The sequence below is a fragment of the Erythrobacter ani genome, assembly GCF_019204025.1.
GTDB classification, from domain to species: domain Bacteria; phylum Pseudomonadota; class Alphaproteobacteria; order Sphingomonadales; family Sphingomonadaceae; genus Erythrobacter; species Erythrobacter ani.
The window spans coordinates 910362-967575 of the sequence record NZ_JAGSPB010000002.1 but is presented as its reverse complement, the minus strand read 5'-3'; the positions used below and the strand labels follow the sequence as shown (position 1 = coordinate 967575).

Genomic DNA, 57214 nt, shown 5'->3' with positions numbered 1-57214 from the left:
TTCTCGATACCTCCATCGAAATCGAGCGGAATTGGTGCAGCCTGGCAAATCGCGACGCTGAGAGTGCTTGGGGTATTGGTCATTCGGCGAACTCCTTTGCAATCACCATTCGCGCCACATCCCAGTCCGTTACAGCCTCCGCGGTCATCGGCACCATGAAGGTCTTCATTCCTTTCGCTGGCGCAGGATCTTTCTCGATCTCGACAATGTCAGTCGCGCCGAAATTTTGGATGCCGATCACCTTGCCAACGGCAACGCCGTCATCGGTTTGCACAGGGAGACCAATGAGATCGGCATGGTAGAATTCGTCCTGCTCCAATTCGGGCAGCGCATCGCGCGGCACCGTGAGGACCGTCCCGCGTAGTTTCTCGGCATCGGTGCGGCTGCTCACCTCGGCGAAGCGTGCAATCGCTCCGCCTTTGTTGTCCGAACGCACTTTTTTCAGCGTCAAAGCGCCGTTGTTGAATGAGTTATGGTGGGAGAGGGCTTCGACACCATCGCCAAACAGCTTGAGGCGGACCTCTCCCGAGACACCGTGCGCACCGGTGATCGCGGCAAGTTCCACGGTCCGGTGCGCATCGTTGTTTTCTTGCATGAGAGAGGCTTACTCGGCCTTTTCTTCCGCGGTGTCTTCCTTGGCGTCATCGGCCGGTGCTTCTTCAGCAACGGTGTCATCAGCCTGCTCGTTGGTTTCGCCGCCTTCTGCAGTCTGCTCCGCGATTGCCGCTTCGTCTGCAGCGGTGTCGCCTTCGTTCTCAACAGCGTCAGCAACGGCTTCAGCGGTCTCTTCCGACTTGGCCGAACCGGTTGCATCGTTTTCGGCTTCCGCTGCAGCCTTGGCTGCTTCTTCAGCTTCCTTGGCCTTCTCAGCCTTTTCTTCAGCGCGTTCCTTGGCCTTCTCGCCAGGCTCGGCCTTGTTTGGGTTGTTGCGCGCTTCCCGCTCCATGATGCCCGCGGCATCGAGGAAACGCAGGACGCGGTCGGAAGGCTTCGCGCCAACACCGAGCCAATATTTGGCGCGGTCTTCGTCGAGCTTCACGCGGTTCTCGTCATCCTTTGCGAGCAATGGATTATAGGTACCGATCTGCTCAAGATATTTGCCGTCACGCGGGCTGCGGGAATCGGATACGACGATGCGATAATACGGACGCTTCTTTGCGCCGCCGCGCGAAAGCCGGATTGCTACTGCCATTTGAAATTACCTTTCGAGTTTAAATATCTGTATTCATGTCAGTTTATTAGAAGTTACTTTTTGGACCCCGGACCGCCGAGACCGGGAAGTCCGCCGGGCGGCATTCCGCCACCGAGGCCGCCCATACCGCCGCCAGGGCCACCCATTTCGGGCATACCGCCGCCACCGAACATGGCCGCAAGACCTTTCAGCCCGCCCATTTTCTTGATCTGTTTCATGGCGCGGCCCATTTCCTGGTGCATCTTGAGCAGCTTGTTGACTGTTTGCACGTCAGTGCCGCTGCCCGCCGCGACGCGTTTCTTGCGCTTGGCATTCATCACACCGGGATGCGCACGCTCTTTCGCCGTCATCGATCCGATGATCGCATCCATGTGAACGAGCACCTTGTCGTCCATGTTCGATGCGGCCATCGCCGCTTTCGCCTTCTTCATACCCGGCATCATGCCTGCGAGCATCCCTAGCCCGCCCATATTCTGCATCTGCTTCAGTTGCATGCGCAGGTCGTTGAGGTCGAATTTGCCCTTCTCAAAATTCTTCGCAAGCTGCTCGGCCTCTTCCTCCTTGATCGTCGCCGCCGCTTTCTCGACAAGGCTGACAACGTCGCCCATGCCGAGAATCCGGTCGGCGACGGAGCCGGGGCGGAACGGTTCGATCGCATCGAGCTTTTCACCCGTGCCCGCGAACTTGATCGGCTTGCCGGTGACGGCACGCATGGACAGCGCCGCACCGCCGCGTGCATCGCCGTCCATACGCGTCAGGACGACGCCGGTGAGCGGCACTTCATCGGTGAAGCTCTTGGCGACATTGACCGCGTCCTGACCTGTCAGGGAGTCGACCACCAGCAGCACTTCGGTTGGCGTAGAAACTTGGCTGACCGCCTTCATTTCCGCCATCAGCGCTGCATCGACGTGCAAACGCCCTGCCGTGTCGAGTAGCAGGACATCGAAATTCTGGAGCCGCGCCGATTCCATGGCACGCCTCGCAATATCGACCGGCTGCTGGCCGGCGACGATCGGCAATGTGGCGATGTCTACCTGCTCGCCTAGCACAGCCAATTGCTCTTGTGCCGCTGGACGGTTGACGTCGAGCGAGGCCATCATCGCTTTCTTGCCGTGCTTCTCACGGATCAGCTTGCCAAGCTTCGCGGTCGTAGTTGTCTTACCGGAGCCCTGGAGTCCCACCATCATGATGACCACCGGCGGCTTCGCTTCGAGGATCAGACCTTCACCCGCCATGGAGCTCTGCGGATCGTCGGGGTCACCGCCGAGCGTACGCACAAGCTCATCATGGACGATCTTGACGACCTGCTGGCCGGGGCTGACGGCTTTCAGGACTTCCTGACCGACAGCCTTTTCCGTAACCGCGTCGATGAAACGGCGCGCAACCGGCAGGGCGACATCTGCCTCAAGCAATGCAATCCGCACCTCGCGCATCGCATCGCGCACGTCCTGCTCTTTAAGAGCGCCGCGGCCTTTGAGCTTGTCAAAGACGCCGCCTAGGCGGTCGGACAGATTGTCAAACATCGTCTCTAACTCCCTCATGCCAATCGCGACATGGATCAAACGCGAAAAACGCCGGCGAACGAAACCTCGTTGGCCAGCGTGCGAAACCTTCTCAAGAAGGTTCGACTTGAATCTTGATCGATGGTGGAGCCTAGCGGGATCGAACCGCTGACCTCAACACTGCCAGTGTTGCGCTCTCCCAGCTGAGCTAAGGCCCCGTTTCATCGATTGTGACCCTACGAAATATAAGGCCAAAACCCTGCTCTCGCAAGGGAGCGCTCCGATAAGACCGCTCCCTGCGAAAAGCAAGAATTAATTGTCGTCGTCGTCGTCGTCGCCCTTGCCTTTGGCCACGCCAAGGTCATCGTCTCCGCCGAGATCGACGTCGTTATCGGGCGAATCTTCTTCGTCGTCGATGTTCTCGATGTCTTTCAGTTCATCATCTTCATCGTCGTCGCCGGAAAGATCGCTGTCGGCCTCGCCATCCTTCTTCTTCTTGGCATCATCGAAAGGGATCGGCTGCTTCGATTTCAGCACCGGTTCGGGGTACCATTCTTCGCCGCACTCGATGCAGGTCACAGGCTCATCGTTGCCGAGGTCGTAGAAGCGTTCCCCGCATTTGGGGCAGGAACGCTTGGTGCCCCATTCTGGCTTGGCCATTCTCACTAAATCCTTAGTCTTGCCCGCCCATCTGGCGGCTGCGTGATTTCGTATTTTATTGGGACCGGATCATACCGGAATCAAGATCGCGGCGCGCCTTGCCAGATGCACGGGGCACTGTCAAAGCAACGCGTCTCGGACGCCGACGTAATCACGGACCTTCGCAATTGCCAGCCCACACATTTCATACTTCCGGTCCGCTCACGGGAACTATCCGCGTTCCCGGCGACAAATCGATCAGCCACCGCGCGTTGATGTTTGCCTCGCTTGCCGTAGGCGAGAGCACGATTGATGGCTTGTTGGAAGGAGAGGATGTACTCGCCACCGCATCCGCCATGCGGCAGCTGGGGGCCGGTATCGAGCGCGGCGATAGCGGCACATGGCGCGTCCACGGCGTTGGTGCTGGTAGCCTGCTGGAGCCGCGACAGGCGCTCAACATGGGCAATTCCGGAACATCGACGCGGCTTTTGATGGGATTGCTGGCCAGCCAGGGCTTCAGTGCGACCTTCACCGGCGATGCCAGCTTGTCGGGGCGCCCGATGAACCGAGTAATCGAACCGCTTTCGCAGATGGGCGCAAATTTCGAGGCCTCTTCCGGGGGAACCCTGCCGTTGACGCTGCGCGGTGCTCTTCCGGCAACCCCGATAACCTACCGACTTCCGGTCGCCAGCGCGCAAGTAAAGAGCGCGGTGCTGCTTGCAGGACTCAACACGCCCGGCATCACTAGCGTGATCGAGCCGATCGCAACCCGCGATCATACCGAGCGGATGCTTGCAGGCTTCGGAGCGCATATAGAAATCGGCAAGCAGGATGGTGAGCGCCTGATCTCAATCCATGGCGAGGCTGATCTCACCCCTCAATGCGTTGTAGTCCCCGGTGATCCCTCATCAGCAGCCTTTTTCATCGTGGCAGCACTTATTGTACCGGGAAGCGACATCATCATCGAGAATGTCGGAATGAACACGACACGCGCAGGAATTGTGCACGCCCTGCGCCAAATGGGGGGATCGATCGACGAGCTGAACCCGCGAGATGTTGGCGGCGAGTCGGTGGCCGATCTGCAGGTGCGCCATTCGGCACTGACCGGAGCAGATATAGACCCTGCGCTCGCCCCCAGCATGATTGATGAATTTCCCGCGCTGTTCGTCGCCGCTTCGCTCGCGCAAGGCACTACGCGCACGAGCGGACTCGAAGAATTGCGCGTGAAGGAAAGCGACCGGCTGTCGGTCATGGCCGAAGCGCTGACTTTAGCAGGTGCGCGCGTGGAAGAACACGATGACGGCCTGACGATTCACGGCACCGGCGGCGATCCGCTCACCGGCACACCGGAAAGCACCAGCGTCGAGACGAATCTGGATCACCGCATCGCGATGAGCATGGCGGTTGCTGGCCTGGCGAGCCGCTCCGGAGTGCGCGTTGACGACACCGCCCCGATTGCGACGAGCTTTCCGACATTCATGGACCTTCTGGCAGGAGCAACGCAGTGATCGCTGATCTCGATTGGGCGAGCTATGTCGGCTTCGTTGGCACTGCCTGCATTATCGGCGCGTACGCCTATCTCACTTATGTCGAAAAGCCGAACCCGTTCGTTCTGCACGGCGTCAACTTGTCTGGCGCCGCGTTGCTAACAGTGTCACTGATGGTTCACACCAATTGGCCCAGCCTTGTGCTGGAGGGGTTTTGGGCTGCGATAGCCATCTTCGGTCTCTTCAAGGCGTTGCGCGCTCGCAAGCGCCGCGACACAAAGCCGACGTGATTAGACGCCGCATCTTCGCCGCCGCTATCCTTGTCGTATTCGCCGTCGGCTCGGCGCTCTACTGGAACGATGGCGCCGCCGACTGGATGCTTTTGGGCATCAATCTTGCCGCAGCCGGCGTAGGATTGATGGTGCTTCATTTTCGTTGGCGTCCTAGGGAGCGCCGCCCGCTTTCGCGGCAAAAGGCCAAGGACATTTTCTCATGATCATCGCCGTCGACGGCCCGACCGCGTCGGGCAAGGGCACCATTGCAAGAAGGCTTGCAGCGCATCTCGATCTTCCGCTCCTCGATACCGGCCTGCTCTATCGCGCGGTCGGCCAGCAGGTCTGGCTGAACGGCGGTAACCCCGATGTCGAGGCGGATGCGGTCACCGCATGCGAATTCGACGATGAATTGCTGGCAGATGACATCCTGCGCTCAGAGGATGTCGGAGGCCTGGCGAGCCGGGTGTCTGTCCATCCCGGCGTCCGGAAAAAGCTGTTCGAACGGCAACGGATATTCGCGACGCAGCCCGGCGGCGCAATCCTCGATGGACGCGATATCGGCACGGTCATCGCGCCGGAAGCCGATGTGAAGCTGTTCATCACCGCGAGCGTTCAGGAGCGTGCGCGGCGGCGATGGCTCGAGATGACGGATCGCGGCATCGAGGTGCAATTGGCCGAGGTCGAAGCAGACATAGCAAGGCGCGACGCCCGCGATATCAATCGAACCGACGCCCCGTTGAAAGCTGCGCCGGACGCGCTCATCATCGACACGACCAGCTTCGACCGCGATCAGGTATTCGAAACAGTACTGGAGGCGGTGGAGCAGACCCTGCCTGAACAGTAGGCTGCTGAAGAAAAATCAGCGGCACTCGGCCCGTATCTCGCTAGGCTTGGCCGACCTGCAACACAGCGCATTCCGCTTGCTTTCGCAGCCCGGATCGCTTAGTCGCGCGCCCGTCCCCGCAATCCCCGGAATACTTCGGAATGATTGTATGGACCTGAGCGGCGGCATCCGGCCTCGCGCAGACGTCGGCCTCTTGCCCTGCTAGCCCTCGCAATGGTGCGTGGGAGGCAGTTTAAGACCCCGGAAAACCGGTGGCCGGTAGCAAAACGATAGACAGGATTATTCCTCTTATGGCGACTTCGCCCAACCCTACGCGCGACGATTTCGAAGCGCTTCTCAACGAACAACTCGGCGGCGCCGACAGCGACGGTTTCGAAGGCCGCGTTGTGAAAGGCACCGTAACTGCGATCGAAGCCGGCATGGCCGTGGTCGACGTAGGCCTCAAATCTGAAGGCCGCATCAATCTGAAGGAATTCGCGCGCGGCGAAGACGAGCATGGTCTCGAAGTCGGTAGCGAAGTCGAAGTGTATGTCGACCGCGTGGAGAACGCCGACGGCGAAGCAATGCTCAGCCGCGACCGCGCCCGCCGCGAAGCGGCTTGGGACAAGCTTGAAAACGAATTTGGCGAAAGCGCCCGTGTCGAAGGCCGCATCTTCGGTCGCGTCAAAGGCGGCTTCACCGTCGATCTCGACGGCGCAGTGGCCTTCCTGCCCGGCAGCCAGGTGGATATCCGCCCGGTGCGCGATGTCACCCCGCTGATGGACATGCCGCAGCCGTTCCAGATCCTGAAAATGGATCGTCGCCGCGGCAACATTGTGGTCTCGCGCCGAGCCGTTCTCGAAGAAACGCGCGCCGAACAGCGCAGCGAGCTGATCGACAAGCTGGCCGAAGGTCAGGTTATCGACGGCGTGGTCAAGAACATCACCGATTACGGTGCATTCGTAGACCTCGGCGGCATCGACGGCCTGCTGCACGTCACCGACATGAGCTACAAGCGGGTCAATCACCCGAGTGAGATCATCGAAATCGGCCAGATCGTAACTGTGCAGATCGTGCGCATCAATTCCGATACGCAGCGCATCAGCCTTGGTATGAAGCAGCTCGAAAGCGATCCGTGGGATGGCGTGGCGGCGAAGTATCCGGTGGGCGCGAAGCTCTCGGGTACCGTTACCAACATCACCGAATATGGTGCTTTCGTCGAGTTGGAAGCAGGCATCGAAGGCCTCGTTCACGTCAGCGAGATGAGCTGGACCAAGAAGAACGTCCACCCTGGCAAGATCGTCAGCACTTCGCAGGAAGTCGAAGTGATGGTCCTCGAAGTCGACAGCGAAAAGCGTCGGATTTCGCTCGGTCTCAAACAGGCTCAGGGCAATCCTTGGGACGAGTTTGCCGAGAAGTATCCGGTTGGCGCCGAAGTCGAAGGCGAAGTCAAGAATGCTACCGAGTTCGGTCTGTTCATCGGTCTCGACGGCGACGTCGACGGCATGGTCCACATGTCGGACATCGCCTGGGGCATTTCGGGCGAAGACGCGCTGGCGCTTCACCGCAAGGGTGAACAGGTCAAGGCGGTCGTTCTTGACGTCGATGTCGAGAAAGAGCGCATTAGCCTCGGCATGAAGCAGCTCGAAAAGGGCGCGCCTTCGGCAGATGGCGCCGATGCCAGCGCGCTGCGCAAGGGTCAGACCGTCACTGTCACCGTTCTCGAAGTCCGCGATGGCGGTCTCGAAGTTCAGGTTGGCGACGATGGTGCGACCGGCTTCATCAAGCGTTCGGACCTCGGCCGCGACCGCGACGAGCAGCGTCCCGACCGCTTCCAGGTTGGCAGCAAGGTCGACGCAATGGTCACCGGTTTCGACCGTTCGAAGAAGCCGAACTTCTCGATCAAGGCGCGTCAAATCGCCGAAGAGAAGGAAGCAGTGCAGCAGTTCGGTTCATCCGACAGCGGCGCATCGCTCGGCGACATTCTTGGCGAAGCTCTGAAGAAGAGCGACGACTAAACCAACCGCCATTATGGCAAAATCAAAGGCCCGTTCTCCCTTCGGGAGAGCGGGCCTTTTCTCATTGGACGACCCGATGTAGGATCGAGCGCATGCTTACTGTCCATCAGTTCCCCTGCCTGTCCGATAATTACGGCTTCCTGCTGCACAATTCGGTCACGAATGAAACCGCAGCGATCGATACGCCCGATGCCGCAGAGTATCTGAAACAGGCCGAGGCCAAAGGCTGGACCATCACCCATATCTGGAACACACACTGGCACCCTGACCACGCAGGCGGAAACAAGGCCATTGTCGAGGCCACCGGCGCGCGCGTCCTCGCACCCAAAGAAGTTGAAAAGCTGTCTCCAATCGACCGCGTCGTCAGCCACGGCGACTGCGTGAACCTTGGCGAACACCGCGCTGACATTATCGACGTATCGGGCCACACCAACGGTCACATTGCCTATCACATCGTGGAAGAGGGCATGGCGTTCGTGGGCGATGCAATTTTCGCGCTCGGGTGTGGGCGAATGTTCGAAGGAGAGCCCAAGCAGTTTTGGTCGAGCCTCGAGCGGATCAAACGCATGTCGACCGCCACCACGCTCTATTGCGCGCACGAATACACGGAGGCGAACGCCGAATTCGCGCTGCACGCCGATCCTGACAACGCGGCACTCCATGCCTATGTCGACGAGATCAAAGATAAACGCTCTCGGGGCGAGCCGACCGTGCCCACCGTCCTAAAACGCGAACTCGCCACCAATCCATTTCTGCGCGCGGACGACCCTGCAATGATGGCAAAATGGGGCGGCAGCGAACCACACGAAACCTTTGCCGCGCTGCGCCAAGCCAAAGACAATTTCTAACGACTGTGCAGGCGTTAAAGGTTCAACAGCTTAGCAGCGACCTCAGCGGGGTGGAGTTCGTCGATGGGAGGGCCCCCAACCGTAGTTCCGATGAAGTGCTGGTCCGAGTCCATGCTGCCTCGCTGAACTATCCCGACCTGTTGATGACGCGCGGCGAATACCAGTTCAAACCCGAACCCCCTTTCATCAGCGGACTCGAACTAGCTGGGCAGGTGATCGAAGCCGATCCAGACAGCGGATTCGCACCCGGTGACCGGGTAATGGGAGGGAACAAGATCGGAGCCTTTGCCGAAATCGCAAGCATTCCGGTGCGTGGTCTTTCGCCGATCCCGGAAGGCGTCGATTATGCATCGGCCGCAGCGATGGGCGCCGCTTATTCTACAGCGTATACAGGGTTGGTCGAACTATGTGACTTGCAAGCGGACCAGTGGGTGCTGATCCACGGCGCGAGTGGCGGTGTCGGTCTCGCAGCTGTAGATCTTGCCAAAGCGCTTGGTGCCAAGGTTATCGCTGCAACGGGTGTGGAGGCAAAGCGTGAGAAGGTCGCCGAACTTTACCGGGCCGATGAGGTCATCCTGGCCGAAGGGAGGTTCAGGGAGCAGGTAAGCGAAACCACCGGAGGTGCGCTGGCTGACATCGTGTTCGATCCGGTCGGCGGCGATATTTTCGACGAGTCGACGAGATGCACGGCTTTTGGGGGCAAATTGGTCGTTGTAGGTTTTACGAGCGGACGTATCGCGACGGTCGCGGCCAACATACCATTGATAAAAGGGTTCTCGATCGTGGGCCTGCGCGCAGGGGAATATGCGCGCCGCTTTCCCGGACGCGGTGCGTCGATCACTGCCGCCATCGCTCAGCTGGCATCCACCAAACAGATCTCGCCAGCGATCGACCGGGTTCTGCCGCTCAGCCGATGGCGCGAGGGGTTCGAGGCAATGAAGAATCGTGAACTCGTTGGAAAAGTGATCTTCGAACCGGGAAGCTGAATACGAAAAAGGGCGGTTCCCACTGGTTTGCAGCAGGACCGCCCTTCCGTTTTCGAAACTGAACCTTCCGCTCAGAGCGAGGAAATGACCTCGTCGGCCAGCTTTGCATCGGCCTCGCTGGTATGACGCTCTGCAATGAGCTTTCGCGAGGCGCTGGCGGCTGCTTCGACAGCCTTGGCTTTGACGCCTGCGACCGCATCACGTTCGGCCGCCGCGATCTTGTCCTCGGCCATACGCTTGCGGCGTGCGACCATCGCTTCACTGTCCGTCTCAGCTTTTTCGAGGATGGCATCGGCTTCGCGCTGTGCGCCTTCCATCATCTTTTGCGCGTCTTCTTCAGCGCTGGCGATCTTGGCGGCGTATTCATCACGCAGCGTTTCCGCCTCCGCGCGAAGGCTCTTTGCCTCGTCCAGTTGCTGTTTGATCTCGGCGATCTTCTTATCAAGACCGCCGGTTATCATGCCTGGCACCTTTTTCCAGACAAACACGATGATGAGCACCAGCATGGCCAGCGACACCCACACATAATCTTGGATGCCGAAGGCAGATGGCGGTGCATAGTCAGCGCCTGCCGCGGCGAGGATGGTGAATGCATCAGGCATCGGTAAGCGCCTTCTTTACCGCAGATCTTGCAGTGCGTTTGTCGACCTTGCCGCCTGCGAGGCGCGCGACGATGTCTTGTGTGGCCTCGGCGGCGACGTCCTCAATCTCGGCCATGGCGCTTTCGCGCGCGGCTTCGATTTCGGCTTCGGCCTGTTCCAGCTTCGCATCGAGACGGGTCTGAGATTTCGCCAGCTTCGCCTCGGTCTTGGCCGCGGCTTCGGCCTTAGCCTCTGCAATTTTTGCCTGGGCAGCGGCACGGTTTTCGTTCTCGCGAACGCGCCACGCTTCTTCCTGCTCATCCGCTGCATCGCGCGCGCCCTGAGCAGCCGCGAGGTCGTCGGCGATCTGCTTGTCGCGCAGTTCGACCGTGCCCATCACCTTGGGCACCATACCGCGTCCAATAAGGAAAAACGTGATGCCGAAGAATACCAGCACCCAGAAAATCTGGCTGGAATAGAATTCAGCGAGTTGGGCTATCTGAGGCATGAGCCGGGTCCGAAATCTGCGATCAATGAAAGGATTGACGGGCTGGCGAACGAACTCGCCGGCCAGCCCGCTAAATCATGTTCGCTTATGCGACGAAGATCAGGATCATCGCGACGACGAACGCCAGCAGGCCGAGAAGCTCGGCTGCGGCGAAGCCGATGAACAAACGGCCTTGCTGGCCATCTGCCGCACCCGGATTGCGCAGCGCGCTTTCGAGGAACGAGCCGAAGACGTTACCCACGCCGATGGCTGCCATACCGGCACCGATTGCTGCGAGGCCTGCGCCGACGAGCTTGGCTGCTTCTGCTTCCATTTTAAAAAACTCCTTAGAAAATCAAAACTGTTGGAATGGAAAATTGATAGGATCAGTGAAGATGCTCGGCGTCATTGATGTACAGCGACGTGAGCAATGCAAAAACGTAGGCCTGAATGCCTGCGACAAGGATTTCCAGCGCGCTGATGGCGATCATCAGGGCGAAGCTGGGGATCGCAACGATCAGGCTGGTTCCGACACCTGCATTCAATCCGTCGATAACAAAGCTCGACAGCACCTTTAGCAGGACGTGTCCTGCCATCATGGCGACGAACAGACGCAGCGCGAGGCTGAATGGCCGGATCATGAACGAGAAGAATTCAATCAGCGCGATCGGGAGGATCATCGGCACCGGCGTACCGTGCGGCACGAACAGGGTGAAGAATTTGATGCCATGCTTCCAGAAACCGACAACAAGGACGATCGAAAAGCTGATGACGGCGAGGACGCCGGTCACAGTGAAATGGCTCGTAAAGGTGAACGGGTGGAGCCCCAACACGCCGATCGGCAGCAGGCCCAGCAGGTTTGCGAATAGGATGAACATGAAGAGGCTGAAGATGTAGGACACATATTTGCGCCCTTCCTTGCCCACGTTAGCTTCCAGCATGTCGTCGATAAAGCCAGTGAAGCTTTCCACCGCCATTTGCCAGCGCCCGGGCACCAGCTCGCGCTTCATGCCGCCGGCGACAAACGCCCACAGCAGGATGACCGTGATGGCCATCCACAGCGCGGAATTGGTGAACGCGATGTTGAAACCCGCCAGTTCCCAGTTGGCCGAGCCGAAAAGCGGCTCGATCAGGAACTGTTTCATCGGATCGACTTTGCCCTGTTCGGCTGCCACTGTCTGTCGGTCCCTAATACCTTATGCGAAACGCGCCCTTTTTCGCGATCCTATTCCGGATCGTCAGGACGCGCATTCGCCGCTCGAATAATGTTCCTGAAGGCCACGCCTATCCCTACGAACAGACCGACCAACAGACCCCATGGCAAAGTACCGACCAGCGCGTCGAACGCCCAGCCAATGACCATGCCTCCAAAGATTCCACCAAGCAGATCCGCCAGCACCCGGTTGCCGCTGCGATAATTCGCATCAGCCCCTTTGACCTTCGGCCGGTTGCGTTCATCTTCGCGCTCGCGTGCGGCTTTAAGCCGACTTTCGAGCGCATCGATCCGCGCATCCTCTGCGATGGATTCTCGTGCGGGCTTTTCGTCGCTCATGCCTGCTTCCAATTAGGGGTTGCGAGGCACACGCATAGAAGTGCCCGCCAAGGGCGACGCTCCCTTAGAAGGGGGGCATATCCAAGTCAACCGTGGCCCGCTTGTATTTGACGCACGATCCCTTGCGAAAACGTCGGCAAGGGCTCGCGCTTAACCGTTGCCGTTACGGACAGCGCGGATCACGCTGCGGTGGGGAGCTTGTGCGGGTCTGCCAGCTTCCATCGGGCGCCTGATATTTTTCACCCGGAACCGTGCGCGAAATTGCCTCACAACCGGCGGTGAGCGCATATTCTTCGAGCGTAGCGTTGTTCTGCTGCGCCTTGCGCGCGTAAACGGCACGGCGTTTGATATTGATATCGTTGACGAGCCGCTGGAGATCGGGCGTCGCCGATCCGACGATCCCAAGATATCCATCCATTTTCTCACCAACACTGCCATTGGCGCGCGCGGCCTCGTAAGCTGGGTCGCGCTGCGCCGCCGTCGGCACAGCCAAAGCAGTGACCGCGGCAACTCCGGCCGCCGCAGTTAAAACGAGATTTCGCATCTTACTCATCGTAATCTTACCCCTTGGCATGGTCCGAAAATTGCCGATTAAAAAATATCGGCGTTCTCATCGACCGTGTTGGCGGCGTCCTCAGCCAGCCGGTAAAGCACTTCGGCCCGGATGTTGATATTGAGCTCGATCACGATCGGCTCTTCAGGTGCAGAAACATTGATGCAACCATTCAGCATCGCCGCGCCCGCGACCAACAATCCGGTTTTGACCATCACCTTCTTCGCCCCAGAAGCTATACCCTGATGAGGATTGCTTTTGGCAGGACTACGGATTCCGGTCAATTTCGTGTCATTCATGGCTTATCCTCGCTTTCTGGAGGTTGAACGGGCGATTCATCGGCCCGCCGGGCATCGGTATTCGGCGCATCGCCGGGTTCGGGTATCTCGGGTCCGGGAACCGGTTCGCTGGTGCGATCGACGATTTCAAGGCTGCCCTGCCCCAATAGGCGTTCTTCGAAACCTTCTGCGAAGGCCGTGGGATCCGACCAACCGCGCGCGATCAGAGCCAGCTGCGAGAAATTCTCGGAACGAACGTTGATGTTGAAGCGGATGGGCAATTTGGCGAGGCGGCGCGTTACAAAGTTCTTTGATGCGCCCGCACCCTGGCGTACCCCGTCTATCTGGAATTTGGTTATGATCTCTCCAGCGACATTCCCGTCGAGCGCAATGCTCATTTGCTGGAAATCAAGCGAGCGGAGCGACTGGAACGCGTAATTGGCCATTGCCCCCAGATCTTCGTAAGTCAGATCGCCAACATAAGACACATTGCCGCCTGGTGGCCTTGATATCAGCAGCCCGCCGGTAATCGTCCCGTTACCCTCATCATCGAAGGTTATCGGAATCGTGCCATCGAACGTGCCCTCGGCGTCGAGGTTGGTCAGCTCCATCTGCGCGATGAAGGCTGCCGCCTCGAGAGCGATCATTTCGAACACATAGCTTTGTGAACCGGGCGCCCCATAGTTCAGCGTCACCGGGCGCAGGATCAATGTCCCGCCCATGAAAGGCCAGCGCGCGTCATTCACGGCGATGACCTCTCCATCGGTCACGGAAAAGCGCAGCTCGCCAGCAAGCACTTCTATACCTGGATTGACCGAGCCTATGCTTAGCGTCTGGTCGGGAGCCGTGGTCAGGCCCAAGAGGTCGGTAAATTCAATCGTTCCGCTGAGCCCGTCAACTGGCCCAAACGCGGCGGCAAGATCGAGGTCATCCGTTCCGAATGAGCCGGTGCTGGTAATGTCGCTGCCGTTCCAGCTGATCAGCCCTTCCCCGCTTACCGTGCCATCCGCAAAAGCGATCACACCCTTGGCAAGGTAGGTAAGATCTTCCGGGCTGAGGTTTTCATCGAATTCGACCCCGGGCACATCGATAACAGCCTGCCCGATCCCGCTGTTCAGATCGTGATCAAGATCGACAATCGTCACCAGGCGGCCGGTTCCAGGATGCAGAAGCCGCGTCCGGGCATCGATCCGGCTGTCTTTGAGGATGAGCGTGGCATCACGCGAAACCAGCGGTTCGAATCTCGCATCGCCTTCGATCCTTTCCGTGAGCCGGAATTCTCCTTCGTCGATAATGAGCGCGTCATCACGGTAAGCCCATCGGCCGCTTAGATCGGACAGGTCGAGCGGGACGAGATCGAGCTTGGCGGTGGCACCTGAGAACACGCCGCCAAGGTCATCGCCGAGATCGCCAGCCACTTCGTCGGCCGTGAGACGGACGGCGCTGCCTTCTTCCCCGATCGTCGCCTGCAAGCCCGACAGGCCGAAGCCACCGGGGTACGTGAATACAGCACTAGCTGCTGTCACCGACGCCGGCGAATCGCCAAGCTGACCGTTGAGCGCGATACCGCGCGTGGCCGCATCGATCTTGAGCGCGTCGTCGTAGCGGACCATTGCGCCCCCGGATCGTGGGCACAGCACAAGCGACTGTCCGCGCAAAGAGAGACTGTAGATCTCAAGCGCATCGAACCGAATCTCGCTGCATCTGCGGCCGACACTCAGGCCGCGGCGATCGTTCCATGCGCCGGAGACCGGCAACCGCAGGCCATCAACCGAACCGCCGGGGATGTCCCCGCTGGCCGCCAATGTTCCGTTGAAATCGATCGATCCGTCTGGCTCTTGCCGAACCTGCAACCGCGGAATTGCAAGGCGGTTCGGCCCGGCGGCGTATTCGGACATGGTCATTCGCAATGTAGACGCACCGCTTCCGGCGCGCTCCATTCGGCCATTGATTTGGGGTAATCCTGCCCCGCCCGTTATGAAATTCCCGGTCAGCTTGCTGCGACCCTTATCGTTCGACCAATTTAGGCGCGACAGTGCGAGGATCGATTCTCCCGAAGCGCTCCTGAGGCGCGCTTCGGGGACAACTATCGCGGTGCCGGAGGGCGTCGTTCGCACCGTCACATCGGCGGCAAATCCGCCGCCAGTGGCAGCACGGGTGAAGTTCCGCTCGAACTTCTGAAGCAGCGGTGCGATTAACGTACCTTCCGAAGACGATCTGGCGCCATTGAGCGCTCCCTTCGTTCCGTTCGCCAGCGCAAGTTCGTTACCAGCGATATCGGCGTTCCATTCAGTGCGAGCAAAGTCGGCATTGCTGCGCAGCGTCCCTGCTGCCTCAAGTTCTCCGATATCACCATAAGGGGAAGCAAATTGCTCGCCACTAAGATCGTGCCTGACATTGAGACCGTCCGCATCCCATTGGATGCCAAGGCTCCCTGCAAACCGGGCCAGCGAGTAGCCTTCGTATTCGGTGTCTGACACGGCGAGACTGGCGGTGCCATCGATTGCCGAAAAATCGCCTGCGACAGCGAATTCGGCTCCGATATCTGCAGATTCGACTGCGACACCATCGCACTCAATGCGCCCGAGACGGAGCGGCCCGTCAAACGTTGCCTCCCCGCCCTCTGTACCGATCTCGCCGAAGATCGTGGCAGTGTCGGCCATGCACTTTTCATTGCCAATTCCCGGCGCTGTCGCCGCAAGTGTACCAATAAACCCATCTTCCAGCGGACCACTGCCGTCGAGTTTTACGGCAACCGCCCCGTAATCGCTCTCGATCAGAGCACGCCCGTCGACAACTGAAAGATCGATTTCGGGCAATCCTGCGGGCTCTTCGCTTTCCGCAAAGACAAGCGGATCAAGCTCACCAAAACTGAGCTCGCCGTCGAAATATGTACCGAAAAGACGGGGGCGGACCAATTCGACACCCTCGACAGTCGGTGTCCGAAGGCCATAGTCGAGATTGATCGTCACTTCTTCTGCGGTGAGGTCGGGGGCATCCGGATCGCCCACCACCAGATTGGCGATCACCTGTCTCTGGGGATCGATTGAGACGATGTCGTATGTGGCCTCGAGATCATAACTTGTGAGCAGGTCATCGATGACATTGCCAGCAATACGTTCACGCGCGAACCAAGCGGCGGCAAACCCAATCATGATGATAATCAACAAGGTAAGGCTGATTCGCCAACGCCAGCGACTTGGCCAAAGGCGGCGCCGTGAGCCGATTGCGGCTTCGCTGGTATCAGAAGGCAGATCGGCTGCGACCATCGTTTGCACCACTTGCGCGTATCGCCATGTAAAGGCAATGAAGTTCCTTGGAAGGACCAAGCGAGTTCTGATTTACATGGCTATGAGGGGGCAGCTTGCCAGAAGCTGACGATGGGTTCGACTTCGGTCAGGCGGGCGCTTCCAAAATCGCGCCGCTTTCCGATTCGGGTAAGCAGGCCGGAATTGGGCACCGCGCGCGTCTGCGCGAACGAATGCTAAAAGGCGGCAACGAAGCGCTCGCCGATTATGAGGTGCTGGAATACCTTTTGTTTGCGGGCATGCGGCAGGGAGATACCAAGCCGGTAGCCAAAGCCCTGCTAAAGCAATTCGGATCGCTCGCCGCCGTGCTCAATGCCGATCCAAAGGCTCTCCAAAGGGTGAAAGGCGTGGGCGGAACCAGCGCGGCCGCGTTGAAAAGCGTGGCCATAGCCGCGCGGCGCATGGCTCGGAGCGAGGTTTTGCAAAAGCCGGTGCTGTCAAGCTGGCAGGCGCTCCTCGATTACCTCGCGATAGATATGGCGCACCTCACCGTAGAGCGCGTTCGTGTGCTTTATCTCGACGCGAAGAACCGTTTGATCGACGACCATCATGTCGGAGACGGGTCGATCGACGAGGCCGCGATCCATCCGCGCGAGGTCATCCGGCGGGCGATGGATGTTGGTGCGAGCGCGCTGATCCTTGTCCACAACCACCCCAGCGGTAATCCGGAGCCCAGCCGGGCAGATATCCAGATCACGCAGAAGATCGCTGAGGCCGGCAGGCTACTCGGCGTGACGGTCCATGATCATGTGATCGTCGGGCGAGAAGGTCATGTAAGCTTACGGACCAAGGGTCTGATTTAGGTCAGACCTGCTTCTCTGTTATCAGACGCACGCCGGAGTGTTGAGCGAAGAAATTCCACATCCAGTTGACGACGACCGTCACACGGTTTCGCATGCCGGTAAGGAAGCCGACATGGACGATGCCCCACAGCCACCACGCAGCGTTGCCCGACAGCTTGAGCGATCCGAAATCCGCGACCGCGGACTTACGGCCAATCGTCGCAAGACTCCCCTGATGCTTGTAAGCGAAGGGTCCCGGGCATTCGACGTCGAGCAGCTCGGCCTCCACCACGCGGGAAACATACGCACCAGCCTGCTTTGCTGCAGGTGCAAGACCCGGAACGGGATTGCCATTCCACGCATTGCTGCCTGCCGTGTCGCCAATCGCGAATATGTCGTCGAGAACACCGTCCCTTCCCTTCACACGCAGATAGCCATTGACCTGGATACGTCCCGATTGGTCGGCTTCGGCGCCGAGCCAAGCGGCGGCAGGAGAAGCTGTGACGCCAGCCGCCCACAGGACCGTTTCTGTATCGATACGTCCATCGTCTCCGATCTGCACATGCTCTTTCGCAATATCGGTGACGCGGCAGTCGGTTCGTATTTCCACTCCGAGTTCTTCGAGCGAGCTCGCCGCTTTGGCCGACAGCTCTTCCGGAAAGGCCGGGAGGATCCGATCACCTGCCTGGACAAGAATCACGCGCGCCGTCGCCGGATCGACAGTCCGGAATTCGCGTGCAACGTTGATCCGTGCAAGCTCGGCAATCGCCCCAGCGAGTTCGACGCCGGTCGGCCCGGCCCCGACAATTACGAAGGTGAGCAAGCGCTCGATCTTTTCGGGGTCGTCGCAGGCTTCTGCTTGTTCAAAGGCATTGAGAATGGAGGCGCGCACTGCCACACCGTCCTCGATAGTTTTTAGTCCGGGAGCGAATGCGCCCCACTCGTCTTTGCCGAAATAGCTATGCGTCGCTCCTGTCGCGAGCACCAGCTTGTCGAATTGCAAGGTCTGGTTTTCGCCGTAAGAAATCGTCTTCGCCTCCGCGTCGACGGCGCTCACTTCGCCTTTTAGCACGCGGACATTGCCATCCGCGCGGAAAAGGCTGCGGATCGGAGTGGCGATATCGGCCGGATTTAGTGTTGCAGTGGCGATCTGATAGAGCAGCGGCTGGAACAAATGGTAATTCCGCTTGTCGATAAGCGTAATGCGCACTGGCAAGCGCTTGAGCCGCTCCACAGCTGCAAGCCCGCCGAAGCCTGCGCCGATGACGACGATGTGCGGCCAGTCGGCCGGAATCTCGGAATAATCCCGGTCGAACAAGATGTTGCGCTCCATCCATGCACCTATGAGCCTATCAAGCGATATGCTCCCTGCTCCTCGCGCTTCGTAGATCGCCAGCAAAAGGAACGGAAACAGCGTCACGTTGGGGTGCGCGCCGGCAATCATAGTGAAACCGATCACGATGACGAGCGCGTAGGATACGAAACTCGCGGCAAACCCTACCAGAACCAGCACGCCGAAAGTCACCGCGAGCCAATCCGGCATTCCGGTAAAGATGCTGGTTGGCAACCAGGTGGCCAGCGCGATCGAAGGTTCGTACAGATCCGCGTACGCGAACAAGCTTGCAGCCAGCCAGATGCGCGTCACCATCATGGCGACAGGAGCGATATTGTCGCGCAACCATTCTCCGACGATGATCGTTGGCCGGGCGAGCGGCATAGCGCTCTGCTTAAGCCCGGACGAAAGCACTCGGTCGAGCGAAAACGCCGCTGGACCGTGCGCCACGTACCAAATCAATATGGCAGCCACCATCAGGTTACTGGTCGTCGGTACGTAGACTGCCTGGCTGATTATGGTCAGCGCGGCCATCGCGAGAGCTGCCGGGCGAGTGAAGAACCCTGCAAGCAACAATATCGGCCCAACGATCTCGATCGTTAGCCCTGTCGCTGCGGCCTCCATCGGGCCCATCCAACTCACGGGATATTCGTTTGCGGCAAGGTAGAGCGCCGTGTCCCAGTCACTCGCTTTGACCAAGCCCGAACGCAAGAACCAGAAAGCAACAAAGAACCGGATGGCCAGGTCGGTGAACGGCCAGAACAACTCCGCTCCGCCGGAATACCACTTCGCCCATCGGCGCAAGGTTACGCGGACGAAGGGCGACAGCCGCTCCTCCTGCAATAACTCGCGCCCCTTGCCCGGATCGCCCGAACCCGGATTGCCGTGCCCAGCCGCCTGTGCCGTGCTTGCCATCATCAATTTCCTCCTACACGCAGGTTCGCGTGCGTCCGGAATTGGTTACAGCCTGTTTGCACACCCTTGCCAAGTCGGCGGTCTGGCAATAGCCGCGCCTTCGAACCCGCTTTCATGTTCTGACCGAGGAATTCCACGATGGTCCCGCGTTATGCCCGTCCCGCCATGTCTGCTCTGTGGGAGCCGGAGGCGAAATTCCGCATCTGGTTCGAGATAGAAGCGCATGCGACGCAAAAGCTCGGCACAATGGGCGTCGTGCCAGAAAGCGCGGGCAAGGCTCTTTGGGATTGGTGGGCGACCGAGCCCAAGATCGATGTCGAGGCTATCGATGCGATCGAAGCGGTGACCAAGCATGACGTGATCGCGTTCCTGACCTGGGTGGCCGAGCAGGTCGGCGATGAGGCGCGCTTCATGCACCAGGGCATGACATCGTCGGACGTGCTCGACACCACTCTATCGGTGCAATTGGCACGGGCAACCGACATTCTGCTTGAAGATCTCGATGCGCTGCTGGCCGCCATCAAATCTCGCGCTGAAGAGCACAAATACACACCCACGATAGGCCGCAGCCACGGAATTCACGCCGAACCCGTCACTTTCGGACTTAAGCTTGCACAAGCCTATGCCGAGTTTTCGCGGTCCCGCGACCGGCTTGTCGCAGCTCGCGCCGAGATCGCGACTTGTGCGGTTTCTGGTGCGGTTGGCACTTTCGCGAATATTGATCCGGAGGTCGAAGCCTATGTGGCGGAACAGCTTGGGCTGACGCCCGAACCCGTCAGCACACAGGTGATCCCGCGTGACCGGCACGCAATGTATTTTGCGACGCTCGCGGTCATCGCCGGGTCGATCGAGCGGCTGGCCGTCGAAATCCGGCACCTCCAACGCACCGAAGTACTCGAGGCGGAGGAATATTTTTCTCCGGGCCAAAAGGGATCATCGGCAATGCCGCATAAGCGCAACCCGATCCTGACCGAGAACCTCACTGGTCAGGCCCGAATGATCCGAGCCTACGCGCTGCCCGCGCTCGAAAACGTCGCTCTCTGGCATGAACGCGACATTTCGCATTCGTCGGTCGAACGCTTCATCGGGCCGGACGCGACAATCACTCTCGATTTCGCACTCGCGCGCCTGACCGGTGTCGTGGAGAAACTCCTCGTTTATCCCGAGAGGATGCAGGCCAATCTCGATGCGATGGGTGGACTGGTCCACTCGCAGCGCGTTCTACTTGCGCTAACGCAAGCGGGCGTAAGTCGCGAGGACGCATATCGGCTTGTCCAGCGCAACGCGATGAAGGTGTGGGAGTCTTCAGGAAAAGTCTCGCTGCTTGAATTGCTCAAAGCCGACGAAGACGTGATCGCTGCGTTATCGGAGGCCGAGCTCGAAGAGAAATTCGACCTCGATTACCACTTCAAACATGTCGACACGATCTTTGACCGGGTATTTGGATAACCCCAGCACAATCGCCTCAACCCTCGCTGCCGGTAGACTCGAGCGGCAAAAGCCTTAGGGTTCGGGGCTTCCGGCAAGGGAACAAGGAGGGGCGCCGCCCATGCAAATTGTCCGCACGATCGTCTGGGTCCTGATCCTGTTTGCGATATTGACGTTTTCGTTCTTCAACTGGGAATCGGTCGAAGTGACACTGTGGGACAATCTCGTCCTCGAAACGCGCATCCCGGCATTAGTCATCATTGCCTTCCTCCTCGGTCTTGCGCCGATGTGGCTCTATCACCGCAGCGTGAAATGGAGCCTCGATCGACGCATCCGCAGCCTCGAAAACTCGGTGAAGTCCAACGCGCTTTCAAAACGCCACGAACCGACCTCGACATCACCAGCAGCCGCATCGGCGACTCCGGCTGTGGAAAAGCCGGGGGATAACCCGGCACTAGCTGGGGATACTCTCGGCCCTGCCGAAGGGGATGACAGCAAACAATGAGCAATCCGGTCTATCTCGCGCTCGACCTGCCTCAGATCGAGCCTGCAAAAGCGTTGCTGGACAAGGTCAAGGCGCATATCGGCGGTGTGAAACTGGGTCTTGAATTCTTCTGCGCGCATGGCGGGCACGGGGTGCATGAAATCGCGCATATGGGCCTGCCGATTTTCCTGGACCTCAAATTCCACGATATCCCTAACACCGTCGCTGCAGCGATGCAGGCGGTACACGTGTACGAACCTTCCATTGTGACCGTTCATGCCAGCGGTGGGAGGGCCATGATGGAAGACGCCAAGGCCGCCGCAGCGGAGGGGTGCAAAGTCGTTGGCGTGACGATGCTGACCAGCCTTGATGAAAATGATCTGGCGCAGGCGGGCGTTGGCGGAACGCCGCATGATCATGTCATGCGCCTCGCTGATCTCGCGCATGACTCAGGTCTCGACGGGATTGTATGCTCGGGTCAGGAAGTCGGCGAAGTCCGCAAACAATGGAAAGACGGTTTCTTTGTCGTCCCCGGCCTGCGCCCCAACAGCAACGGCACCGGAGACCAAAAACGGGTAGTGACGCCTCGGAAAGCCCGCGATGACGGCGCCAGCGTGCTGGTTATCGGACGGCCGATCAGCCGCGCAGACGACCCGGTCGCGGCTGCTCGTGCAATCGAGGCTACGCTCTAGGGCACCCAAATGTCAGTTCAGATCAAGATTTGTGGCATCCGTGAGGCGCACGCGTTGGAAGCTGTCATCGCGGAAAAGGCTGATTTCGGCGGTTTCATTTTTCATCCCCCGAGCCCGCGAAACCTCTCTTTGGAAGAGGCTACAGCCCTCATCACTCAGGCGCAGGGACGCATTCAGCGCGTCGGCTTGATCGTGAATCCGGGCGACGATTTTCTCGATAAGCTATTTGCGACCGCAAAGCTTGATGCCCTCCAATTGCAAGGCAGCGAAAGCCCTCAACGGATCGCCGAGATTCGCGAGCGGTACGGCGTCAAGGTGTGGAAAGCCATTGCGGTCGCCACGAAGGAGGATGTGCGCCGCGCATCCGACTACCTGGGTTCAGCTGATTTCATCCTATTCGACGCAAAGACGCCGCCGGGAGCGTTGCCTGGTGGGTTGGGTCTGCGGTTCGATTGGAATCTGCTTGCCGACGTGAATTTGAGTGTTCCGTGGGGGCTCGCAGGTGGGTTGCACGCTCAGAACGTCGCTGAGGCGATATCCCTGACAAAGGCACCGATGGTCGATGTCTGCTCAGGTACGGAAATTTCGCCCGGCATGAAGGACGTGGACAAGATTGCGGCGTTCTGCAAAGCCGCGCGCTCAGTTTGAGAGCCCAGATGAACAAAACACCCCCGAATTCCTTCCGCACCCAGCCAGATGAACGCGGCCATTTCGGCGAATTCGGCGGACGCTATGTCGCCGAAACGCTGATGCCCCTGATCTTGGATCTTGAGCGGGAATACCGCGCAGCAAAGGCCGATCCTGCGTTTCAGGCCGAGTTTGACGACCTGCTGGAACATTATGTTGGTCGCCCCTCCCCGCTCTATTTCGCGGAGCGACTGACCGAGGCACTCGGCGGGGGGCAAGTGTGGTTCAAGCGCGACGAACTCAACCACACGGGTGCGCACAAGATCAACAATTGTATCGGCCAGATTCTGCTGGCGATCCGCATGGGCAAGACCCGCATCATCGCCGAAACCGGCGCAGGCCAGCACGGCGTCGCCACCGCCACTGTTTGCGCGCGTTTCGGTCTGCCCTGTGTGGTCTATATGGGCGCTGAGGACGTGGAGCGGCAGTCGCCCAATGTTTTCCGCATGAAGCTGCTCGGCGCCGAAGTCGTCCCCGTCACCAGCGGCCGAGGCACGCTTAAGGATGCGATGAACGATGCGCTGCGTGACTGGGTCGCGAATGTCCATGACACGTTTTACATCATCGGCACCGCGGCTGGACCGCATCCCTATCCAGAACTCGTGCGCGACTTCCAAAGTGTGATCGGTACCGAGGCCCGTGCGCAGATGCTCGATCGTATTGGCAGGCTGCCCGACCTGCTGGTTGCTTGCATCGGTGGTGGGTCGAACGCACTCGGCCTGTTCCACCCTTTTCTGGATGATACGGACGTGAAGATGCTGGGAGTGGAAGCTGCCGGACACGGACTGGAGACCGGCGCGCATAATGCAAGCCTGCTTGGCGGGTCGCCCGGAATTCTTCACGGCAACAAGACTTATCTGCTGCAAGACGAGGATGGTCAGATAAACGAAGGCTATTCGATCAGCGCCGGCCTGGACTACCCCGGCATCGGCCCCGAACATGCCTGGCTCAAAGAGAGCGGGCGGGTCGAATACACCGCCGTGACCGACAAGGAAGCACTGGAAGGCTTTCAGCTACTCTGCCGCACTGAGGGTATCATCCCGGCGCTAGAGCCGAGTCACGCACTCCACGCAGTCGCTGAGCGCGCCAAACAGATGACTGAAGATGAGATCATTCTGATGAATCTGTGCGGACGCGGCGACAAGGACATCTTCACCGTGGCCGAAAAGCTGGGAGTGGAGATGTGACCTTCGCGGAAGCCTCTCCCGACATCAAGCGATCAGAAACGGCACTCAGTGTTGGCCTCTTATTCTTTGCCTTTTTCTTGTTTCTGGTCACACGTGATCTTTTCTATGATGCTTCATGGCCCTTTGGGTGGGATGGTCGTCTAGAATATCAATACTGGTCGGAATTCAGCAGCTTCCTGACTGTAGTGATCTTCGCCGTCCCGACCCTGCTCTGGCATGGAATCGAGCTGATCCACGACAACGAAGCGAGAGGGCAACCGGTTGGACTGCTTGGCTCATACCCACTATTTTTGACGACTCTTCTTCTGGGACTTTCGGGCAATGCGATCATTCAGTCTGGCCTGACTGAGTGGCTCAGTTGCTATCCCGCTTATCTCGAAAACTCAGATGGCGACAATTTCGTAGGATATTGCACGCCTACCCTTGGAGCATGGTCAGAGTTCCTGGTTCTGCCCTTTCTGCTAGCATTGTGGCTGATCTCGCTGGCCAAGATCGGCGTGCTTTTCTCTCGAAAGTTCAAATGACCCGCCTCCAAACCGCCTTTTCCAAACCCCACCCCGCCTTCGTCGCCTTCATCACCGCTGGCGATGGGGACACGGCGGCCAATCTCGATGCGCTCGTCGCAGGCGGTGCGGATGTGATCGAGCTGGGTATGCCCTTCACCGATCCGATGGCCGATGGCTCTGCCATCCAGAACGCCAACTTGCGATCGCTCGCTGCCGGAACGACCACCCAGACCGTGCTGATGATCGCGAATGAATTCCGCGCGCGGCATCCGGACATTCCGCTGGTCCTGATGGGCTATGCCAACCCGATGATCCGACGCGGCGCCAAATGGTTTGCCGAGCATGCACGCGGCGCTGGCGTCGATGGCATCATCTGCGTCGACATTCCCCCCGAAGAAGACGGCGAGCTTGGACCTGCCCTTCGCGCCGAGGGTATTGCGCCGATCCGCCTCGCCACTCCAACAACCGACGCAGCGCGGCTTCCCGCCGTGATCGAAGGCAGCGAAGGCTTCCTCTATTACGTCTCGGTCGCCGGTATCACCGGCAAGCAACAGGCTGCAATCGAGTCCATTGAGGCCAATGTCAGCCGTATCAAACAATCGACCGACTTGCCCGTCGCGGTCGGGTTCGGCGTGCGCACGCCTGGGCAAGCGGCCGAAATTGCCAAGGTGGCGGACGGCGTCGTGGTCGGATCAGCATTCGTCGAGCTCGTCGGCGAATTTGGCAAGGACGCCCCGACCAAGTTACAAGAACTGACGGCTTCGATGGTCAGCGCCATGGCCGCTGCGCGTTCATGAAGGATTACAGACGATGAACTGGTTCACACGTGTCCGCAATTCGCTCGGCTTTGGCGAGGAGAAAAAGACCTCCGAAAAGGATCTCTGGATCAAGTGCAAATCCTGCCAAGAAATGCTCTTCGTACAGGAATTCGAGGACAATCTGCACGTCTGTCCGCGCTGCGAACATCATGGGCGATTGAGCGCGGATGATCGGCTCGCGATGCTGTTGGACGATGGTTTCGAAGTGCTGCCGCAGCCACAGGTGACCGAAGACCCTCTGAAATTCAAAGACAGCAAGAAATATACCGACCGGTTGAAAGCCGCCCGCGCCAACAACCCGCACGACGACGCTTTTAGCGTTGGATCTGGCAGCATCGAAGGCAGGCCAGCTGTGGTCGGCGTGCAGGATTTCGGCTTTATGGGAGGATCGATGGGCATGGCCGTCGGTATGGCGTTCTGTGCCGGTGCCGAGCGCGCCCTTACCCGCAAATGCGCATACATCGTCGTTACCGCAGCGGGCGGCGCACGAATGCAGGAAGGTATCCTCAGCCTCATGCAGATGCCGCGCGCCACCGTCATGACACGGCGTCTTAAGGCGGCAGGCCTTCCCTATATCGTCGTGCTGACCGACCCGACGACCGGCGGCGTCACGGCAAGCTACGCGATGCTCGGCGACATACATATCGCCGAACCCGGCGCGCTCATCGGCTTTGCGGGTCAGCGTGTTATCCAGGACACCATACGCGAGCAGCTTCCCGAAGGATTCCAGCGCGCGGAATACCTGCACAAGCACGGCATGGTCGACATGGTCGTCCATCGCAAGGAGCTGAAGGAGGCGCTCGCTGGCGTAATCAGCTACCTTCAGCCGCGGGCAGCCGCCTGACCGAACGCCAGTCCTCCCGATGAGAGACATGGGCAAATCCGATGATCCACGCGTCCAGGCGCAGCTGGATCGGCTCGCCGGGCTGAGTATTCAGCGCGATATGCTCGGGCTCGATGCGATCCGCACATTGCTGTCGCGCCTCGGTGATCCTCATAAGCGGCTTCCGCCGGTTTTTCATGTCGCAGGAACCAACGGCAAAGGCTCGACCTGCGCGTTTCTCAGAGCGATGCTTGAGGCCGAGGGATACTGCGTCCACGTCACCACCTCGCCGCATCTCGTGCGCTACAATGAGCGGTTCCGGATCGCCGGCAAACTCATTGAGGACGCACGGCTTGCGGAACTGCTTGAAGAGGTGTTCGACGCTGCAGAAGGACTTGGCTGCAGCTTCTTCGAAATCACTATTGCCGCTGCCTTCAGCGAGTTTGCGCGCGTGCCAGCCGATGTCTGCGTCGTCGAGGTAGGCCTTGGCGGCAGGTTGGATGCAACCAATGTCTTGGAGCCGGAAGTCCTCGCCGCTTGCGGAATTGCGGCGCTGGGCATCGATCATGAACGCTTCCTGCTCGCGCCCGAGGAAGGTGTGCCGAAAGAGCCGATGGCGCGGATCGCCTTCGAGAAGGCGGGGATAGCGAAAAGGGGCGTGCCGCTGATCGCGTTGGAAAACGGACCGCTCGCAGACAGCGAGATAGAGCGCGTTGCGATGGACGTCCGTGCGCCGTTATCAATGTATCGCCGCCACTGGTATGCCGATTGTAATAGCGGTTATTACGAAGACGATACTGGCGAGCTGAGTTTGCCTGCGCCCGCCTTGGCTGGGCCCCATCAGCGGTTGAACGCGGGTCTAGCTGCCGCGATGCTGCGCGCACAGACAAGGGTGCCGGTCAGTGGAGGCGCGATCGTTGCTGGTGTTGAGAGTGCCCGCTGGCCCGGACGGCTACAGCAGCTTTCGGCAGGTCCACTGACCGCGCTCGTTCCCGACAAGGTCGTTACGCTCGATGGAGGTCACAATCCAAGTGCTGGCGACACCATTGCCAAGAGCATTTCGGGTGAACGCCACCTGATTGTGGGAATGCTCGATAACAAAAACCCCCGTGCGCTCCTTGATCCGCTCGGGGACCGAGTGCGGAGCTTAACCATCGTCCCCATACCGGGCCACGATGCGCATTCAGCACGCGCTTTCGGGCCGGACGCGAAGGCGGCGAGCGATCTGGAGGAGGCGTTGCTCAACTTGCCATCCGACGATTACCCTGTCCTGATTGCAGGCTCGCTCTACCTGGCAGGTGAAGCTCTTCGCCTCAACGGGGAGATCCCGGATTGATCACTCCGCCGGCTGGGCAGAAGGCTCCGGAGTGACCACGCCCGATTTCGCTCCGAAGCGGCTCTCGCGCATCCACTCGGCTAGGCAGAGAATGACAGCGACCAGGCCGATAAACGTGGTCAACACGAACACGTCGAAATAGCCCTGATTCTCGATCATTTCGCCAAGCGCGCCGCGTCCAAGCGTACCGATCAGCAGCGTTAGCGACGATAGCAGCGCATATTGCACAGCGGCGTATTTCTTTGATACGATGGAAGAAAGCCAGGCGATATAGGCGGCACCTGCGATTCCGATCGCGAGATTTTCGAACATGATCGTAAAGGTCAGACGCGGCAGCCCTTCGGATCCGAAGGGCGCAATGAAATTGATGAGCGCGCTGAAACCGACCGCATCGCTTGCCGCCTGCATGTACAATCCGCCAATCGCCAGATCGGCGTACAGCAGGTTGGTGAGCGCTGCGAGCAATGCACCCAGCGTCAGGGTCAGCATACGGCCCATAACCGTCAGCATATACCCGCCCAACGCCAGGCCCGCGATGATCGCGCCGACGCCGAAGAACTTCGATGCGAAAGCCACCTCGTCATTGGTGTAGTTCAATTCGCCAAGATAGAACGGATAGGCGAACGTGCCCCAGATCGCGTCGCAAATGCGGTATGTCAGCACCAATGCAAGGATCAGCACAAGGCTCCAACCAAGGCGCCCGACGAACTCGATCAGCGGCACGAGCAGCGCGCGGTAGAGATGGTCCAGCATGCCGAAACTCATCGCGCTAGTGTCTTCGCCCACAGCAATCACATCGCGTCCGTCTTTCTTACGTTTGTGAAGCCGTGCGGCGATGATGGCTGGGAGGATGATCGTCGCCGCGATGATCAGCGGGCCCATTTTTGCGGTGAATTCGGTCGGATCCGGGCGTCCCTCTGCCCCGAGCGGAAACATGCCGAGCACCCAGTTGAAATCAAGCACCCGTTCGCTTCCAAAGACGGCGAATTCGTAGACCGGCAGCATCGGAACGTAGCCCCCGAGCGCGCGCACCATGAAGATGCCGAGGATCAGCAGCGCCCACGCCCATAGCGCAATCACCTGCCAAAGGAATTTGTTGCGCACATCAGCGCGCACTTCGCCGGGCTTGTAAAATTCCGCGAAATCCTCCGCGCTCGGACCGATCGAACTTGAGGCTTCGCGCTGCGTATCCGGCGCAAAAAGTCCGGCCGCGCCAATGGCTAGGAGGATGACGCCCATCAGCATGTAGGTTTCGGGCCAGCCAATGCGTGCGGCGATGATCAGGCCGAACGCGCCGCCGACAAGCGCAGCGAGCCGGTATCCCATCTGGTAGACGGTCGATAGGATATCGAGCGTTGCCTTTTCATCGGCGACGTCGATGCGCCAGGCATTGATGGCGATATCCTGCGTCGCGCTGGCAAGAGCGCCGATCCCTGCAAGCAAGGAGAACCACCCGAGCTGCGATTTCGGCTCGAGCACGCTCAGAGTGACCAGGATCGTGCCAAGGATCAGTTGCATCGGCACGATCCACTGCTTGCGTTTGCCCAAGCGGCGGAATGCGGGGACATCGACCTTGTCCACCATTGGCGACCATATGAATTGAAAGGCGTAGGCCAGCCCGATCAGCGAGAAGACACCCATCGTCTCCAGATCGACCTCGGCTTCGCTCAGCCAAGCATATAAAGTGCCCAGAAAGAGCGAGAATGGAAGGCCGCTGGCGAAACCGAACAGCGCCATAAACCCGGTCTTGCGCTGACCCATCGCGCGCGCGACTTCCGCCCAGCCCGGTTTTTCTGCTTTCGCCTGAGACATTCACGACCTTTCAGCGCATCGGATTTTCTGCAACACTAGCTGCGGATGAGAGGAATAGGAACGCTGCGATGAACGCGCCCACAACGCCATCAACAGATCAGAGTGCTGATCGTGCCGAAAAGCTGCGTCCCACGGACGGTCAGCTGGCCTTGGCCGAAAACATTCGCACAGGAGCCGTGCGCGAGACCGACCGGATCGATACCGTCCCGGCGAGCCGTTATACAGACCCGGCACATTTCGAAGCAGAGAAAGCCGCGCTGTTCGGACGACTGCCGCAAGTGCTTTGCCCCTCAGCCCTGCTCCCCGAACCCGGAATGGCCGTGCCGCACGATTCCACCGGACGCCCGCTCTTGATCACTCGTGACAAGACGGGAGCAGCGCATGTGTTCCTGAACGTCTGCCAGCACCGCGGCACTCGGCTGGTCGAGGGCAATGACACCCAATGCGCAGCAAAACTGGTTTGCCCTTATCACGCGTGGACCTACAATCTCGATGGCGGTCTTGTCGGTCTGCCCCGGCCCGAAACCTTTCCCGATCTCGACAAGAGCCAGTTCGGTCTGAAGGAATTGCCGAGCTGCGAGGCCGGCGGGCTGATCTGGTTCGCCTCCCGGCAAGACGCGGATTTCAGCGATGCGCAAAAACTCGGTGACGATTTCGGTGCGTTCGGAATGGACCGCAGCCACCTGTTTCGGCGCAAGACCCACACGGTGAAGGGCAATTGGAAGCTGATCATGGATGCTTTCCTCGAAAGCTATCATGTGACCCGGCTGCATGCGAACACGATCGGCCCGTTCTTCAAGGACGGGATTACCAGCGGCGACAGCGTCGGGCCTCACATGCGCTCAGCAGTTGGTCGGCTTGAGGAGGTCGAGAACGTCGACTTTACCGATATGGAAGAATTGCGGAGAGTCGTAACCTTCGCCTATCAATTGCTTCCTGCGACGATAATCGTCCCCTCACCCGACTACATCAACGTGATGGTACTTATGCCTCAGGCGCATAACCTCACATTGGTGGAGGATTTCATGCTGATCCCGGAAGTTCCTGCTTCCGACAAGGCGCGCGATCATTGGGAGCGCAGTTGGACTCTCTTGGATGGCGGCGTTTTCGCCAGCGAAGATTTCCGCGCGGCGGAACTCGGGCAGCAAGGTCTCGAAAGCGGCGCAATAAGCAAAATCACGCTCGGCACATTGGAAGGCGGGATCGCACGGTTCGACCAGACGGTGCAGGATTTCTTGCAGGGATCGCACTGAGCGCCTAGGCGGCGGCCATCATGCCGACCAACCCGAAACAGTCCGACGACCGCCCTGAAGGCGACCGTATCGCCAAATTGCTCGCGCGCTCAGGCGTGGCCAGTCGCCGAGAGATCGAGCGCATGATCGCCGATGGCCGCATCACCTTGCATGGCAAGCCAGTAGAAACGCCGGCGACTTTTCTCACAAGCCTCAAAGGCGTGAGTGTCGATGGCAAGCCGGTTGCCGGGCCGGAGCCGACCCAGCTTTACGCTTTCCACAAACCGACTGGCTTAATCACTGCGGAGCGCGACATGGCAGGTCGCCCAACTATATACGCGGCGCTCGTTAACTCCCTGCCAAAGGGCACACCGCGCCTGATGCCCATCGGACGGCTTGACCTCAACACTGAGGGGCTGTTGCTGCTGACCAACGATGGGGGGCTGAAACGCCAGATGGAACTACCCGCGACAGGTATTCCCCGCACATACCGCGCGCGCGCCTTTGGTGACGTGACGCAGGAACAGCTTGAGGCGTTGATCGAAGGGGTTGAGATCGAAGGGGTGCGCTACGGTTCGATCGACGCGAACCTGGAGCGCGCGTCGGGCCGCAACCACTGGATCGAAATGACGATTACCGAAGGAAAGAACCGCGAAGTGCGGCGTGTCCTCGAATATCTCGACCTCAAGGTCAGTCGGCTCATCCGCACCGCTTATGGACCATTCCAGCTTGGCGACCTTCCCCGCGGCCAGGCAGCCCGCATTCGGAAGGGCGACCTCGACCGGTTTGTAAGCTCGATGAAACGGGGCGCGTTCTCTTGAGAATAATCGCAGGCGAATGGCGCGGGCGGAAGCTTTCAGCACCAAAGGGTGACGCCACCCGTCCGACTGCCGACCGAGCGCGCGAAACGCTCTTCTCGATGTTGGCCAGCAGGATTGGCAGTTTCGAAGATCTGCGCGTCGCCGACCTGTTCGCAGGCTCCGGGGCGCTGGGTCTGGAGGCACTTTCGCGCGGCGCAGCGCAATGCTTGTTCGTCGAGCACGATCGGGCAGCGCTCGATGCTATCCGCGCCAACATCACGGCAATGGATGCTCGTAGCCGCACCAATGTTGAGGCCATGTCGGTAATGCACTTGCGCGCCGCGCGCGAGTCATACGACCTGATCTTGCTCGATCCACCCTACAAGACTAGCGCTGCGGCGGTTGCGCTGGATCGGCTACTTCGGCTCGGATGGATCGGCCCTGCGACATTGGTTGCGACAGAGACAGCTTTCAATGAAACCGTCGAGGTCAAAGGCTTGGCTATCGACGCAGAACGCCGGGTCGGCAAAGGCAAGCTGACCTTGCTTCGCATAACCGACCCGGACGCTGCGCCCGAATGACCTCCCGTCATCGGCAGCCCAGTTTCTCGACCTTGTCAGCCGCCTGAAGGAGGTGGAGGCATTGCATCAGCGCTATCGCCGCTTCCTTGCGCGCTGTTCTTGATTGTTTCCCAAGCCGAGTCACGCTCGGGCCCGGTCATTGCGGTAATTGCGATCTTATCTTCGTCCGTGAGGCGCCAGAACAGCATCTGCTCATCAGGTGCCAGCGACCAGTAATATTCCTGCGTCGCCGCCGGCCAGGAATCGTATCCGAATTTCTGATCGGGTTCCCATCCGTCGTACTGGGCTTGCTGGTCGGGCGTGAGAGTTGGGGCGGAGCCTGTGTCAGGGGCGACCTGGTCGATCGGCGCATCCCCCGGCGGCGGACCCGCTTCCTGTGCGGTAGTGGGGGTAGCCACTATCAGGCCAAATGTCGCCAGTGCCACTCCGGCAAGATAGTAATGTGATCTTCGCATGGGTTTCTCCTAAAGATTTTCCCAAGCGCTAACGAACGCGGTCTGCATTGTGCATGTCCGAACCGGGATCACCCCTCCGCTTCGGTGATCTTCTTGTGAACGGTTCTCCAAGCTTTAGAAAGACTTCCGCGGCGCATGCGCCTTACTGCCCGCACAGCCGGGCGAGACCTGTGGGCAAAATCGGACAGATCGAAAATTGGTCTGACGGCATCTCCTGCATGCACGAAAAAAGGGCGACCGAAGCCGCCCCTTTGTCATTCCCTGTCTTGCGATGGCTTAGTCCATCTTGCTGGCAGGCTTACCCGGCCAGTAATCGAGCGGACGGTTACCCCAATCAAGACCGGCTGCACGCGGATTGATGCAGTCATCCTGGTCACCATTCATGCAGACATCATAGACCTTGTCCGAAATGCGAACCTTGGTGGCTTTGCCATTGTTGTTGCGTTCAACGATCACTGGCGTTTCAGCTTCGGTCGATCCGTCATTCGCGGTCGTGCCGTCATTCTGTGCGAGCGTTGGCGCAGCGGCTCCCAGCGTTGCAAGCGAGGCGGCAGTGATAGCAGTTGCGATAAAATTCTTCATGTTTTTCAGCTTCCTAATTCGTTTGCGTTTGCGAGACCAATGAAGAAAAGCGCGAGTCGGTTCCAAAAAAATGATCTGGACGGACGAACCGTGCATCACCATCGGCCAGTCGAAAACCGGTCAGGCGCGCTTGCCGTAGGTGCCTGCGTTCCCTACTTGTTCGGCCATTCCGATGACAGATTTCGCGCCCTCTCCGTCCGCCGATGACACAGGTATTCCGGCTTACGCCGCACAGCTGAACCAGCCGCAGCAACAGGCCGTGCTCACCACCGAAGGGCCTGTTTTGATGCTTGCCGGAGCAGGGACTGGCAAGACGGCTGCGTTAACCGCGCGCCTTGCTCATATCGTCGCGACACGCCGGGCCTATCCAAGTCAAATCCTGTGCGTGACCTTTACCAACAAGGCCGCGCGCGAAATGCGTGAACGGGTTGCAGGTCACCTCGGGGCGCAATCCGAAGGCATACCGTGGCTCGGGACGTTCCATTCGATCTGCGCGAAAATGCTGCGACGCCACGCCGAGCTGGTAGGTTTGCAGAGCAATTACACCATCATCGACACCGACGATCAGCTCCGCCTTTTGAAACAGCTCATCGCCGACAATGAAATCGATGAAAAGCGCTGGCCCGCACGCCAGCTGGCCGGGCTGATCGACCGCTGGAAAAACCGCGGACTCAATCCCGATGACCTGGATGCAACCGAAAACGAAAGCTACGCCAACGGTCACGGACAGGCAATGTACCGGCTCTATCAGGATCGGTTGAAAGCGCTGAATGCGTGCGATTTCGGCGACCTGCTGCTGCACATGCTGAACATCTTTCGTCGGCACACCGATGTCTTGGAGGAATACCAGAAACGCTTCCGATACATCCTTGTCGACGAATATCAGGATACGAACGCGGTTCAATATCTGTGGTTGAGACTGCTTGCGCAGGCGCGCAAGAATATCTGTGTCGTTGGCGATGATGACCAGTCGATCTATTCGTGGCGCGGGGCAGAGGTTGCCAATATCCTGCGCTTTGAAACGGATTTCCCTGGCGCGCATGTCGTACGGCTCGAACAGAATTATCGCTCCACCCCGCACATTCTGGGTGCGGCATCGGGCCTGATCCGGGCAAACTCGGATAGGCACGAAAAGACACTCTGGACCGAGGTCAATGGCGGCGACAAGGTCAAGGTCATCGGCGTTTGGGACGCGCCCGAAGAAGCGCGGCGTGTCGGCGAGGAAATCGAGCGGCTCGAAGGCGAAGGCGCCCCGCTGGACCAAGTGGCGATCCTCGTGCGCGCGCAGTATCAGACCCGTGAATTCGAAGATCGCTTTATCCAGATTGGCGTGAATTACCGCATTATAGGCGGTTTTCGTTTTTACGAGCGTGCCGAAATCCGCGACGCTCTCGCTTACCTTCGCGTCATCGCCCAGCCGCAGGATGACCTGGCGTTCGAGCGAATCTATAATCAGCCAAAGCGGGGTCTTGGCGCGAAGACGCTGGAAAAGATGCACCAGCACGCTCGCCGCACCGGCCTCCCCCTCGCCGCGGCATCGCTGGAGCTTGCCGATAGCGACGAACTGCCCAAGCGCGCGGCAAACACTATTGGCGACTTGATGCGGCATTTTTTCGCATGGCGTGAAGCTGCAGAGGCGATGACGCCATCGGATTTGCTCCGTCTTGTGCTCGACGAGACTGGTTATAACGACATGCTCGCCAATGATCGCAGCGCCGAAAGTGCAGGCCGGGCGGAGAACCTCTCGGAACTTGCGCGAGCGATGGAGGAATACGAGACGCTTGGCGATTTCCTCGAGCACGTCAGCTTGGTAATGGACAATGATCGGGGCGACGAGGAAGAGACGGTCACGATCATGACGATCCACGCCGCCAAAGGCCTCGAATTCGACCATGTCTTTTGCGTCGGGTGGGAAGAAGGCGTCTTTCCAAGCCAACGCGCGATCGACGAAGGCGGGCTCGCCAGCCTCGAGGAAGAGCGGCGCCTCGCTTATGTTGCGATCACCCGTGCCAGGCGGCAGTGCACGATCCTGCATGCCGCCAACAGGCGGATCTACGGACAATGGATCAGCTCCATCCCCTCGCGCTTTATCGAAGAGTTGCCCGACGAGCATATCGAGCAGGAAACCACAATGACCGGCGGCAAGAGCTTGTGGCAGGCGAATTGGAGCGAGAACGACGATCCCTTTGCCCATGTCGCCCGTGACCGACCCGACCGGGCGCAAGCACGCGGCCCAGGATGGCAACGCGCCATCGCGACGGGCTACGACACGAAACAGCAGCGTCTGCGCGAACCCAATCGTTCAGCCGCCAGCTTCGCCGCCAAACCGCGCAGCGACATCGCGATCGGCGCGATGGTCCACCACGACAAATTCGGCACCGGCTGCGTGACCGATCAGGAAGGCAACAAGCTGGAGATCCAGTTCGAGGATCACGGCACAAAACGGGTGATCGACAGCTTCGTAACGGTCGTGGGCTGAAGCCGCCGCGGCAAACTTGCCGGATACACGTGAATTCCATAGGCTCTCGAAATTGCCGGGGGACTATCAATGCATTCATCGATCAATCGCCGCTCTGTTCTGAAGGCTTCGCTGTTCGCAGGGCTGGCAGGTTCCGTCATGCCGCTGTCGACATCTGGGTTTGCGCAGAGCGATGCGCGCGCGGCCATACGTGCTGCCGCGCTGGCGAACCGCGAACAGGATATACGCCGGATACAAGACTGGATCCGGCTGCCTTCCATCGCCGCCGAAGATCTCAATATGCCCGAGGGCGCCGAATACATGGCGGAACTTGCCCGGAGCGCGGGTTTCTCGGACGTGGAAATCGTCCCGACGGACGGACACCCCGGCGTTTTCGGATACATGGACAACGGCGCTGCGCGCACGCTCGGCATCTACTTCATGTACGATGTGAAGCAATTCGACGCGAGCGAGTGGCGTTCACCGCCCACCACCGCAGATTTTGTCGATGTCGACGGCTGGGGACGCGCGATCATGGGACGCGGTGCCGTGAATCAAAAGGGCCCGGAAGCGACATTTCTCGCCGCGCTCCACGCGATGAAACGCGCCGGCGTCACGCCGCCAGTCAATATCGCGCTTATTTGCGAGGGGGAGGAAGAGATCGGTTCTCCTAACTTCAAGCAGGTAGCGACCAAGCCGAACGTGCTCTCCGCGCTCAAGAAATGCGAAGGAATATTCATCCCGGCAAGCTGGCAAGGCGCGAACGGCGAGGTGTCGCTCAACATGGGCTCGAAGGGAATTATCGAGCTGGAATTGGTTGCGTCCGGCGAGAACTGGGGTCGCGGGCCGAAGGGTGACATACACTCAAGCCTGAAAGCCATGGTGGATTCGCCGGTCTGGCGGCTTGTGCACGCGCTTAACACGCTGGTGACACCTGATGGAAACACGGTCGCCATCGAGGGGTGGTTTGAGAACGTGCGTGCGCTGTCTGAACGCGAAAGAGAGTTGATTAACACCGCCGCGGCCGCATCCGACGAAGCCCAGCGAAAGACGTCGCTGGGTGTCACGCACTGGATTGACGATCTTCCCTATAATGAGGCGCTGCAACGACTTGCGCAGGAACCGACGGTCAATATCGAAGGGCTGGTCGCAGGATATACCGGCCCTGGCGGCAAGACCGTTCTGCCGGGCAAGGCTGTCGCAAAACTCGACCTACGCCTTGTTCCAAACCAGACTCGTGCCGAGGCCGAGCGCAAGTTGCGCGCGCATCTCGACGCAGAGGGTTTTGCCGATGTCGAAATGAACGTGTCGGGTGGGTACGATCCGACCGAGATCGCCGAAGATAGTCGTTTGGTTCAGGCGCAACTGGCAGCTTACAAAGCGATGGGGGTCACTGCGAACCTAAATCCGCGCCTCGCCGGATCTTGGCCCGGAGCGGTCTTTACTGCCCCGCCTGTCTCGATCCCCGCGGGCCATTTCGGGATCGGACACGGAACAGGCGCGCATGCTCCGAACGAATATTACCTGATCGATTCGACCAATCCGAAGGTAGCCGGTTTGACCGATGCGACGATGGGATACGCGGAAATCCTTTTTCAGCTTGCCAACGTCCGCTGATCCGCATCACTCGGACCGCGGACCGTCAAACTTGCAGATTCGATTTCAACACTCGGCGCATTGGGTAGCGCCGCCTGGACACCGAAAGGCCAGAGCCAATAATTAACGTGATGCAGGCATAAGAATCCCACTCGGAACTTTGGGAATCCAATCACATGAAATTCGTCAAACTCGATTCGCGCGGCGGCGATTACCTTGTCGTCGCACAGAACATCGCTTGGCTTCGCACCGGAGAAAACGGCCAGACAAATGTCGGAATGGTGGGCGGGAGCCCGCTGCTGGTCACCGGTACGATCGAAGAAGTCGCTGCCAAAATCATGGGCGGCGAATGACGCTCTTCAGCCCTTGAAGCCGACGTCCAGGAAACCAGGCTTCGGACCGTTCCACTCACCGGGAGCGGTCGGCTCGCTCTCAGGTTCACTGCGGCGCGGGCGCGATTTCGGCTTCTCTGCCCGCTCCGGCGCAACATCGGACTTGGCTTTACGAAGGGCTCGCTCGCGCTTCGGCTTTGGCCGGGGCTCGTCCTTCGCATCACCGTCAGATTTTTTCCGGCGGCTGCGCGATTTCTTTTCCTCCACCGGCTCGTCGTCTTCGGTGTTGGCAGGCTTCGTTGCTGAGGTGTCTGCCAATTCGACCCGCACATCGTCCTTGCCGAACACATCGATTTTGTGGCCGGTCAGCTTCTCAACATTGGCAATCGCTTCAGCGTCTTCATCTGCAACGAGAGTGAAAGCGCGGCCCTTGGCTCCTGCCCGACCTGTTCGGCCGATCCGGTGGACGTAATCGTCCGGATGCCAAGGCGTATCGAAGTTGAAGACGTGGCTGACCCCTTTGATGTCGAGCCCGCGTGCAGCCACATCCGAGGCGACCAGAATATTCACATCACCCGATTTGAATCGGTCCAGTTCTTTCAAACGTGAGGACTGATCCATATCGCCATGGATCTCGCCACTCCGAAATCCGTCGCGCTGCAATTGCTTATTCAGGTCGCGCACAGTCGTTTTGCGATTGGCAAAAACGATCGCGGTTTCGACCTGATCGTTCTGGAGCAGCCATTTGAGCGTATCGCGTTTCTGACGCGCCTTTACCGGCACCTTGAACGCGGTGATATCCTTATTGGTCGAGGCGGCCCGCGTCGTTTCGATCCGCTTCGGATTGCTCAGGAATTTTTTCGCGAGCTTCTCGATCGGCGGCGGCATAGTGGCCGAGAAAAGCATGGTCTGGCGGGTATCAGGCAGCTTGTCGCAGATAAATTCGATATCAGGGATGAAGCCCATATCGAGCATCCGGTCCGCCTCATCGATCACGAGCAGTTCACATCCGTTCAGCAGGATTTTCCCGCGTTCGAACAGATCCATCAATCGGCCCGGTGTCGCGATCAGGACGTCGACCCCTTCATTGAGCGTCTTCAATTGGTCGCCCATCTGTACGCCGCCGATCAGCAGCGCCATTTTGAGATCATGGTTCTTGCCGTATTTCTCGAAGTTCTCGGCGACCTGCGCCGCGAGTTCTCGCGTTGGTTCGAGGATCAGCGAGCGCGGCATGAGCGCTCGGCGGCGGCCCGAGGCCATGACATCGATCATCGGAAGCACGAAACTGGCGGTCTTTCCGGTGCCCGTCTGAGCTATTCCGATGATGTCTTTCATCATCAGAACCGCAGGGATAGCTTCTGCCTGTATAGCGGTCGGCTCGGTATAGCCCGCATCGTCTACGGCTTTGAGTAATTCAGGCGAAAGGCCGAGATCGGCGAATGTCATGCGTTAGAAAATGTCCGGATAAGGGCAGCACTAGGATGCCGTAAGTCTCAAGCCTTAGGCGGCAAACATCGCCGCAGGCGCTGCGCCTCTGCGCAAAAATACCGATAAAGTCAAGAAACCCGCTGTGCGAGCTAAAGTGATGCGATGCCTATTTTTCGACCGCCACAAGCTGGCGCATGCGCTGGACCTCGCATTTTGCGCCGCTCCGCGATTGTAGCTTGTCGCGATCGATGCAGAGCATTCCATCCGCGTTCTTCTCGACATAGAAACCGGAATAGAAATCGCGGGCGCGGCACGCTTTTTCAAGGTTTAGCGTGATAATCCGGGCATCACGGAGGAACAGCAGCAAGCGGCTCCCACTGCCGGTCTGCACGCCGGAAATCCCTCCGACAGCGACGCATTTGTCCATTTCGCGCTCTTCGTAACGGGTGTTGAGCGCGCGCTGGGGAAGCTGAGCGAGGAGTTCATTCCGGTCACGGGATTGCTGCGGTGAAATTCGCACGATCACGCGGCGTTCGATACGAACCTGGCGGAAAATCTGACCATCCCGAAGCACGTCGAGAGGCACGCCTGCCGCAGGCTCGACCGGATAGCGCGCGGGCAGCGGAATGCCCTTGTTCGTCGCCTCGCGTGACTGCCCTTCGACTACTGCTGGAGGATGCGCACTCGTCCCGGACAATGCCGCAGCGCCTGCGAGTTCGCCACCCTGCCCGAGCATGGTCAGCAACATTGCAATCGGTGTCGCAAGGGCGAGCAAGCTCGGCATGGGTTTAGATGTTCCTCCTGTCCGGCAGTCAAGCCGGTGACGTGGTCCTACACGGTGGCAACACTGCCTAGCGCAAACGATTGAACGTTGGCTTAACTTGCGCGCAAGGCCTCTGCAATTTGCTGGTACGAAAGCGCCCTGCTGTGGCATAGGCGCAACAATGACGACCACTCTATCTCGCACCGAAACCTTCCTCGACCTAGCTGGCAAACTGCTCGGACCGAAGGGTCTCACGACAGAGGCCGACGCGCTTGCACAGTGGGTAACCGATTGGCGCGGGCGATACACAGGGCGCGCACTGGCCCTCGCCTCCCCAGCTTCGACCGTCGAAGTCGCCGCTCTCGTAAAGCTATGCGTGGAGCATGGGATTCCTATAGTCCCGCAAGGCGGCAATAGCGGAATGGCTGGAGGGGCCACACCTGACGATAGCGGGACCGCCATATTGCTTTCACTCCGTAGGATGAATGCGATCCGATCTATGGACGCAAGTTCGGGCCAATGCGTGTGCGACGCGGGGGTAATCCTGCAGATTCTGCATGAAGAGGCAGATTCAATGGCATTGCGATTTCCTCTCACGCTCGGCGGCAAAGGCTCGGCGACCGTCGGAGGTCTGATCTCGACCAATGCTGGCGGTACGCAGGTCCTGCGCCACGGCACAATGCGCGCTCAGGTGCTCGGTATCGAAGCCGTGCTGGCCGATGGCAGCGTGTTCGACGGACTGACCGTGCTCAAGAAAGACAACCGCGGCTTTGATCTCAAACAGCTGTTTATCGGGTCCGAAGGCACTCTCGGCATCGTTACGGCCGCCACGCTGCGCCTTGTTCCGGCGGCGTCTGCCCGGTCTACTGCATGGGTGGGCTTGCCGACGATCACTGCCGCCCGGAATTTGCTTCGTTTTGTGGACAAGGCGATGGGCGATGCTCTCGAAGGGTTCGAGGTTGTGCCGGACCACTGTCTCGACAGCGTGTTGAAACACCTCCCTGATGCCCGAGCGCCGTTGTCCGATCGTCACGCGTGGAACGCGCTGGTCGAGTGTATATCAAGCGACGGCGACAGCGCAGCGCTGCGCGATGAATTGGAATCGGCACTTGGCGCAGCGATGGAAGAGGGCCTGCTCGAAGACGCTGTGCTAGCCTCCAGTGAAAGCCAGTCAGAGCATTTCTGGCTGCTGCGCGATTCAATCTCCGCTGCAGAACGCGCGCTGGGTCCGGCGATGCAGCACGACATTTCGGTGCCTGTCGACGCGATGCCCGAATTCATCCTGGCGGCAATTCCCGAGATTGAGCGCCGCTTTCCCGGTACAACCGGTGCCGCGTTTGGGCACCTGGGCGATGGCAATGTCCACTTCCACATACTCGCACCACCCGGCGCGAAACCTGGTGAATGGGAAGAAAGCGAAGGCAAGCAGATTAGCGCACATGTGTACGATCTGGTTACAGACTGGGGCGGATCGATCAGTGCAGAACACGGTATCGGACAGATGAAAGTAGCCGAACTCGGCCGATTGGGCGATCCCGTCGCTCTCGACATCATGCGGCGCGTCAAGCAAGCACTCGACCCGAACGGATTGCTCAATCCGGGAAAGCTCGTTCCTCTCACCGAATGATTCTCGCCGCCACGCAGCGCGAAAACTGTGCTGAAGGCACACCTCGCCGCCGATAGCTTGCACAGCGCCGCATCGTCGCCTAAAGCGCGCGACGAATGGCCGGAGAGAAATGCTCTACGGCCGCATCGCTAGACTTCATTCCAATATTTCCGGAGACGATTCATGGCCAGCGCGCCGCAGCCGCAACTTCCGCTGTTTTACAACGACCTGCTTCCCCTCAACAGCCGCGATCACAGCGATTGGAAAGTCGGCGCGTTCGAGAATGCAGACTTTCTCGCCAGCACACATGCCATCCCGCTGACGGTCGACGAATTCGTCGATGCCCAGCGTGATTACCCGATTGTGTTTACCGCTGGCGACAACCCGCTGCCGATCGCGCTGATGGGTCTGAATGAAGGCGTCAACACTTTCATCGGCGACGATGGTAAGTTGATCAGCCGCATCTACATTCCGGCTTACATCCGCCGCTATCCATTCCTGCTCGCAAAACTGAAGCAAGACAGCGACGACATGTCGCTCTGTTTCGATCCGAGTGCTGGCGTCGTTGGGAAGCGTGACGAGGGCAATATCCTGTTCGAAAACGGCGAAGCGACGGAATACACCAAGAGCGTGCTCGAATTCTGCCGCAAGTTCGAAGAATCCGGCCAGCGCACAAAGGCGTTTCTGGAAGAACTTAAAAAGCTGGACCTCCTCATGGACGGTGAAATCGCGATCACGCGCAATGACATGCCGGACAAACCCTTCGTTTATCGCGGCTTCCGCATGGTCGATGAAAACAAGCTTCGCGAGCTTTCGGCCGAAACGGTCGAAGCCCTGAACAAGAACGGCATGAACATGCTGATCCACGCGCATCTCTTCTCGATGAACCTGATGCGGACCCTTTTCGAGCGTCAGTCGGAGCAGGGCAAGATCGTCACATCCGACGCGAAAACCGAAACGGTCAACTAGACATCAGGCCTGATCGCTTCCGGTTTCACAGAATCGGTTGAACTGTAATCGCGGCGCGAGACCTCTTGAAGGTTTCGCACCGCGATCTTATTTTAGGATTGCAGACGGCGACCCCCCTCATCAGTCGTCTGCGACTACGCCGAGAAGGCGGAGTCTTCCCTGAACCTTGGCCACCTCGTGCGCATATGCCGCGCGAGGTGGTTTTTTCATATTTGTCGAAGGTTCGAGCGGACCGTTCTGCGGTCGACGGCCTGCTATTCGGCAGCTTGCGCGGTCTGACCATTAGCTGCCAAGTGCGCAACCTCGGCACCCAGTTCCCGCACAAGTCCGGCCAATTTCTGTGCCAGAGCGGGCAACGCATCGCTCGGCTCGGAAAACCACTCATCGAGGTACGCGGCCCTGCATATTTCGATCTGCACTGCATGGATCCCTCGAGATGGCGCACCATGGCGATCGAGTACGTAGCCGCCCGAATACGGCCGATTATGCGCAACCGGGCAGCCGTTCTGCTCAAGGTAGCGCACCGAGCTGGCGATCAGGCTGTGCTGACATGAAGCGCCGAAACGATCGCCCAGAACAATCTGCGGCGGTACGTGTTGTTCATTGTGGCGGCGAAGCGGCGGCATCGAATGGAGGTCGATTAACAACGCAGCGCCCCACTCGGATCGAATACGCTCGAGTTCACTCGAAAGAAAAGCGTGGTAGGGCCGATGAATGCGGTCGACCCGCCGGTCGAGCTCATCACGCGATAACTTCTCACGCCAGATATCGCCGAACCCTGGCAGGCGGCGCGGAACCAATCCCAGACCGCTTCGGGCCCGATGGTTCATTCCTGCCGCGACTGGCATTCTGTCGTCCGGCCGGCGCCTCGGACCGCTGATCATGTCCCAATCCACGTCGTCATGCGCCCGGTTGAGATCGATCATCGCACGCGGTGCATGAGCGACGACGAGGCCGGTTCCGGTAGCTTTGGCGATCTCAACAGCCAACCTGTCTACGTATCGGTCTTCTAGGCGCAATTGGCTGAGTTGAGGGTCGCGCATTTGCGCCAACGTTTCAGAAGGATAGACGCGGCCTGCATGCGGCACTGCGATCAAGACAGGCAGTGGCATCGAAATGGGCGCTACATGTGTGAAGGCGGGGCCGAACAGCCCGTCGGACGAGGTGCCCGAAACCGCCCCGCCGCGTCTGCTCCGAAGCTCGCGCTCAAGACCGACACGCTTGAAACGCGCGTTTTCAAGCGCCTTCGATTGCACGGCATTTGAATGATCGGGGCTGTCCATTGCGGCATTTGCTGCCTGCTTTATTCCCGGGTGTCAAAGGCGATTTAGAATAGGTGACGCACATGGACGATCCGGCAGCACGCCATGCATGGATCCGTGATTAACTGTCTCTTTTCGGCATAAATTCCTCGAGCGTCTCAAAATCGATCACCAGCCTCGAATGGTACGATTTCTTAAGTTCGTGCTGCTAATGCGCCTCGCATGACGAAAAAGCCCAATCCGCGAATCCTTCTGGCAGAGGACGAAGAGGCAATGCGCGTTTACCTTGAGCGGGCGCTTAGCAAGGCCGGATACGATGTGTCTTCGGTCGATCGCGGAACCGAAGCGATCCCGCTGCTCGAATCGGAGGAATTCGACCTGCTATTGTCCGACATAGTGATGCCGGAAATGGACGGGATTGAACTGGCGCAGCGCTGTGCCGAGATTTCACCGCGCACGAAGGTCATGTTCATTACTGGATTCGCAGCCGTGTCACTGCGCGCAAGCCGCGAACAGCCGCACGCCAAAGTGCTTTCGAAGCCGTTTCACCTTCGCGACCTTGTGCTTGAGGTCGAACGCGTGTTCGAAGAACAGCGCGAAGCCTCTCTCTGATCCGGCATTCAGCTTCAGGCGCGCTTAGCTCTTGCACTGTTTTCAGCGGCGCGCTAATGGGCCGCTCCCGTTCAGCAAATGGACGGTGATATCGATGGTGCGGGCGTATAGCTCAGTGGTAGAGCACTGTATTGACATTGCAGGGGTCGGAAGTTCAACTCTTCCTACGCCCACCATCGAAACGGACTGAACGGGCCCCGGATTTCGGCGCGGCCTCCGATTTCAAACATATTCCCGGCTCGGTTCAGGCACCTCGGCTCGCCTCGTCCGTTAGGCTCGCATGACCAAGAAAATACTTCTTTTCGGCGCGACCGGGGACACCGGTCGTCATGTTCTCGATCAAGCTTTGGAACGCGGCCATTCAGTGCGCGGCGCAGAACGCGAATGGCCCTCCGATTTTTGCGACCACGAACGGTTCGAACAGCGCAAAGGCGACCTGATCGAAGGCGATCTAGCTTCCCTGATGGATGGCGCGGACTGCGTGATCTCGGCTGTCGGGCTCGGCCGTGACCCGCAAACTCTTATCAATCCGCCGCCACTTTATACCGAGGGCGCAGTGCAGATCGTCAAAGCGATGCGCAAAACCGGCGTCAGCAGGCTGGTCACCATCTCCGCTGCATTTGCCGATCCGAAGGCTACCGTGCCGCTATGGTTCAAGGCCGCCACCGCGCCGCTCGATCGGATTTTCCGGCAAATGGGTGAGATGGAGCGGGTACTGCGAGTCTGCGACGACATCGATTGGACCGCCGTTCGCCCCGGCTGGCTCCTCAACCGCGCGCATACGGGCGATTTCGAGGTGTCTCTTGACGACCTTCCCGCGGGCAAACTCCGTACGCGCCGCGCTGACCTGGCACAGTTCATGCTCGATTGCGCTCTAGATGACCTGCATGTTCGCGAAACTCCATTCATCGCGCGGAAGGAAAGTATCGCGCTTGAAACGCCACCAGCACTCATCGAGGAGCTTCTGCCCTTCTGAGCCGCGGCGCAAATTATGTGACCGATTGACGATGCGCGCCATGTCTATCTTGAATGCCAGCCCACCTCTGCTAGAGCGCGCGGGAAGGATCAATCAGACATCCGACCGAACACACCTAGTCCAGAAGGGATGAGGCGCGAGCCATGCAAAAAATCAAAGTAGCAAACCCCGTCGTCGAGCTTGACGGCGATGAGATGACCAAGATCATCTGGCAATGGATCCGTGAGCGCCTGATCCTGCCTTATCTTGATATCGATCTGAAGTATTACGATCTCTCGATTGAAAAGCGCGACGAAACCGACGACCAGATCACCGTCGATGCGGCGAATGCGATCAAAGAGCACGGCGTGGGCGTCAAATGTGCGACCATCACTCCCGATGAGGCGCGCGTTGAGGAATTCGGCCTTAAGAAGATGTGGGTCAGCCCGAACGGCACGATTCGCAACATCCTGGGCGGAGTCGTATTCCGCGAACCGATCGTCATCGACAACGTTCCGCGGCTCGTACCCGGCTGGACCGACCCGATCGTGGTGGGTCGCCACGCCTTTGGCGATCAATATCGCGCTAAGGATACGCTGATCCCAGGCCCGGGTAAGCTTCGTCTCGTTTTCGAAGGCGAAGACGGGAAGAACATCGACATCGACGTGTTCGAGTTCGAAAGCTCGGGCGTCGCCATGGCGATGTACAATCTGGACGATTCGATCCGCGCCTTCGCTCGTGCATCGATGAATTACGGTCTCGACCGCAAATGGCCGGTCTACCTTTCGACCAAGAACACCATCATGAAGAAGTATGATGGCCGGTTCAAAGACTTGTTCGAAGAGGTGTTCGAGAACGAGTTCAAGGAAAAGTTCGACGAAGCGGGTATCACCTATGAGCACCGTCTGATCGACGACATGGTCGCCTCCGCGCTGAAATGGAGCGGCAAGTTCGTTTGGGCCTGTAAGAACTACGATGGCGACGTTCAGTCTGATACCGTCGCGCAGGGCTTTGGTTCGCTCGGCCTGATGACTTCCGTCCTGATGACGCCGGATGGAAAGACGGTCGAAGCTGAAGCCGCACACGGCACGGTTACCCGCCATTACCGCCAGCACCAGCAAGGCAAAGCGACCTCGACAAACCCAATCGCATCGATCTTCGCATGGACACGCGGCCTCATGTATCGTGGGAAATTCGATGGGACGCCCGATGTCGTGAAGTTCGCTGAAACGCTTGAGCGCGTCTGCATCGAGACGGTCGAAAGGGGCCAGATGACAAAGGATCTCGCCCTCCTCATCGGGCCGGGCCAGAACTGGCAGACGACCGAGCAGTTTTTCGAATCGATCGTCAAAAACCTCGAGACAGAGATGGAGAACTGGTCCTGATCCGTTCGGAACCAGCACATTTTTCCAGCGTAACAGGAGGGCGGCCTTTCCATTGGGAGGGCCGCCCTTTTCATCTGAACAGGGACATACCCCGACATGACCGAACCTCGCCCCAAGGCCCGGCTTGAGATACGCCAGGCGAAGCTCAAAGATGTGCGCGCCATCGGCGATCTGGTTCGCCGCGCCTATGCTGACCTCCCCGCATATACACAGGGCGAAATTCGCGGGCAGATCAACAATTACGCAGATGGCTGCTTCATTGCGAAGCTCGATGGGAAGCTCGTCGGTTATTGCGCTTCGATGCGGCTTGATGAGAATGTCGCGCTCGGCGATCACACCTGGGACGAGGTGACAGGCAACGGTTTTGGTTCACGCCACGATCCGACAGGCGATTGGCTTTATGGCTATGAAATGTGTGTCGATCCGGGCGTTCGCGGTACACGGCTTGGGCGCAGGCTCTATGAAGAGCGCCGCGCACTAGCAGAACGACTTGATCTGAAAGGGATCGTGTTCGGCGGGCGGATGCCGGGTCTCGCAAAGGCGATGCGACGCAAGACCAATCGCGCCGAAACGCCCGAGGAATACCTGCAAAAGGTGATCGACACCAAGATCCACGACCCCGTCCTGCGCTTCCAGCTCGCCAATGGGTTTGAGCCGCACGGCATCCTCGCCGACTATCTGCCCGAGGATAAGCAATCCAAGGCGTACGCGGTGCGAATGATTTGGCGGAACCCGTATGTCGACGTGGATTCTCCTCCCAAGCACCGCCTGCCTCGGGACGTGGAGAGCGTGCGGATCGCAACCTGCCAATTGCAAGCGCGCGCTGTGGCCGACTTCGACGAGTTCATGAAGCAGGTGGAATACTTCGTCGATGTTGCGGCCGACTACGAAAGCGACTTCATCGTCTTTCCGGAGCTCTTCACGCTGATGCTGCTTAGCGCAGAGGAGGAGGAACAGAGCCCGCTCGAGTCCATCGAACTGCTGAGCAAATACACTCCTCGCATTCGCAAGCGTCTGTCTGAAATGGCGCTCAGCTACAACATCAACATCATCGGTGGATCGCACCCCACCCGTATGCCCGATGGCGACATCCACAATGTCGCTTATGTCTGCCTGCGCGACGGATCGATCCACGCTCAAGAGAAGATCCACCCCACTCCGAACGAAGCGTATTGGTGGAACATTAAGGGCGGCGACAGCATCGACGCGATCCCAACCGATTGCGGACCCATCGGCGTGCTCATCTGCTACGATAGCGAATTCCCGGAACTTGCTCGCCGATTGGTGGATGAAGGCGCGCGGATTATCTTCGTCCCGTTCTGCACGGACAGCCGCCAGGGCTATATGCGTGTGCGCTATTGCGCACAGGCCCGCGCGATCGAGAACCAGTGCTATGTCGTGATGAGCGGCAATGTCGGCAACCTGCCCAATGTCGCGAATATGGATATCCAGTATGCGCAAAGCTGCATTCTGACACCGTGCGACTTTCCGTTCGCGCGCGACGGAATCGCGGCGGAGGCTTCCGAGAATGTCGAGACGCTGACGATAAGCGACGTCAACCTCGCCGACCTCAGCTGGGCCCGCGCGGAAGGAACGGTGCAGAACCTCCATGACCGCAGATTCGACCTTTATCGGATCGAGTGGGACAAGCGCGTGGGCAATATATCGGACCCGCTCGGTCTTCCCGCCGACGATCAAGACGGCGCTGCCCGACCAATCGGTCCACATTCGCCCGGTGGCGGATGACACGGTGAAGTACGCAGGGTAAGCCAGCATTATGGCAGGCGAACTCTCAATGTCCCCGGTAATGCAGGACGCGCTCGTGATTCTGGGCGCGGCCGGTATCGTCATTCCCGTGTTCGCCCGGTTTCGGATCACGCCAATCATCGGTTTCATCCTGATCGGCGTGCTCGTCGGGCCATTCGGTCTCGGCACGCTCGTGCGGGAGATACCCTGGCTTCAGTACATCACAATATCCGATCCTGAGCGATTGCAACCCTTCGCCGATTTCGGGATCATCCTGCTTCTATTTGCGATCGGGCTAGAGCTTTCATTCAACCGGCTGTGGCAGCTGCGCAGGCTGGTGTTCGGCCTCGGTTCGCTCGAACTGCTGATAATCGGCAGCATTTCCGCCGCCTTTTTCGGATATTACAGCGGCATGGAAACGACGTCGGCGCTGGCGCTGGGGTTTGCGCTCGCATTCTCGTCGACCGCGATCGTGCTGCCTATTTCGGGCACCAAGTCGCCGGTAGGTCGAGCAGCGCTGTCGATGCTCCTGTTCGAGGACATCATGATCGTCCCGATCATCTTCATCCTGGGTGCCCTCGCGCCGAATGCTGATGGAGAAGGCTGGACCGCGCTGACCGATACGCTGTGGCAAGGCGGCCTTGTCATCCTGCTGCTGCTGGTCATCGGCCGGTTCGCCCTGCCGCGCCTGTTTTCGCAGGCGGCCCGTACAAAGAGCCCCGAATTGTTCCTCGCTGCGTCCCTGCTGGTGGTCATTGGAGCGAGCCTGGCGACCGCCGCAACCGGGTTGTCGCCGATCGTCGGAGCGCTGATCGCCGGGCTGCTGATCGCCGAGACCGAGTATCACACCGAGGTCGAGAGCATCATGCAGCCGTTCAAAGGCCTCGCGCTCGGTATTTTCCTGATCACGATCGGGATGAGCATCAATATCCTGACAATCATTGGGGACTGGACCAACATCGCGCTCGCCGTCGTCGGCGTGCTTTCTTTCAAGGCGATTGTGACCGGCTCACTGCTCAAAATGATGGGGGCGCGGCGCAGCACCGCTGCGGAAACGGGGGTGCTCATGGCCAGCCCCAGCGAAACGACGCTTATCGTTCTCGCCGCCGCCACGAGCGCGCTGGTTATCGACAGCGAAACGGCTCAGTTCTGGCAGATCGTCACGGCAATTGGCCTCACCATTACCCCGCTCCTCGCCAAGCTTGGCAGGTCAATCGCCCGGAGAGTCGAGCCGACACCAGAGCTCCCCGAAGAGGATGAGCACGAAGCCCGAACCATCATAGTCGGCGGCGGCCGCGTTGGGCGGCTCGTGGCCGATATGCTCCAGGCGCATGACCAGGCCTATATCATTTTGGATTCCGATCCGGACATCATAGACCGAGCGAAGCGCGGCGGATATCGGGCGACATTCGGTGACGCCGCGCGCGGCGATGCACTGAACAATCTCGGTATTGAGAATGCCCCCGCATTGGTGCTCACCATGGACGAGCCTGTCCTGGCACAGCGCCTCGTTTCAAAATTGCGCGGCGAACATTCCGAATTGCTGATCGTCGCCCGTGCGCGCGACACCGACCATGCTGCATCGCTGTACCGTGCCGGCGCCAGCCACGCCGTACCCGAAAATCTAGAAAGCTCATTGCAGCTATCCGAAGCCGTTCTGGTCGACATCGGCGTGGCAATGGGACCTGTGATCGCCTCCATCCACGAAAAGCGCGATGAATTCCGCGAGAAACTGGAGCGAGATGGCGGACTGACGGAAAAGCCCAAGCTTCGCACCTCGTCCGCAGCGGCGGATGGCTGAACACGCAGATTTCTCGAACCTTTTTCACCGCGCAGGCGTTGGGAAAGAAAGGAGAACTGAAATGGCCAACAACATCGATCCGACCAAGCCAATCCCTAACGACGAGAAATTCAAGCCGCAAAATGTTCAGGGCGAGCTGAAAAACAAGGCCCCTACCTCGAGCGGACGCGGACAGCCTGGCGATACTGGTGGCAATGACGTGCCACAAGGCAGCGACGGTGTTACGAAAGAAACGCCGGACGCCTCCTGAATCCAAGCGGAACTCGGTCTCTAGCTAGCGATCGCGGCCCTGATGGCAGCAATGGCTTCATCCGCCTTGCTGCCGTCGGGGCCTCCGCCTTGGGCCATGTCCGGGCGGCCGCCGCCGCCCTTCCCGCCAAGCGCTTCGACCCCGGCGCGTACGAGTTCTACCGCACTGAACTGGCCAGTAAGATCATCGGTCACAGCAGCAGCGACGCTCGCCTTGCCGTCATTGACCGCGATTATTGCCGCTACGCCCGAGCCAAGCCGCTGCTTGGTTTCATCGAGTAATGGCCGCAGTTCTCTCGGGTTCAGTCCGCCGAGCACCTGGCCGCTGAATTTCACCCCGCCGACATCCTCATCGCTTGCCGTGGGCGCAGAGGTATCCATTCCGCCTCCGCCGAGCGCGAGCGCCCGTTTTGCTTCGGAAAGCTCCTTTTCAAGGCGCTTGCGTTCGGTGAGCAATGCGGTCACCCGCTCCGGCACGTCTTCAGGTGCCGCGCGGATTGCGCTTGCAGCAGCTTTCAGGGCATCTTCACGCTGGACGAGCCAAGTGCGCGCTGCTTCTCCGGTCAGGGCTTCGATCCGGCGCACGCCTGATGACACCGCGCTCTCGGACACTATGCGGAACAGACCGATATCACCGGTCGCTTTGACATGTGTTCCTCCACACAACTCGATGGAGTAGTTTTTGCCGCTGTCCGCTAGCCGACCCATCGACAAGACGCGGACCTCATCACCGTATTTTTCGCCGAAGAGCGCTAGCGCGCCTGCTTCTACCGCATCGTCGGGACTCATGAGCCTTGTCGAGACCGGTTCGTTGGCAAGAATCTCAGCGTTAACCTCGGCCTCTATCGCAGCGATATCATCGTCCGTTAGCGCCTTCGGGTGGGAAAAATCGAACCGCAGCCGATCTTCCGCGACCAGTGAACCCTTTTGTGTGACGTGGTCACCAAGTTGGTTCCGCAATGCTGCGTGGACGAGGTGCGTTGCAGAATGGTTTGCGCGGATCTGGCTGCGCCGGCTTGTGTCGACATCCAGTTGAACATTGTCCCCGACAGCAATCTCACCGGCGGTGATCTTCGCAAGGTGAGCGTGCAAACGGCCTAGAGGCTTGTTCGTATCGGTCACCTCCGCCGCAAAACCAGTTGGCGCTGTAATCGAACCGGTGTCGCCAGTCTGACCGCCGCTCTCACCGTAAAACGGCGTCTGGTTGGTGAGGATAAGAACATCGTCGCCTGCTCCCGCAGACGCGACCTCGGCACCGTCTTTTACGATGGCAACAACGGTCCCCTCACCTGACGTCGCGGCATAGCCAGTGAACTCGGTTGCGCCTTCGCGCTCGGCGATATCGAACCAGACCTCGCCCGAGGCGGCTTCTCCCGATCCCTTCCACGCTGCGCGGGCGGCTTCTTTCTGCCGCTTCATCGCCGCATCGAAGCCACCGCGATCGACGCCGATCCTTCGAGCGCGCAGGGCATCCTCGGTCAAGTCATAAGGAAAGCCGTAGGTGTCGTAGAGCTTGAAAGCGGTCTCACCATCGAGTTCGCCGCCCTCCTCCATGTCGCCAGTGGCTTCGTCGAGCAGCTTGAGGCCCTTTTCCAGCGTCTTGCGAAACTGCGTTTCCTCGCGCTCAAGCACTTCTTCGATCAATGCCTGACCCCGCAAAAGTTCAGGGTACGCTTGCCCCATCTCGGAAACCAGGCTTGGGACCAGGCGGTGCATCAGCGGCTCGCCCGTACCGAGAAGGTGTGCGTGCCGCATTGCACGGCGCATGATCCGACGCAGGACATAACCGCGCCCTTCGTTAGACGGGAGCACACCGTCCGCCATAAGAAAGCTTACCGAGCGCAGGTGGTCGGCAATTACCCGGTGGCTGGCTGTTTGCTCACCCTCAGCTTTGACATCGGTAAGCTGTTCGGACGCGGCGATCAGAGTTTTGAACGTATCTGTATCGTAATTGTTGTGAACACCCTGCATCACGGCGGCAATTCGCTCCAGCCCCATTCCGGTATCGATAGACGGGCGAGGTAAGTCGTTGCGGGTGCCGTCGGCCTGCTGGTCGAACTGCATAAAGACGAGGTTCCAGATCTCAACGAAGCGATCGCCATCCTCGTCGGGACTCCCGGGAGGCCCTCCCGCAATGTGCTCGCCATGGTCGTAGAAGATTTCCGAACACGGACCGCATGGTCCCGTTTCGCCCATCGACCAAAAATTGTCGTTGGTCGGGATGCGGATGATGCGATCTTCCGGAAGGCCGGAAATTTTCCGCCACAGGTCGAAAGCTTCATCGTCGGTGTGATAGACGGTCGCGGTCAACTTTTCTTTGGGAAGACCCCACTCCCGGGTCAGCAAGGTCCAGGCATTCTCGATTGCCTGCTCTTTGAAATAGTCACCGAAAGAGAAATTGCCGAGCATCTCGAAAAACGTGTGGTGGCGCGCGGTGTATCCGACATTGTCGAGATCGTTGTGCTTGCCGCCTGCACGGACGCATTTCTGCGATGATACCGCACGCGGTCCCGGAGGCTTTTCAAGGCCGGTGAACGCGTTCTTGAAAGGCACCATGCCCGCATTGACGAACATGAGAGTGGGGTCGTTGTAGGGAACGAGCGGCGCGCTGGGCACAGCGACGTGATCGGCATTGCCGAAGAAATCGATGAAAGAGCGGCGAATATCGTTGGTTGACGTCATGCAAAGGCAGTTAGGCAATGCGCAGAGCGGGGACAAGACACCGCGTGCCATCTGGGCGACAATTTGCTGTTAAACCGCGCGGGTTACGCGCTCGCAATTCGCTTCGAAATCGAGGCCGAGGGAGAGAAATCGGCCCAGGAACAGAAAAACCGGCGCGGCCGAAAACCCTGGGGGTGGGCTGGCGCACGCCGGTTTTCCGGTCTTCCGGGCGCCGCAGCGATCGCAGCATAAGCCCGCTTGAGGATCAGGTGTCGGGGTTCGCGTCCGGCCCCGCCATCATTTCCTCGGCAACCTCGTCGGTGCGGCCGCGAATGGCGGCTTCCAACCGGTCGCAAACTTCAGGATTTTCCTTGAGATAAACTTTCGCATTCTCCCGGCCCTGGCCGATGCGAACGCTGTCATAGGAATACCAGCTACCCGACTTTTCAACGATCCCGGCCTTGACACCGAGATCGAGGATCTCGCCGATCTTCGAAATGCCTTCGCCGTACATGATGTCGAATTCTACCTGCTTGAAAGGCGGTGCAACCTTGTTCTTGACCACTTTGACACGGGTCGAGTTGCCAACCACCTCGTCGCGGTCCTTGATCTGACCAGTGCGGCGAATGTCGAGACGGACCGAGGCGTAGAATTTAAGTGCGTTGCCGCCAGTCGTCGTCTCCGGGTTCCCGTACATGACGCCGATCTTCATCCGGAGCTGGTTGATGAAAATCACCATGCACTTCGAACGATTGATCGACCCGGTCAGCTTGCGCAGGGATTGGGACATCAGTCGCGCCTGAAGGCCGACATGGGCATCGCCCATCTCGCCTTCGATTTCAGCACGGGGGACAAGCGCCGCGACCGAGTCGACCACCAACACATCAATCGCGTTGGAGCGCACGAGAGTGTCGGTAATTTCGAGTGCCTGCTCGCCTGTATCAGGCTGCGAGACAATAAGTTCGTCAATATCCACGCCCAGCTTACGGGCATATACCGGATCAAGTGCATGCTCGGCATCGACGAAGGCTGCTGTTCCTCCTGCCTTCTGCGCTTCGGCGATGACATGCAGCGCCAAGGTCGTCTTGCCCGAGCTTTCCGGACCGTACACTTCGATCACGCGGCCCTTAGGCAGGCCGCCAATCCCAAGAGCGATATCGAGCCCCAGCGACCCCGACGAAATCGCTTCGACTTCCATCGCTTCTTTCGAGCCCAACTTCATGGCTGAGCCTTTGCCGAATGCCCGATCGATTTGAGCAAGTGCGGCGTCGAGCGCCTTTTGACGGTCCACGTCTTTTTCCTTCTCTACTAGCTTAAGATTGGTAGCCATCGCACGCTCTCCTTCACTTGCCTAGATACGAGTCGGTTTTATCGACCGCCCTTGTGAAGACAGCATGTATCCCATTTGTTCTCATGGAACAAGAGTGGAACATAATTTTTTCGTAACGCGAAGAGACGGCGTGATGCTAACCGCCCGAAACGTCGGTTTTCTGCTTTGCCGCCCGCATCACTCCGCCCACCTTATCGCCGATGGCCGCAACGCTGAATGGCTTCGCGATGAAATGCATATCCGGAATATCGATGTCCTTGCGGAGCTGTTCTTCGGCATAGCCTGACATGAACAGGACAGGCATCTCTGGCCGAGCTTTGCGAATTTCGCGGACCATTGCCGGACCATCCATGCCGGGCATAACGACGTCGCTCACGACCAAATCGAACGCGCCGCCTTCCTCTATCGCTTCAAGACCCTCCTCGCCGCCGGGGCAGGCTGTCACTTCGTAACCGGCACGCACCAACGCGCGCTCGGCGACAACCCGCACCATGTCTTCGTCTTCGACGAGCAGGATTTTGCCCCCGACCGACCAATCGGATGAAACCGGCGCGGGCGTTTCGCGGCGCTTGGGCGCTTCGCCGCGATGAACCGGGAAGTAGATCGTGAAACGCGCACCGACCGGCTTGTCCGAACCGTCAGTGACATTATCGGCAAAGATAAAACCGCCTGACTGTTTGACGATGCCGTAGGCGGTTGAAAGGCCGAGCCCCGTACCCTTCCCCTGCTCCTTGGTCGTAAAGAACGGCTCGAACAGTTTTGGAAGTACCTGAGGGGGAATCCCGCCCCCCGTGTCCTCAACGATAAGCACTGTGTAATCTGCTGTTGGCAGGATTTCCGAGCCGAGCTTCACCACTTCATTCGCGTCGATGCTTCGTGTCAAAAGCGAGATCCGTCCTTTCCCGCTGCTGCTCGACTGGATTGCATCACGCGCGTTCACAGCGAGATTCATGATGACCTGCTCAAGCTGTTGCGGGTCGGCCCTTACCGGCCCGAGATCGCGATCATGCTGAACGAAATAGGTGATCTTTTCACCCAACAGCCTTTTGATGAGCGGCCCCACTTCGCTGACCACGTCGGGCAGTTGCAAGATTTCCGGCCGGAGCGTCTGCTGACGTGAAAATGCCAGCAATTGCCGGGTCAGCGATGCTGCGCGATTGGAATTAGCCCTAATCTGCTGGATATCATCGTAGTCGCTGTCGCCCGGCGTATGGCGGAGCAGCATCAGGTCGCAGGTGCCGATGATTGCTGTCAGAACATTATTGAAATCGTGTGCAACCCCGCCAGCGAGCTGGCCGACAGCCTGCATCTTCGTGGCCTGCGCGACCTGCCGCTTGAGCTGGTTCTCCTCGCTGGAATCGGCAAGACTGATGAGCACGGCGGCTTCGCCCAAACCGCGCACTCCGGCGAGACCGATGGATACTGGCTCATCGGGATGCGAGATCAGCCGCACCGCCATATCGCCGCTCGTCGCCGGGCCTCGGCCATGCCTGCGTACCGCATCCGAAAGCGCGGCTTTGTCCTCGCGCACGGCGAGGTCTGTCGGGAACGCGGGCAAGCCTCTGCCTTCGCGGTCTACCGAGCGCAGAAACGCGTCATTGCCGAACAGGAACCGCCCGTCGCGATCTGTCATCGCAAGGCCGAGCGGAAGCTGCCCGAGCAAAGCATCCAATTGCGCAACGCCAGCTTGTGAAGAGCCGTCCCAGCCGCTGCCAATGCCGACACCGCTGTCTATCATCAGCATGAGCGTCGCGCTCGTATCTGGGCCTGCGTCCCGGGCCATTACGGGATCCTGCAACGGAACGTCGACGAGGGTCTGCGGCGTTCCGCCCCTACCCTCACGCGCAAAATATATCCTGTCGCGGTCATCGGACCGGAGGAAAGACACGAAGTCCTGCCCGGCCAATGTTGCGCTCGGATCACCTGCTGCGCGCTCGGCGAAACCCGAACTCACCGATCGCACGACCCCGCTTGCAGTCGTGATCGCGGTTTCGATTCCGGCCCGGCTCAACATCCGCCCGAACGGGCCGGACAGATCGAGATCGCCGATCGCGTCGGCCTCTGCGCCCGCGAGTGCCTCGAACCTCCAAAGGAGATGGTCGTCGGCCCGACCGGCACGCAACACCGATACACGCCAGGCTTCTTCGGTCGAGATCGTCTGAAGGTTTTCAAGCGAACCGACCCCGTCGCGCCACGCCTCACGCGCGACTTTCGTCATCGCTTCCAATGCGGGCCGGTCGAGCGGCAAGGACGGGGGAGCGCTGCCGACGCCGAACGTTTCGATAAAAACCGAATTTGCGCAGACCAGCCGGTTGGCACGGTCCGTTATCGCGACTGCCTCACCAACGGCGGCCTGACCTTCGATGGCGGCAAGGGTGACCGACCAATCCGGCGCGGCCAACGCGATCTGTTCGGGAGCCGCTCGCGCGCGGTCGAACAGGAACACTCCACCGAGCAGCAGGCCAATACCAAGTATGAAAACAAATGCGAGCAGCCAGTCGGATGTGACAGCGAGCAGCACGACCGTGCTCAAAACGACCGCACCACCCAGCGCGCCGATCATCACCGGGCTGCTATCGGCGAGGCCGGCCCTCTCGCGGCCAGAATATCCAATTTGCATGTCAGTCGTACTTTTCAAGCGAACGTGATCCGAATGGCGTCAGCGTAACAAGCTCTAGTTCGCCTTGAGCCTCTGGTCGAGCCGAGCTTCCATCCGTCTTAAACGTTTTGCCCGGCGGCGCGCGATGATCACACGCCAGATTGCACTAGAAAGGAGATAACCGGCGGCCGCAGACAGGACCGCCAGGATAATGAAACCGAACGCAGTGACCCCGGCGAGCTGAAAGAAGTCGGCGAGCCAGCTCCACGCACCGCTTTGCAATTGCTCATTGGCATATCCCGAAGTCGCGGCATCGATCTGCAGTGTGAACCGCCCGACCCGATTAGCCACCACCACCCAGAGGGGCAGTGTGAGAGGGTTGGTGACGAATGTGACCAGCGCGGCAAGCGGCACATTCGCGCGTGACGGCAACGCCAGGAACGCGGCGAGAAAAATTTGCCCGATCGGAATGATGAACGC

Annotated in this window: 55 protein-coding genes and 2 tRNA genes (2 of these 57 only partly in view); 32 read left to right on the top strand and 25 right to left on the bottom strand. The window is 59.3% G+C overall.

The features are described 5' to 3' along the window. From KCG45_RS11665 to KCG45_RS11640, 6 genes are all read right to left on the bottom strand, one after another. Positions 1–83, bottom strand: partial view of a carbon-nitrogen hydrolase family protein gene (locus KCG45_RS11665; RefSeq protein ID WP_218317377.1) — the beginning only. The gene continues 883 nt to the left of window position 1, outside the view; 83 of the gene's 966 nt are visible here — the first part of the coding sequence; the start codon lies at positions 81–83; its stop codon lies off the left edge, out of view. Continuing rightward, entirely contained in the window at positions 80–595 is a 516-nt protein-coding gene (rimM, locus tag KCG45_RS11660) for a ribosome maturation factor RimM (RefSeq protein WP_218317376.1), read from the bottom strand. The genes KCG45_RS11665 and rimM overlap by 4 nt, the downstream gene beginning before the upstream one ends. A 9-nt stretch (positions 596–604) precedes the next feature. Beyond that, on the bottom strand, positions 605–1192 hold the full coding sequence (rpsP, locus tag KCG45_RS11655; RefSeq protein ID WP_218317375.1) for a 30S ribosomal protein S16: 588 nt from the start codon (positions 1190–1192) through the stop codon (positions 605–607). A 53-nt stretch (positions 1193–1245) separates the two neighbouring features. Further along, positions 1246–2715, bottom strand: a complete 1470-nt coding sequence (gene ffh / locus KCG45_RS11650) for a signal recognition particle protein (protein WP_218317374.1) — start codon at positions 2713–2715, stop codon at positions 1246–1248. Between the two features lie 121 nt (positions 2716–2836). Further along, positions 2837–2912: transfer RNA gene (locus KCG45_RS11645), tRNA-Ala, on the bottom strand. Between the two features lie 94 nt (positions 2913–3006). Continuing rightward, positions 3007–3354, bottom strand: coding sequence for a TIGR02300 family protein (locus KCG45_RS11640; protein WP_218317373.1), 348 nt, complete (start codon positions 3352–3354; stop codon positions 3007–3009). A 167-nt stretch (positions 3355–3521) separates the two neighbouring features. Between KCG45_RS11640 and aroA the strand changes: the two genes are divergently transcribed. The 7 genes from aroA to KCG45_RS11605 all read left to right on the top strand — a co-directional run bounded on the left by aroA (position 3522) and on the right by KCG45_RS11605 (position 9770). After that, positions 3522–4841 carry a 3-phosphoshikimate 1-carboxyvinyltransferase gene (aroA, locus tag KCG45_RS11635; protein ID WP_218317372.1) on the top strand — a complete coding sequence of 440 codons (1320 nt, stop codon included), beginning with the start codon at positions 3522–3524 and terminating at the stop codon, positions 4839–4841. Further along, positions 4838–5110 carry a CBU_0592 family membrane protein gene (locus KCG45_RS11630; RefSeq protein WP_218317371.1) on the top strand — a complete coding sequence of 91 codons (273 nt, stop codon included), beginning with the start codon at positions 4838–4840 and terminating at the stop codon, positions 5108–5110. Before aroA ends, KCG45_RS11630 begins: the two co-directional genes overlap by 4 nt. After that, entirely contained in the window at positions 5107–5316 is a 210-nt protein-coding gene (locus KCG45_RS11625; protein ID WP_218317370.1) for a hypothetical protein, read from the top strand. Before KCG45_RS11630 ends, KCG45_RS11625 begins: the two co-directional genes overlap by 4 nt. Next, entirely contained in the window at positions 5313–5939 is a 627-nt protein-coding gene (gene cmk / locus KCG45_RS11620; RefSeq protein WP_218317369.1) for a (d)CMP kinase, read from the top strand. The genes KCG45_RS11625 and cmk overlap by 4 nt, the downstream gene beginning before the upstream one ends. Before the next feature lie 290 nt (positions 5940–6229). Continuing rightward, positions 6230–7936, top strand: coding sequence for a 30S ribosomal protein S1 (gene rpsA / locus KCG45_RS11615; RefSeq protein WP_218317368.1), 1707 nt, complete (start codon positions 6230–6232; stop codon positions 7934–7936). 92 nt (positions 7937–8028) lie between these two features. Next, positions 8029–8784 (top strand): hydroxyacylglutathione hydrolase, encoded by a 756-nt coding sequence (gloB, locus tag KCG45_RS11610; protein WP_218317367.1) that lies wholly within the window; start codon positions 8029–8031, stop codon positions 8782–8784. 50 nt (positions 8785–8834) lie between these two features. Then, positions 8835–9770, top strand: coding sequence for an NADPH:quinone oxidoreductase family protein (locus KCG45_RS11605; protein WP_439648923.1), 936 nt, complete (start codon positions 8835–8837; stop codon positions 9768–9770). A 71-nt stretch (positions 9771–9841) separates the two neighbouring features. Here the strand turns inward: KCG45_RS11605 and KCG45_RS11600 are convergent, their stop codons facing one another. The 8 genes from KCG45_RS11600 to KCG45_RS11565 all read right to left on the bottom strand — a co-directional run bounded on the left by KCG45_RS11600 (position 9842) and on the right by KCG45_RS11565 (position 16376). Then, positions 9842–10372: a F0F1 ATP synthase subunit B family protein gene (locus KCG45_RS11600; RefSeq protein ID WP_218317365.1), complete on the bottom strand. Its 531-nt coding sequence runs from the start codon at positions 10370–10372 to the stop codon at positions 9842–9844. Continuing rightward, positions 10365–10859, bottom strand: coding sequence for a F0F1 ATP synthase subunit B family protein (locus KCG45_RS11595; RefSeq protein WP_218317364.1), 495 nt, complete (start codon positions 10857–10859; stop codon positions 10365–10367). The genes KCG45_RS11600 and KCG45_RS11595 overlap by 8 nt, the downstream gene beginning before the upstream one ends. Before the next feature lie 85 nt (positions 10860–10944). Beyond that, on the bottom strand, positions 10945–11172 hold the full coding sequence (locus tag KCG45_RS11590) for a F0F1 ATP synthase subunit C (protein WP_027442220.1): 228 nt from the start codon (positions 11170–11172) through the stop codon (positions 10945–10947). 52 nt (positions 11173–11224) lie between these two features. After that, complete coding sequence (locus KCG45_RS11585; RefSeq protein ID WP_218317667.1) at positions 11225–11983, bottom strand: F0F1 ATP synthase subunit A; 759 nt, start codon at positions 11981–11983, stop codon at positions 11225–11227. Positions 11984–12063: 80 nt separating this feature from the next. After that, positions 12064–12390 carry an AtpZ/AtpI family protein gene (locus KCG45_RS11580; protein ID WP_218317363.1) on the bottom strand — a complete coding sequence of 109 codons (327 nt, stop codon included), beginning with the start codon at positions 12388–12390 and terminating at the stop codon, positions 12064–12066. Positions 12391–12553: 163 nt separating this feature from the next. After that, positions 12554–12943, bottom strand: coding sequence for a YdbL family probable chaperone protein (locus KCG45_RS11575; protein WP_218317362.1), 390 nt, complete (start codon positions 12941–12943; stop codon positions 12554–12556). A gap of 38 nt (positions 12944–12981) precedes the next feature. After that, positions 12982–13242, bottom strand: coding sequence for a YnbE family lipoprotein (locus tag KCG45_RS11570; protein ID WP_255548146.1), 261 nt, complete (start codon positions 13240–13242; stop codon positions 12982–12984). Next, positions 13239–16376, bottom strand: a complete 3138-nt coding sequence (locus KCG45_RS11565; RefSeq protein WP_218317361.1) for an intermembrane phospholipid transport protein YdbH family protein — start codon at positions 16374–16376, stop codon at positions 13239–13241. The genes KCG45_RS11570 and KCG45_RS11565 overlap by 4 nt, the downstream gene beginning before the upstream one ends. Positions 16377–16636: 260 nt before the next feature. Between KCG45_RS11565 and radC the strand changes: the two genes are divergently transcribed. Further along, the gene (gene radC / locus KCG45_RS11560) at positions 16637–17332 is read left to right on the top strand and encodes a RadC family protein (RefSeq protein ID WP_369410790.1); all 696 of its coding nucleotides are present in this window, start codon (positions 16637–16639) and stop codon (positions 17330–17332) included. A 1-nt stretch (position 17333) separates the two neighbouring features. On the opposite strand, the gene KCG45_RS11555 is transcribed toward radC, so the two are convergent. Beyond that, positions 17334–19562: an FAD-dependent oxidoreductase gene (locus tag KCG45_RS11555; RefSeq protein ID WP_218317360.1), complete on the bottom strand. Its 2229-nt coding sequence runs from the start codon at positions 19560–19562 to the stop codon at positions 17334–17336. 135 nt (positions 19563–19697) lie between these two features. Here KCG45_RS11555 and purB point away from each other — a divergent pair, with 135 nt between their 5' ends. From purB to KCG45_RS11510, 9 genes are all read left to right on the top strand, one after another. Then, positions 19698–21008 (top strand): adenylosuccinate lyase, encoded by a 1311-nt coding sequence (gene purB, locus KCG45_RS11550; RefSeq protein ID WP_218317359.1) that lies wholly within the window; start codon positions 19698–19700, stop codon positions 21006–21008. Between the two features lie 100 nt (positions 21009–21108). Continuing rightward, positions 21109–21492, top strand: a complete 384-nt coding sequence (locus KCG45_RS11545; RefSeq protein WP_218317358.1) for a hypothetical protein — start codon at positions 21109–21111, stop codon at positions 21490–21492. Then, positions 21489–22163: an orotidine-5'-phosphate decarboxylase gene (pyrF, locus tag KCG45_RS11540; protein ID WP_218317357.1), complete on the top strand. Its 675-nt coding sequence runs from the start codon at positions 21489–21491 to the stop codon at positions 22161–22163. Before KCG45_RS11545 ends, pyrF begins: the two co-directional genes overlap by 4 nt. Before the next feature lie 9 nt (positions 22164–22172). Next, on the top strand, positions 22173–22811 hold the full coding sequence (locus tag KCG45_RS11535; protein WP_218317356.1) for a phosphoribosylanthranilate isomerase: 639 nt from the start codon (positions 22173–22175) through the stop codon (positions 22809–22811). An 8-nt stretch (positions 22812–22819) separates the two neighbouring features. Continuing rightward, entirely contained in the window at positions 22820–24037 is a 1218-nt protein-coding gene (gene trpB / locus KCG45_RS11530; protein WP_218317355.1) for a tryptophan synthase subunit beta, read from the top strand. After that, on the top strand, positions 24034–24561 hold the full coding sequence (locus KCG45_RS11525) for a hypothetical protein (protein WP_218317354.1): 528 nt from the start codon (positions 24034–24036) through the stop codon (positions 24559–24561). Before trpB ends, KCG45_RS11525 begins: the two co-directional genes overlap by 4 nt. Further along, on the top strand, positions 24558–25340 hold the full coding sequence (gene trpA / locus KCG45_RS11520; protein ID WP_218317353.1) for a tryptophan synthase subunit alpha: 783 nt from the start codon (positions 24558–24560) through the stop codon (positions 25338–25340). Before KCG45_RS11525 ends, trpA begins: the two co-directional genes overlap by 4 nt. A gap of 13 nt (positions 25341–25353) precedes the next feature. Then, entirely contained in the window at positions 25354–26205 is an 852-nt protein-coding gene (accD, locus tag KCG45_RS11515; RefSeq protein ID WP_218317352.1) for an acetyl-CoA carboxylase, carboxyltransferase subunit beta, read from the top strand. 19 nt (positions 26206–26224) lie between these two features. After that, positions 26225–27520 (top strand): bifunctional folylpolyglutamate synthase/dihydrofolate synthase, encoded by a 1296-nt coding sequence (locus tag KCG45_RS11510; protein WP_218317351.1) that lies wholly within the window; start codon positions 26225–26227, stop codon positions 27518–27520. Here the strand turns inward: KCG45_RS11510 and KCG45_RS11505 are convergent, their stop codons facing one another. Beyond that, on the bottom strand, positions 27521–29332 hold the full coding sequence (locus KCG45_RS11505; RefSeq protein ID WP_218317350.1) for an AmpG family muropeptide MFS transporter: 1812 nt from the start codon (positions 29330–29332) through the stop codon (positions 27521–27523). A 68-nt stretch (positions 29333–29400) separates the two neighbouring features. On the opposite strand from KCG45_RS11505, the gene KCG45_RS11500 reads away from it, so the two are divergent. The 3 genes from KCG45_RS11500 to rsmD are packed head-to-tail and all read left to right on the top strand — an operon-like array spanning position 29401 to position 31945. After that, positions 29401–30585 carry an aromatic ring-hydroxylating oxygenase subunit alpha gene (locus tag KCG45_RS11500; RefSeq protein WP_218317349.1) on the top strand — a complete coding sequence of 395 codons (1185 nt, stop codon included), beginning with the start codon at positions 29401–29403 and terminating at the stop codon, positions 30583–30585. Positions 30586–30605: 20 nt separating this feature from the next. Next, entirely contained in the window at positions 30606–31385 is a 780-nt protein-coding gene (locus KCG45_RS11495; protein ID WP_218317348.1) for a pseudouridine synthase, read from the top strand. Further along, positions 31382–31945 (top strand): 16S rRNA (guanine(966)-N(2))-methyltransferase RsmD, encoded by a 564-nt coding sequence (gene rsmD, locus KCG45_RS11490; protein ID WP_218317347.1) that lies wholly within the window; start codon positions 31382–31384, stop codon positions 31943–31945. The genes KCG45_RS11495 and rsmD overlap by 4 nt, the downstream gene beginning before the upstream one ends. Positions 31946–31980: 35 nt before the next feature. Here rsmD and KCG45_RS11485 read toward each other — a convergent pair whose 3' ends face one another. Then, a complete protein-coding gene (locus tag KCG45_RS11485; RefSeq protein WP_218317346.1) occupies positions 31981–32400 on the bottom strand; it encodes a hypothetical protein in 420 nt (139 codons plus the stop codon). 276 nt (positions 32401–32676) lie between these two features. Further along, positions 32677–32982 (bottom strand): hypothetical protein, encoded by a 306-nt coding sequence (locus KCG45_RS11480; RefSeq protein WP_218317345.1) that lies wholly within the window; start codon positions 32980–32982, stop codon positions 32677–32679. A 172-nt stretch (positions 32983–33154) separates the two neighbouring features. On the opposite strand from KCG45_RS11480, the gene KCG45_RS11475 reads away from it, so the two are divergent. The 3 genes from KCG45_RS11475 (at position 33155) to KCG45_RS11465 (ending at position 37389) form a co-directional block, all read left to right on the top strand. Beyond that, entirely contained in the window at positions 33155–35461 is a 2307-nt protein-coding gene (locus KCG45_RS11475) for an ATP-dependent helicase (protein ID WP_218317344.1), read from the top strand. Positions 35462–35530: 69 nt separating this feature from the next. After that, on the top strand, positions 35531–37057 hold the full coding sequence (locus tag KCG45_RS11470; RefSeq protein WP_218317343.1) for a M20/M25/M40 family metallo-hydrolase: 1527 nt from the start codon (positions 35531–35533) through the stop codon (positions 37055–37057). Between the two features lie 155 nt (positions 37058–37212). Then, positions 37213–37389 (top strand): hypothetical protein, encoded by a 177-nt coding sequence (locus KCG45_RS11465; protein ID WP_218317342.1) that lies wholly within the window; start codon positions 37213–37215, stop codon positions 37387–37389. Positions 37390–37395: 6 nt separating this feature from the next. Here the strand turns inward: KCG45_RS11465 and KCG45_RS11460 are convergent, their stop codons facing one another. Continuing rightward, positions 37396–38814 (bottom strand): DEAD/DEAH box helicase, encoded by a 1419-nt coding sequence (locus KCG45_RS11460; RefSeq protein ID WP_218317341.1) that lies wholly within the window; start codon positions 38812–38814, stop codon positions 37396–37398. A gap of 148 nt (positions 38815–38962) precedes the next feature. Next, positions 38963–39580 carry a hypothetical protein gene (locus KCG45_RS11455; RefSeq protein ID WP_218317340.1) on the bottom strand — a complete coding sequence of 206 codons (618 nt, stop codon included), beginning with the start codon at positions 39578–39580 and terminating at the stop codon, positions 38963–38965. Positions 39581–39740: 160 nt separating this feature from the next. Between KCG45_RS11455 and KCG45_RS11450 the strand changes: the two genes are divergently transcribed. Together KCG45_RS11450 and KCG45_RS11445 are read left to right on the top strand one after the other, a co-directional pair. After that, positions 39741–41186: an FAD-binding oxidoreductase gene (locus KCG45_RS11450; RefSeq protein WP_218317339.1), complete on the top strand. Its 1446-nt coding sequence runs from the start codon at positions 39741–39743 to the stop codon at positions 41184–41186. Positions 41187–41348: 162 nt separating this feature from the next. Beyond that, a complete protein-coding gene (locus KCG45_RS11445; protein WP_218317338.1) occupies positions 41349–42134 on the top strand; it encodes a SapC family protein in 786 nt (261 codons plus the stop codon). A 254-nt stretch (positions 42135–42388) separates the two neighbouring features. Here KCG45_RS11445 and KCG45_RS11440 read toward each other — a convergent pair whose 3' ends face one another. After that, positions 42389–43417: an N-formylglutamate amidohydrolase gene (locus KCG45_RS11440; RefSeq protein ID WP_218317337.1), complete on the bottom strand. Its 1029-nt coding sequence runs from the start codon at positions 43415–43417 to the stop codon at positions 42389–42391. A 201-nt stretch (positions 43418–43618) separates the two neighbouring features. Here KCG45_RS11440 and cpdR point away from each other — a divergent pair, with 201 nt between their 5' ends. From cpdR to KCG45_RS11405, 7 genes are all read left to right on the top strand, one after another. Then, positions 43619–44008: a cell cycle two-component system response regulator CpdR gene (cpdR, locus tag KCG45_RS11435; RefSeq protein WP_218317336.1), complete on the top strand. Its 390-nt coding sequence runs from the start codon at positions 43619–43621 to the stop codon at positions 44006–44008. Between the two features lie 101 nt (positions 44009–44109). After that, positions 44110–44184 (top strand) — tRNA-Val (locus tag KCG45_RS11430). Positions 44185–44288: 104 nt separating this feature from the next. After that, the gene (locus KCG45_RS11425) at positions 44289–44984 is read left to right on the top strand and encodes an SDR family oxidoreductase (protein ID WP_218317335.1); all 696 of its coding nucleotides are present in this window, start codon (positions 44289–44291) and stop codon (positions 44982–44984) included. A gap of 143 nt (positions 44985–45127) precedes the next feature. After that, the gene (locus KCG45_RS11420; RefSeq protein WP_218317334.1) at positions 45128–46348 is read left to right on the top strand and encodes an NADP-dependent isocitrate dehydrogenase; all 1221 of its coding nucleotides are present in this window, start codon (positions 45128–45130) and stop codon (positions 46346–46348) included. 96 nt (positions 46349–46444) lie between these two features. Continuing rightward, positions 46445–48094: a bifunctional GNAT family N-acetyltransferase/carbon-nitrogen hydrolase family protein gene (locus tag KCG45_RS11415; protein ID WP_218317333.1), complete on the top strand. Its 1650-nt coding sequence runs from the start codon at positions 46445–46447 to the stop codon at positions 48092–48094. Between the two features lie 31 nt (positions 48095–48125). Then, a complete protein-coding gene (locus KCG45_RS11410; RefSeq protein ID WP_218317332.1) occupies positions 48126–49895 on the top strand; it encodes a cation:proton antiporter domain-containing protein in 1770 nt (589 codons plus the stop codon). Positions 49896–49956: 61 nt separating this feature from the next. After that, positions 49957–50145: a hypothetical protein gene (locus KCG45_RS11405; RefSeq protein WP_218317331.1), complete on the top strand. Its 189-nt coding sequence runs from the start codon at positions 49957–49959 to the stop codon at positions 50143–50145. A gap of 20 nt (positions 50146–50165) precedes the next feature. Here the strand turns inward: KCG45_RS11405 and alaS are convergent, their stop codons facing one another. The 4 genes from alaS to KCG45_RS11385 form a co-directional block, all read right to left on the bottom strand. Then, entirely contained in the window at positions 50166–52826 is a 2661-nt protein-coding gene (gene alaS, locus KCG45_RS11400) for an alanine--tRNA ligase (protein WP_218317330.1), read from the bottom strand. A 244-nt stretch (positions 52827–53070) separates the two neighbouring features. Continuing rightward, positions 53071–54135, bottom strand: a complete 1065-nt coding sequence (gene recA / locus KCG45_RS11395) for a recombinase RecA (RefSeq protein WP_218317329.1) — start codon at positions 54133–54135, stop codon at positions 53071–53073. A 136-nt stretch (positions 54136–54271) separates the two neighbouring features. Beyond that, positions 54272–56698 carry a response regulator gene (locus KCG45_RS11390; RefSeq protein ID WP_218317664.1) on the bottom strand — a complete coding sequence of 809 codons (2427 nt, stop codon included), beginning with the start codon at positions 56696–56698 and terminating at the stop codon, positions 54272–54274. A gap of 111 nt (positions 56699–56809) precedes the next feature. Continuing rightward, on the bottom strand, positions 56810–57214 hold the 3' portion of the coding sequence (locus tag KCG45_RS11385) for a DUF2062 domain-containing protein (RefSeq protein WP_255548145.1). Its footprint extends 144 nt past the window's final position; the window shows 405 of its 549 coding nt (coding positions 145–549); the start codon falls outside the window, past its right edge; the stop codon is at positions 56810–56812.

Bases quoted from the DNA above. Each gene is read 5' to 3' on its own strand.
- rimM (WP_218317376.1), bottom strand. From the start codon at position 595: ATGCAAGAAAACAACGATGCGCACCGGACCGTGGAACTTGCCGCGATC.
- rpsP (WP_218317375.1), bottom strand. From the start codon at position 1,192: ATGGCAGTAGCAATCCGGCTTTCGCGCGGCGGCGCAAAGAAGCGTCCG.
- ffh (WP_218317374.1), bottom strand. From the start codon at position 2,715: ATGTTTGACAATCTGTCCGACCGCCTAGGCGGCGTCTTTGACAAGCTC.
- KCG45_RS11640 (WP_218317373.1), bottom strand. From the start codon at position 3,354: ATGGCCAAGCCAGAATGGGGCACCAAGCGTTCCTGCCCCAAATGCGGG.
- cmk (WP_218317369.1), top strand. From the start codon at position 5,313: ATGATCATCGCCGTCGACGGCCCGACCGCGTCGGGCAAGGGCACCATT.
- rpsA (WP_218317368.1), top strand. From the start codon at position 6,230: ATGGCGACTTCGCCCAACCCTACGCGCGACGATTTCGAAGCGCTTCTC.
- gloB (WP_218317367.1), top strand. From the start codon at position 8,029: ATGCTTACTGTCCATCAGTTCCCCTGCCTGTCCGATAATTACGGCTTC.
- KCG45_RS11600 (WP_218317365.1), bottom strand. From the start codon at position 10,372: ATGCCTGATGCATTCACCATCCTCGCCGCGGCAGGCGCTGACTATGCA.
- KCG45_RS11595 (WP_218317364.1), bottom strand. From the start codon at position 10,859: ATGCCTCAGATAGCCCAACTCGCTGAATTCTATTCCAGCCAGATTTTC.
- KCG45_RS11590 (WP_027442220.1), bottom strand. From the start codon at position 11,172: ATGGAAGCAGAAGCAGCCAAGCTCGTCGGCGCAGGCCTCGCAGCAATC.
- KCG45_RS11585 (WP_218317667.1), bottom strand. From the start codon at position 11,983: ATGAAACAGTTCCTGATCGAGCCGCTTTTCGGCTCGGCCAACTGGGAA.
- KCG45_RS11580 (WP_218317363.1), bottom strand. From the start codon at position 12,390: ATGAGCGACGAAAAGCCCGCACGAGAATCCATCGCAGAGGATGCGCGG.
- KCG45_RS11575 (WP_218317362.1), bottom strand. From the start codon at position 12,943: ATGAGTAAGATGCGAAATCTCGTTTTAACTGCGGCGGCCGGAGTTGCC.
- KCG45_RS11570 (WP_255548146.1), bottom strand. From the start codon at position 13,242: ATGAATGACACGAAATTGACCGGAATCCGTAGTCCTGCCAAAAGCAAT.
- KCG45_RS11565 (WP_218317361.1), bottom strand. From the start codon at position 16,376: ATGATTGGGTTTGCCGCCGCTTGGTTCGCGCGTGAACGTATTGCTGGC.
- KCG45_RS11555 (WP_218317360.1), bottom strand. From the start codon at position 19,562: ATGATGGCAAGCACGGCACAGGCGGCTGGGCACGGCAATCCGGGTTCG.
- purB (WP_218317359.1), top strand. From the start codon at position 19,698: ATGGTCCCGCGTTATGCCCGTCCCGCCATGTCTGCTCTGTGGGAGCCG.
- KCG45_RS11545 (WP_218317358.1), top strand. From the start codon at position 21,109: ATGCAAATTGTCCGCACGATCGTCTGGGTCCTGATCCTGTTTGCGATA.
- pyrF (WP_218317357.1), top strand. From the start codon at position 21,489: ATGAGCAATCCGGTCTATCTCGCGCTCGACCTGCCTCAGATCGAGCCT.
- KCG45_RS11535 (WP_218317356.1), top strand. From the start codon at position 22,173: ATGTCAGTTCAGATCAAGATTTGTGGCATCCGTGAGGCGCACGCGTTG.
- trpB (WP_218317355.1), top strand. From the start codon at position 22,820: ATGAACAAAACACCCCCGAATTCCTTCCGCACCCAGCCAGATGAACGC.
- trpA (WP_218317353.1), top strand. From the start codon at position 24,558: ATGACCCGCCTCCAAACCGCCTTTTCCAAACCCCACCCCGCCTTCGTC.
- accD (WP_218317352.1), top strand. From the start codon at position 25,354: ATGAACTGGTTCACACGTGTCCGCAATTCGCTCGGCTTTGGCGAGGAG.
- KCG45_RS11510 (WP_218317351.1), top strand. From the start codon at position 26,225: ATGAGAGACATGGGCAAATCCGATGATCCACGCGTCCAGGCGCAGCTG.
- KCG45_RS11505 (WP_218317350.1), bottom strand. From the start codon at position 29,332: ATGTCTCAGGCGAAAGCAGAAAAACCGGGCTGGGCGGAAGTCGCGCGC.
- KCG45_RS11500 (WP_218317349.1), top strand. From the start codon at position 29,401: ATGAACGCGCCCACAACGCCATCAACAGATCAGAGTGCTGATCGTGCC.
- KCG45_RS11495 (WP_218317348.1), top strand. From the start codon at position 30,606: ATGCCGACCAACCCGAAACAGTCCGACGACCGCCCTGAAGGCGACCGT.
- KCG45_RS11485 (WP_218317346.1), bottom strand. From the start codon at position 32,400: ATGCGAAGATCACATTACTATCTTGCCGGAGTGGCACTGGCGACATTT.
- KCG45_RS11480 (WP_218317345.1), bottom strand. From the start codon at position 32,982: ATGAAGAATTTTATCGCAACTGCTATCACTGCCGCCTCGCTTGCAACG.
- KCG45_RS11475 (WP_218317344.1), top strand. From the start codon at position 33,155: ATGACAGATTTCGCGCCCTCTCCGTCCGCCGATGACACAGGTATTCCG.
- KCG45_RS11470 (WP_218317343.1), top strand. From the start codon at position 35,531: ATGCATTCATCGATCAATCGCCGCTCTGTTCTGAAGGCTTCGCTGTTC.
- KCG45_RS11465 (WP_218317342.1), top strand. From the start codon at position 37,213: ATGAAATTCGTCAAACTCGATTCGCGCGGCGGCGATTACCTTGTCGTC.
- KCG45_RS11460 (WP_218317341.1), bottom strand. From the start codon at position 38,814: ATGACATTCGCCGATCTCGGCCTTTCGCCTGAATTACTCAAAGCCGTA.
- KCG45_RS11455 (WP_218317340.1), bottom strand. From the start codon at position 39,580: ATGCCGAGCTTGCTCGCCCTTGCGACACCGATTGCAATGTTGCTGACC.
- KCG45_RS11450 (WP_218317339.1), top strand. From the start codon at position 39,741: ATGACGACCACTCTATCTCGCACCGAAACCTTCCTCGACCTAGCTGGC.
- KCG45_RS11445 (WP_218317338.1), top strand. From the start codon at position 41,349: ATGGCCAGCGCGCCGCAGCCGCAACTTCCGCTGTTTTACAACGACCTG.
- KCG45_RS11440 (WP_218317337.1), bottom strand. From the start codon at position 43,417: ATGGACAGCCCCGATCATTCAAATGCCGTGCAATCGAAGGCGCTTGAA.
- cpdR (WP_218317336.1), top strand. From the start codon at position 43,619: ATGACGAAAAAGCCCAATCCGCGAATCCTTCTGGCAGAGGACGAAGAG.
- KCG45_RS11425 (WP_218317335.1), top strand. From the start codon at position 44,289: ATGACCAAGAAAATACTTCTTTTCGGCGCGACCGGGGACACCGGTCGT.
- KCG45_RS11420 (WP_218317334.1), top strand. From the start codon at position 45,128: ATGCAAAAAATCAAAGTAGCAAACCCCGTCGTCGAGCTTGACGGCGAT.
- KCG45_RS11415 (WP_218317333.1), top strand. From the start codon at position 46,445: ATGACCGAACCTCGCCCCAAGGCCCGGCTTGAGATACGCCAGGCGAAG.
- KCG45_RS11410 (WP_218317332.1), top strand. From the start codon at position 48,126: ATGGCAGGCGAACTCTCAATGTCCCCGGTAATGCAGGACGCGCTCGTG.
- KCG45_RS11405 (WP_218317331.1), top strand. From the start codon at position 49,957: ATGGCCAACAACATCGATCCGACCAAGCCAATCCCTAACGACGAGAAA.
- alaS (WP_218317330.1), bottom strand. From the start codon at position 52,826: ATGACGTCAACCAACGATATTCGCCGCTCTTTCATCGATTTCTTCGGC.
- recA (WP_218317329.1), bottom strand. From the start codon at position 54,135: ATGGCTACCAATCTTAAGCTAGTAGAGAAGGAAAAAGACGTGGACCGT.
- KCG45_RS11390 (WP_218317664.1), bottom strand. From the start codon at position 56,698: ATGATCGGCGCGCTGGGTGGTGCGGTCGTTTTGAGCACGGTCGTGCTG.